Here is a 57,671-nt window from a genome sequence, read left to right on the forward strand (position 1 = left end):
CGGCGTCCGGGTGACATCTGTCTATCCCGGGCGCACCGCCAGCCCCATGCAGGCCAAGGTCCACCAGCAGGAGGGCAAGGAGTACGACCCCTCCCGCTGGATCGACCCGGAGTCCGTGGCCACCACGATCCTGCTGGCCGTCGACCTGCCGCGCGACGCCGAGATCAACAACCTGACGGTCCGCCCCGGCCGCTGAGAAACCGGGGGCGGTGCGGCCCGTAGGCTCTGCGCGTGAGCGAGAAGAGCAAGTTCAGCGGGTGTGCCGCCACCGGTGTCGGGTCCATGCCGGGCGGAGACGCACGGGAAGCGGCCAAGACCGTCGCCGGGTCCTTCGCCGACGGGCAGGGCATGCCGTATCTGGCGGAGCTGCCCGCGCGGGGACCCGGGGCGGACATGATCGGGCGGACCGTCGGACTGCTCGTCGAGATGTACGGCCACGTCGAGCCCAGCGGCTGGCGGATCAGCGACCGGCCCGGCCGTGACACGCGCCGCGCCCGCTCCTGGCTCGGCGAGGACCTCGACGCGATGGAGGAGCACACCCAGGGCTACGAAGGCCTCCTCAAGGTCCAGGCGGTCGGCCCCTGGACCCTGGCCGCCGGCCTGGAACTGCGGGGCGGCGAGGCCATGCTCGGCGACCCGGGCGCATGCCGTGACCTGGCCGGTTCGCTGGCGGAAGGGTTGCGCACGCACCTCGCGGACGTCCGGCGCCGAGTGCCCGGCGCCGAGGTGGTGCTCCAGCTCGACGAACCGTCCCTGACCGCCGTACTCCTGGGCCGGGTCCGGTCCGCGAGCGGTTACCGGACCTACCGGGCCGTGGACCGCCAGGTCGTCGAGGGAGCCCTGCGCGAGCTGCTCGCGGTGAACGGCGAGGGGCCGACGGTGGTCCACTCGTGTGCCCCGGAGGTGCCCTTCGCCCTGTTGCGCCGCGCCGGGGCGGGCGCCATCTCGTTCGACTTCTCTCTTCTCACCGAGCGTGAGGAGGACGCGATCGGGGAAGCCGTCGAAGCCGGCACCCAGCTCTTCCTCGGCGTGGTTCCCGGAGTCGACGCGGCCTCGACCGCATTGTCGGACCCTGGCGGTAGCGTCATGGGTGTCAGGACGTTGTGGAGCAGGCTGGGGTTCGGTCCGGGGACTCTCACCGAGTCCGTCGTGATCACCCCGTCCTGCGGGCTGGCGGGGGCATCGCCCGCGTACGCGCGCGCCGCGCTCGCCCACTGCGCCCGGGCCGCGAGGTCACTCGCAGACAACCCTGAGTAACGGGGCAACGGGTCAACGGGAGGATCGGACGATGGCCGGCGAACAGCAGGCACAGCAGCTGACCGGTGTGCCGGCGGATGCGCAGGAGCAGCACGCGCTCCTGGCCGAGCAGATCGAGGAACACCGCTTCCGGTACTACGTGAAGGACCAGCCGGTCGTCAGCGACGCCGACTTCGACCGGATGATGCGATCGCTGGAGGCCATCGAGGACCGGTACCCCCAGCTGCGTACACCGGACTCGCCGACCCAGAAGGTCGCCGGGCCGTACACCACGGAGTTCACGTCCGTCGAGCACCGTGAGCGCATGCTCTCCCTCGACAACGCCTTCGACGACGGGGAGCTCGCGGCCTGGGCCGAGCGTGTCGCACGGGACGTCGGCACCGGCGGCTACCACTTCCTGTGCGAGCTCAAGGTGGACGGTCTCGCCGTGAACCTCACGTACGAACACGGGAAGCTGACCCGCGCGGCCACCCGCGGCGACGGCCGGACCGGCGAGGACATCACGCCCAACGTCCGCACGATCGCGGAGATCCCGCACCGCCTGAAGGGGGAGCGGATCCCCGCGCTCGTCGAGATCCGCGGCGAGGTCTTCTTCCCGATGGAGGCCTTCGAAGGACTCAACGCCCGCCTGGTGGAGGCCGACGACAAGCCGTTCGCCAACCCGCGCAACGCGGCGGCCGGATCCCTGCGCCAGAAGGACCCGAAGGTCACCGCCACCCGCCCGCTGCACATGGTGGTGCACGGCATCGGCGCCCGCGAGGGCTTCGACATCGACTGCCTCTCGCACGCCTACGAATTGCTGAGCGAATGGGGCCTGCCGACGGCCCGGCACAACAAGGTGGTCGATTCCCTCGACGGCGTACGGGAGTTCATCGCGTACTTCGGTGAGAACCGCCACTCCGTGGAGCACGAGATCGACGGGGTCGTCGTCAAGCTCGACGAGATCCCGCTCCAGGGCCGGCTGGGTTCCACCTCGCGCGCACCGCGCTGGGCGATCGCCTGGAAGTACGCCCCCGAAGAGGTCAACACCAAACTGGTCAACATCCGGGTCGGCGTCGGACGCACCGGCAGGGTCACGCCGTACGCCCAGGTGGAACCCGTCGAGGTGGCGGGCTCCGAGGTCGAATTCGCCACCCTGCACAACCAGAACGTGGTGAAGGCCAAGGGAGTCCTCATCGGCGACACGGTGGTTCTCCGCAAGGCGGGCGACGTCATCCCGGAGATCCTCGGCCCAGTCGTCGACCTGCGCGACGGCAGCGAGCGGGAGTTCGTCATGCCGGCCGACTGCCCCGAGTGCCGTACGGCGCTGCGCCCCATGAAGGAGGGCGACATCGACCTCCGCTGCCCCAACGCACGATCCTGCCCGGCGCAGTTGCGGGAGCGGGTGGCCTACCTCGCCGGCCGCAGGTGCCTGGACATCGACCACTTCGGCTATGTGGCGGCCGCTGCCCTGACGAAGCCTCTGGAGCCCGCCGATCCGCCCCTGCTCGACGAGGGGGACCTCTTCGGCCTGACGGTGGAGCAGCTGCTGCCGATCCGGGCCTATGTCCTGGACCAGGACAGCGGGCTGCCCAAGCGCGATCCGAAGAGCGGTGAGGAGAAGATCGCGACGGTCTTCGCCAATCAGCAGGGCGAACCGAAGAAGAACGCCCTGGCCATGCTCGAAGGCATCGCGTCGGCACGGCAGGCCCCCCTGGCCCGGATCCTCACCGGGCTGTCGATCCGTCATGTGGGGCCCGTGGCCGCCGTGGAGCTGGCCCGGCAGTTCCGGTCCATCGACCGGATCGACGAGGCGTCGGAGGAGGAGCTGGCCGCCGCCGACGGGGTCGGACCCATCATCGCCGCGTCGGTCAAGCAGTGGTTCGCCGAGGACTGGCACCGCGAGATCCTGCGCAAGTGGCGGGAGGCCGGTGTCCGGATGGAGGACGAGGGAGCGGGCGAGGACGAAGGGCCGCGACCGCTCGAAGGGCTCACCGTCGTCGTCACGGGCACGCTGGCCACACACACCAGGGACGGTGCCAAGGACGCGCTGCAGAGCCGGGGGGCGAAGGTGACCGGTTCCGTCTCGAAGAAGACCTCCTTCGTCGTGGTGGGCGAGAACCCGGGGTCCAAGTACGACAAGGCGATGCAGCTGAAGGTCCCCGTCCTCGACGAGGACGGGTTCGCCGTCCTGCTCGACCAGGGGCCGGACGCGGCGCGTGAGGCGGCTGTGCCGGTGGAGGCGTGATCGAGACCCCTTCGCCCGAAGTGATCGAGGCTCGATCGAAACGCTGCAGGGGAGTGGCGGTGGACGAGAAGGGAATAAAGCGGACAAGAGGGGGCCGAGTGATCCGGCCGAGCCGGTCGGTTTCACTCGATCGGCACACATCGGACGGTGGGACTGCGGGGTCCGCATTCGGGCAAGAGCTGTAGAGCGCTGCCCGCAAAGGCTGTTGGCGGCCTACTGTTGAACGTGCACCCGCCGCGCCCGCCCGCGTGGTCGGAATCGGGTCGCGATGGCACGGGAGCGGGGGCCACTGTGGGACATCGGCACCGCCGGCTGTGAGAGGGACGGAATGAAACCGACCGAGAGCGCCGCAACGGTGTCGCGGCTGCAGGGTTTCGTCGGCCTCACGTCAAAAGTGGGAGCCGTCGTCGTGGGGGTTGCCACGGTTCAGCTGGCAACCGGGTTCTACCGGACGGTCCGCGACGGCGAGGCGCTCTTCCCGGACGGCACCGCGGGCTGGTCGCTCGCGCTGCTCACCGGCATCATCGTCGGCCATCTGGTCGCCCTCGGACGCGACCGCTGGTGGGGCGGCACCGGCTCCGGCGCCGCCCTCACGCTCGCCGTGCTGCTGCTCTACGGCTGGGTGCCCGCCGGTCTGGTCAGCCTGGTCGTCGTGGTGCTCGTCGGCACCGCCCGACGCCACCGCTGGTGGCAGGGACTGCTCCACGGAGCCGTGGACATCCTCGGCATCGGAGCCGCGGGACTCGTCCTGTCCGCCTTCGGAGAGGTGCCGACGGTCGCCGCCCCCTGGCGGCCACTCGACTGGGGTATCGACGCCGTCCCCGAAGTGCTGCTCGCGGCCTCCACGTACCTCCTCGTCACTCGCGTCCTGCTGTGGTACGCACGGGCATCCCAGAGCGGCGGGCTGCCGACGATCGCCCGCACGGCGCTCCTGCGCCAGGGACTCGTCGCGGTCGCCCTGCTCGGCATCGCCCCGCTGATCTGCGTCGTCGCGTCGGCCATGCCCGTGCTGCTGCCGCTCTTCGCCGTGCCGCTGATCGCCCTCGACTCCACGCTCTGGATCGCCCGCGCCCGCGCCGAGGAACAGCTGCGGGACCCGCTGACCGGTCTGCCCAACCGCCAGTGGCTGCTGGAGAGGACATGGACGGCGCTGGAGGAGGCCGGGAGCACCGGCTCCAGATCGGCGCTCGTCCTCATCGACCTCGACCGGTTCCGCGCCGTCAACGACACCCTCGGGCACCTGGCGGGGGACCGGCTGCTGCTCCAGATAGCGGACCGGCTGCGGCTCGCCCTGCCGCGCGGTGCGGAGGCCGCACGGCTGGGCGGCGACGAGTTCGCCGTCCTGCTGCCGACCGCGGACTCCACCACCAGCGCCCAGCGGGTCGCCCGGCACCTGGTCGCCGAGCTCTCCTCGCCCCTCGACCTGGACGGGCTCACCCTGGTCCTCGAAGCGAGTGCCGGGGTCGCCGTCCACCCCGACCACGCACTGGACGCCGAAGGGCTGCTCAGGCGGGCGGACGTGGCCATGTACCAGGCCAAGCGGGACCGTACGGGCGTGGAGGTGTACGAGTCCAAGCGGGACAGCAACACCCCGGACCGGCTCGGGCTCCTGGGCGATCTGCGGCGCGCGCTCGACGCCCAGGAGGTGGAGCTCCACTACCAGCCGAAGGTCAGGTTCGACGGCCAGGTCGCCGGGCTCGAAGCCCTGGTGCGCTGGGTGCATCCCGAGCGCGGGCGGGTCCCCCCGGACGAGTTCATCGCGATCGCGGAGTCGTCCGGCCTGATGCCGCACCTCACCGAGTACGTGCTGGAGACCGCGCTGGCCCAGGTGGCCCGATGGCGCGCGCAGGGGCTGTTCGTCCCCGTCGCGGTCAACGTCTCGCCGCGCGATGTCCACACCCCCGGCTTCGCGGGAAGCGTCGCGGCCCGGCTCGCCCGGCACGGCGTCCCGGCCGGAGCGCTCCAGCTGGAGATAACGGAGCACGTCCTGCTGGAGGACCCGCAGCGGGCCGCCGACACCCTGGCGGGGCTGACCGGGCACGGAGTCAAGATGTCCCTCGACGACTTCGGTACCGGCTACTCCTCACTGGTCCACCTGCGCAAGCTGCCGGTCAGCGAACTCAAGATCGACCGGTCGTTCGTCGCCCGGCTCGCCATAGACAACGAGGACGCGGAGATCGTCCGCTGCACCATCGACCTGGCCCATTCGCTCGGTCTGCTGGTCGTCGCCGAGGGCGTCGAGGACGACGAGACCTGGGAGCGGCTGCGGGACCTGCGCTGCGACGCGGTGCAGGGCTGGCTCGTCGCGGCGGCCATGCCACCGCAGGAGACCACGGCCTGGCTGCGGGCGCGCGGCGAGCACGGCTGGCGGCGGCCGGCGGAGCTGGAGGCCGCGGCAGCTGCCGCCGCGGCGGCAGCGGTGACGCCCGAGCTGGAGTCCAGGCCCGCGGGCCGCGCGCTGAACCCCGGTCCGGCGACGGCCTGAACGACGGGGCAGGGGCGCCGGGACCACTCGGCGGGCGTTTTGTCCTCAATCGCCGGACGGGCTCGATGCACCCCGGGCGCGATTGCGGGGCAGCGCCGGGCGACCCCATAGGATTGGGCCAAAACCACACACCGAACCCTGAGGATCGCTGCATGCCTGGCATCACGCGCGAGGAGGTCGCCCACCTCGCACGGCTGGCGCGTCTGGAGCTGAAGGGCGAAGAGCTCGAGCACTTCGCCGGTCAGCTCGACGACATCATCGGCGCGGTCGCCCGCGTCTCCGAGGTCGCCGACCAAGACGTACCGCCGACCTCCCACCCGCTGCCGCTGACGAACGTCATGCGCGCGGACGAGGTCCGTCCGTCGCTCACCCCCGCGCAGGCGCTCTCGGGCGCCCCTGCCCAGGAGCAGCAGCGTTTCAAGGTGCCGCAGATCCTGGGGGAGGACTAACAGCCATGACGGACATCAGCACCATCATCAAGCTCACCGCGGCGGAGATCGCCGCGAAGATCGCCTCCGGCGAGCTGACGGCCGTCGAGGTCACCGAGGCCCACCTGGCCCGGATCGAAGCCATCGACGAGAAGGTCCACGCCTTCCTGCACATCGACCGCGAGGGCGCGCTCGCGCAGGCCCGCGCCGTCGACGCCAAGCGCGAGGCGGGCGAGAAGCTCGGCCCGCTGGCCGGCGTCCCGCTCGCGCTCAAGGACATCTTCACCACGCAGGACATGCCGACCACCGTCGGCTCGAAGATCCTCGAGGGCTGGGTCCCGCCGTACGACGCGACCGTCACCAAGCGGCTGAAGGCCGCCGACGTCGTCATTCTCGGCAAGACCAACATGGACGAGTTCGCCATGGGGTCCTCCACCGAGAACAGCGCCTACGGCCCGACCGGCAACCCGTGGGATCTCACCCGTATCCCGGGCGGTTCCGGCGGCGGTTCCTCGGCGGCGCTCGCCTCCTTCGAGGCCCCGCTCGCCATCGGCACGGACACCGGCGGCTCCATCCGCCAGCCCGCGGCCGTGACGGGCACCGTCGGCGTCAAGCCCACCTACGGCGGCGTCTCCCGCTACGGCATGGTCGCCTTCTCCTCGTCCCTCGACCAGGGCGGACCCTGCGCCCGTACGGTCCTGGACGCTGCGCTCCTGCACGAGGCCATCGCGGGCCACGACCCGCTCGACTCGACGTCCATCGACGCCCCGGTCCCGCCGGTCGTCGAGGCCGCGCGCAACGGCTCCGTACAGGGCATGCGCGTCGGAGTCGTCAAGCAGTTCGCCGGCGAGGGCTACCAGGCGGGTGTCGTCCAGCGCTTCAACGAGTCGGTCGAGCTGCTGAAGTCGCTCGGCGCCACGATCGTCGAGCTGGACTGCCCGTCCTTCGACCTGGCCCTGTCGGCGTACTACCTGATCGCACCGTCCGAGTGCTCCTCGAACCTGGCCCGTTTCGACGCCATGCGCTACGGCCTGCGGGTCGGCGACGACGGCACGCGCTCCGCGGAGGACGTCACCGCCCTCACCCGCGAGGCCGGCTTCGGCGACGAGGTCAAGCGCCGCGTCATCCTCGGTACGTACGCGCTCAGCTCCGGCTACTACGACGCGTACTACGGCTCGGCGCAGAAGGTCCGCACCCTCATCACGCAGGACTTCGAGAAGGCGTTCGAGCAGGTGGACGTCATCGTCTCGCCGACGACGCCCACCACCGCCTTCCCGATCGGCGAGCGCGCCGACGACCCGATGGCGATGTACCTCGCGGACCTGTGCACCATTCCGACCAACCTCGCCGGCAACTCCGCCATGTCGCTGCCCTGCGGCCTGGCCCCGGAGGACGGCCTGCCGGTCGGGCTGCAGATCATCGCCCCGGCCATGAAGGACGACCGGCTGTACAAGGTCGGAGCCGCCGTCGAGGCCGCCTTCGTGGAAAGGTGGGGACACCCGCTGCTTGAGGAGGCTCCGTCGCTATGAGTGCAATGGCTAAGAAGGCCAAGAACTTCAAGAAGTCCAAGACCGGCGCGTACGTGTCCATGGGTACCACCGCCTTCGGCGCGCTCAGCGTGTTGAAGCAGGTGAAGATGGCCCGCAAGGACAACGACACACTGCGGCTGATCGACGCCGCCGTATCCGCCGCCGCGATCGTGACCGGACTCGCGATCCTCTACCGCGAACTCAAGCGTCTCGGCGACGACGACGTCCTGCTGGGCTGAGAGGGAAAGTTTCACCGTGACTGTCATTGACCTGGAGTCGTACGAGGACGCCCTCGCGACGTACGACCCCGTCATGGGCCTCGAAGTCCATGTCGAGCTCGGCACCAAGACCAAGATGTTCTGCGGCTGCTCCACGGAGCTCAAGCAGGACGCCAACTCGCAGACCTGCCCGGTCTGCCTCGGGCTGCCCGGCGCGCTGCCGGTCGTCAACGAGATCGGCGTCGAGTCCGCGATCAAGATCGGTCTCGCGCTGAACTGCGAGATCGCCGAGTGGTGCCGCTTCGCCCGGAAGAACTACTTCTATCCGGACATGCCGAAGAACTTCCAGACCTCGCAGTACGACGAGCCGATCGCCTTCAACGGCTATCTGGACGTCCAGCTGGAGGACGGCGAGATCTTCCGCGTGCAGATCGAGCGCGCCCACATGGAGGAGGACACCGGCAAGTCGACGCACGTCGGCGGTGCCACCGGCCGTATCCACGGCGCGTCCCACTCCCTGCTCGACTACAACCGCGCGGGCATCCCGCTCATCGAGATCGTCACCAAGCCGATCGAGGGTGCGGGCGCGCGCGCTCCCGAGGTCGCCAAGGCGTACGTCGCCGAGCTCCGCGAGCTCATCAAGGCGCTCGGTGTGTCGGAGGCCCGGATGGAAATGGGGCAGATGCGCTGCGACGTGAACCTGTCGCTGCGGCCCCACGGCCGGGAGGAGTTCGGTACGCGCTCCGAGACGAAGAACGTGAACTCGTTGCGTTCCGTCGAGCGTGCCGCCCGCTTCGAGATCCAGCGCCATGCCGCGGTGCTGAACACCGGCGGAACGATCGTGCAGGAGACCCGGCACTTCCACGAGGAGGACGGCTCCACCACGGCCGGCCGCATCAAGGACAACGCCGAGGACTACCGGTACTTCCCGGAGCCGGACCTCGTGCCCGTCGCCCCGGCCCGTGCATGGGTCGAGGAGCTGCGCAAGGGCCTCCCCGAGCTGCCGCGGCTGCGCCGTGCGCGGCTCAAGGAGGAGTGGGGCGTCTCCGAGCACGACATGCAGTCCATCCTCAACGCGGGCGCGGTCGACCTGATCGTCGCCACGACGGAGGCCGGTGCTCCGGCGGACCAGGCCCGCAAGTGGTGGATGGGCGAGCTCGCCCGTAACGCCAACGAGACCGGGCGCGGTCTCGACGAGCTGGGCGTCACCCCCGTGCAGGTCGCCAGGGTCGCCGAGCTCGTCACCTCGGGCGACCTCAACGACAAGCTGGCACGCCAGGTCCTCGAGGGTGTCCTCGCGGGCGAGGGCGACCCGGACACCGTTGTCGAGAAGCGCGGCCTGAAGGTCGTCTCCGACGAGGGCGCCCTGGGCACGGCAGTCGACGAGGCCATCGCGGCCAACGCCGCGATCGCCGACAAGATCCGTGGCGGCAAGGTCGCCGCTGCCGGCGCCCTGGTCGGCGCGGTCATGAAGGCCACCCGCGGTCAGGCGGACGCGGCGCGTGTACGGGAGCTGATCCTGGAGAAGCTCGGCGTCGAGGGCTGAGGCCCTCCCGCAGGACCGTGTGAGTGAAGGGCGGTGCACCCGGATATCCGGGTGCACCGCCCTTTCGCGTGGTGCAGCAGGTTGTGACCATGGCCACGAACAGGACAATTGATCACTAATGCCTGACAGAGTGACGGTCCTCAGGTCATGCGACTTTTTCGGGATGTTCCCCTTATTCCCGTCGATGGTCCACGAACCCGCAGGGAGCACGTCCGTTGGCCGCCATCGCACGCTGGTGCCTCAGGCACCGTCTCGCCGCTGTCCTCATCTGGCTTCTCGCCCTCGGCGGCACGGCAGGGGCAGCGGTCGTCGCGGGCTCCGCGTACTCCAACAACTACGAGGTGCCGGGAACCGAGTCCGGCCGCGCCGGTGAACTCCTCCAGGCGGGGTTCACCGACCTCGGCGGCGACACCGACACCGTCGTCTGGCACACCACCGGCCCCACCGTCCGTGCCGCCGACGTCGAACAGACCATGACCAGGACGCTGCAGGCCGTCGACGCGCTGCCCGGAGTCGGCGACGTCACCGGACCCTACGAGGCCGACGGCAACGGACAGATCAGCGCGGACAGCCGCACCGCCTACGCCACCATCACCTTCGACCACCGGGCCGACGAGATTCCGCGGGAACAGGCCCAGGCGGTCGTCGACACCGCGAAGGCAGCCGAGAGCGACGGGCTCCAGGTCGAGCTCGGCGGCAGCGCCGTCGCCCTGACCGAAACGCCGGGCGTCCACCTCAGCGAGGCCGTCGGAGTGGTCGTCGCCGCCGTCGTGCTCTTCCTCGCCTTCGGCTCGCTCGCCGCCAGCCTGCTGCCCATCGCGACCGCCCTCGTCTCCGTCGGCACGGCCTACGCGGGGATCGTGCTGCTCGGCCACGTCATGACCGTCGCCGACTTCGCACCGATGCTGGGCATGCTGGTCGGGCTCGGCGTGGGCATCGACTACGCGCTGTTCATCGTCACCCGGCACCGCAGAGGCCTGAAGCGCGGCCTGTCCGTGCCCGAAGCGGCGCAGAACGCCGTCGCGACCACGGGGCGCGCCGTCGTCTTCGCCGGAGCGACCGTCTGCGTCGCGCTGCTGGGCATGCTGGTCCTGCGGCTCGGCTTCCTCAACGGTGTCGCGATCGCCGCCTCGCTCACCGTGGTGCTGACCGTCGCCGCCTCCGTCACCCTGCTGCCCGCCCTGCTCTCCTTCATCGGCATGCGGGCGCTGAGCCGACGCGAGCGCAGGCAGCTCGCCGAGCTCGGCCCGCAGCGGGAACACACCACCGGCTTCGCCGCCCGCTGGGCCGCGTTCGTCGAGCGGCACCCCAAGCTGCTCGGAGTGGTCGCCGCCGCGATCATGGCGGCGCTCGCCCTGCCCGCCTTCGGGCTGCACCTGGGCACCTCCGACCAGGGCAACAACCCGGCCACGGCGACCACCCGGCAGGCGTACGACCTGCTGGCCGAGGGCTTCGGCCCCGGCGTCAACGGACCGCTGACGATCGCCGCCCACCTCGACGGAGCCGACGACCGGCTCGCCCTCGACGGTCTGCCCGGCGTGCTGCGGGCCACCGACGGCGTCGCCTCCGTGAGCCCGGTGACCTACAACAACGGCGGCGACACGGCGTTCGTCACCGTCGTCCCGGAGTCAGCGCCCCAGTCGCAGCGGACCAGCGAACTCGTCGACCGGCTGCGTGACGACGTGCTGCCGCCCGTCCAGGACAACACGTCCCTCCAGGTCCATGTGGGCGGCGTGACAGCGAGCTACGACGACTTCGCCGAGATCATCATCGGCAAACTCCCGCTCTTCGTCGGGGTTGTCATCGGACTCGGCTGCCTGCTCCTGCTCATGGCCTTCCGGTCCCTCGCCATCCCACTGAAGGCCGCCGTGATGAACGTGGCCGCCGTCGCCGCCTCCTTCGGGGTCGTCGTCGCGGTCTTCCAGTGGGGCTGGGGCAGCGAACTGCTGGGACTCGGCAGCGCCGGCCCGATCGAACCCTTCCTCCCGGTGATCATGGTGTCCGTGCTCTTCGGGCTCTCGATGGACTACCAGGTCTTCCTGGTCGGCCGGATGTACGAGGAGTGGCTGGAGACCGGGGACAACCGCAGGTCGGTCCGCGTGGGTCTCGCCGAGACGGGCCGGGTGATCAACTCCGCCGCGGTCATCATGATCTCGGTCTTCCTCGCCTTCGTGCTCAGCGGAGACCGCGTCATCGCGATGTTCGGCATCGCACTGGCAGCCGCCGTCGCACTCGACGCCTTCGTCCTGCGCACCCTGTTGGTGCCCGCCCTGATGCACATGCTCGGCGGCGCCAACTGGTGGCTGCCCGCCCGGCTCGACCGACTGCTCCCGCGCATCAGCATCGAGCCCCCGGACCGGCCGGCGCCCCATGCGAAAATCCCGGGGGAGCGTGCCGACGACCAGGACCGGGCCGTCGCACAGCGCGTCCACTGAGATCGAGGAGAAGTTCTTATGTTCGCGGTGTCCCTGGGTGATGACGGGGCGCAGCTGCGCCCGCTGGAGCCCTGGCAGGCGGAGGAGTTCCTGGCCCACATGGACCGGGCGCGGGGCCTCGTGGACCCCTGGATCCCGTTCGCCGCAGCCGCGACGGACCTCCCCTCCGCGCGCGCCCTGCTCCAGAGGTACGCGGACAAGCAGGCTGCCGACACCGGTCGGCTCTACGGAATCTGGCTGGACGGCACGCTCGTCGGGGGCGTCCTTTTCCGGATATTCGATGCGGAGACCGGGAACTGTGAGATCGGCTGCTGGCTGGAGCCCGCGGGGGAGGGCCGGGGCCTGGTGAACCGGGCATCGCGCCGGCTGATCGACTGGGCCGTCGACGTACGCGGCATGCACCGGGTCGAGTGGGTCGCTTCCGCCGCCAACACCCGCAGTGTCGCGGCAGCCGAGCGGCTCGGCATGACGCGCGACGGCGTGCTGCGCGAGGCCTATCTGTACCGGGGCGTGCGGCACGACGAGGAGATCTGGTCGGTACTGGCCTCCGAATGGCGTGTCGGGCGGGAGTGAGAGGCGCCGCGCGTTAAGAAGGTTCTCATCCTGGCCCCCTAGCGTGCGGCGCATGAAGACCACCCCCTCCAAGACCACCTCCGCCGTCGACGACGACCGCGAGGACACGGCGGCAGCGGACGAGAGCGCCGTTGCGGACCTGACGACGGACCTGACGAAGAAGGAGCCCGCCGACGGCGCCTCCGACGACAACGCGTCCGACGATGCCGCAGGGCATGCGGCCGCGGAGGACGACGACCTGGAGCCCGACCCCTACGACGAGGCGGAAGCCGCCGAGTCCGCCGGGATCGGTGCCGGAGCCGGGGCCGTCGTCGCCGCCGGGCTGGGCATCGTCTCCCTCACGGGGGCCTGGACCGGCCGGGTCGCCGCCGAGCGCGAGACCCTGATCGGCCAGATCAAGACCTCCGGCGGCGGCAGCGCTGCCCAGCAGATCTCCGAGATCTACGCCGACGCCTGGCACACCACGGCCCTCGTCAACGGGCTCTTCGCCCTCGTCGCCCTGCTGGTCGGCGCCTTCGTCCTCCTGCGCCCCGCCTTCGGCGCACCCTCCGACCGTCCGCAGCCGGGCTGGATCCGCGCTGTCGCGCTGGCGGGCATCGCACTGGGCGTCCTCGGCGTACTCATCTCCGTAGGCATGTACTTCGACCTCTTCGTCTCCCTGCCGAGCGCGGGCGCGCCGACGACCGGAGGCTGACCGCACCGAGGGGCTGACCGCACCGAGGGGCCGACCGCACCGAGGGGCCGACCCTTCGCCTAAGGCACCGGGCGCCCCGGACTAAGGCACTGGACCCCTCTCGGATGCGGCACTCGCCCGATGCGGCGGCACCCCCTGGCAGACGACAGTTGGGGCACGGCAGGAAGCCGTGCCCCAACTGTCGTCACCAGGGAGAAGACCATGTACGCCTACGAACTCCACCGGATCAACGCCGCCGATCTGATCCGCGAGGCGGACGAGCAGCGCACCGTGCGCCAGGCCGTGCTCGCCCGCCGGGCCGCCCGCCGCTCGGCCCGCCGTGCCGGACCGGATGACACGGAGGGGCGGGTGACGAAGAGCAGCGACCGGTTCGTGCATGCCGCGTAACGATGGGCGTCCGTCTTTCCGCAGCCACCGCGCTGTCGCACGCATATGCGATGCTCAGCGATGTGGAGACCAACACCGTCAGCCCCGTGTTCGTCGGCCGAGCCGGTGAACTGGCCACGCTGACCGATGCGCTCGCCCGGGCCTCGGCAGGGGAGCCACAGGCACTGCTCATCGGTGGCGAGGCCGGAGTCGGCAAGACCCGGCTGGTCGAGGAGTTCCTCGCCGCGGCCGGCCGACGCGAGGCCGTCGTGGCCGTCGGCAGCTGCGTGGAGATCGGGGCCGACGGCCTGCCGTACGCCCCGTTCTCCACGGCACTGCGCGCCCTGCGCCGCGCGCTGCCCGAGGAACTGACCGAGGCACTCGCCGGTCAGGAAGGCGAACTGGCCCGGCTGCTGCCCGAACTGGGCGAAGCGGACCGGGCATCGAACGACGAGCACGGCACCGCCCGTCTCTTCGAGCTCGCCGCCCGGATGCTGGAGCGCATCTCCGCCGCCCGCACGGTCGTCCTCGTCCTGGAGGACCTGCACTGGGCCGACACCTCCACCCGGCACCTCCTCGCCTACCTCTTCCGCACCCTGCGCGACGGCCGCCTCGTCGTCATCGGCACGTACCGCGCCGACGACGTCCACCGCCGCCACCCCCTGCGCCCCCTCCTGGCAGAACTGGACCGGCTCCGCACCGTCCGCCGCATCGAACTCGACCGGTTCAGCCTCGCCGAGGTCGGCCGGCAGCTCACCGGCATCCTCGCCGCGACGCCCGAGACCTCGCTCGTCGACGAGATCTTCGACCGCTCCGACGGCAACGCCTTCTTCGTCGAGGAGCTCGCCCGCAGCGTGGAGTGCTGCGGTGACAGCTCCCGGCTCTCCGAATCGCTGCGCGACCTCCTCCTCGTACGTGTCGAGGCACTGCCCGAGAACGCCCAGCGGATCGCCAGGATCCTCGCCGAGGGCGGCTCCACGGTCGAGCACAGGCTCCTCGCCGCCGTCGCCGGGCTGGCCGAGGACGACCTCGACGAAGCACTGCGGGCAGCCGTCGGCGCCAACCTGCTGCTGCCGTCCCCCGACTCCGACGGATACCGCTTCCGCCACTCCCTGGTCCGCGAGGCCGTCAGCGACGACCTGCTGCACGGCGAACGCAACCGCCTCAACCGCCGCTACGCCGAAGCGCTGGAGGCGGACCCGTCCCTCGTGCGCGCCGAGGAACGTGCCGCCCGGCTCGCCAGCTACTGGTACGCCGCGCACGACCCGGCCAAGGCCCTGCCCGCCGTGCTGGGTGCGTCCGTCGAGGCCCGCCGCCGCTACGCCTACTCCGAGCAACTGCGCCTGCTGGAACGGGCCATGGAGCTGTGGGACGACGTGCCGGAAGAGGTGCGTGCCACCCTGCGCCCGATCGACTACGCCGAGGTCTACCCGGGCTGCGGGTGCGACCCCGAGACGGCACCGATGCGCTACCTCGACCTGATGGCCGAGGCCACCGTCGCCGCGCGCTTCGGCGGCGACCGCGAACGGGCCCTGGCCATCGCCAAGAAGGCCCTGCGCGTCCTGGACGGCGACACGGACCCCCTGCGCGCGGCCTGGTTCTGGGTGCAGCGTTCCCTGCTGACACACCACCTGTCCCGGGGCGACGGCTGGCAGGAACTGGCCACGGCCCAGGAGCTGGTGCGCGGCCTGCACCCTTCGTCGGTGCACGCCGACGTGCTGGCCAACGTGGCGAGCTGGGGTGCCCTGCACCGGCCGGGCCCGGACACGCTGGCCGCGGCTGACCGTGCCGTGGAGTACGCACGACTCGTCGGCGACGAGTACATCCAGCTGCACGCCCGGCTCACCCGTGGCTGGCTCACCATCGACGCGGGCGGCGTCGAGGAGGGGATCGCCGAGATGTACGCCGTCCGCGACCGGGCCGAAGAGCTGCACTTGGTGGGCGTGATGAGCCGTGCCAGCATCAACCTGCCGTCCTCGCTCGAGTCCGCGGGCCGCTCCCTGGAAGCGGTGGCCGCCGCCGACCACGGCATCCGGATCTGCCACAGCCACGGCATCCCCGACTCCGAGGCATGGGTCCTGGCCAACCAGGCGCAGTCGTACTTCTCCCTCGGGCACTGGGACGAGAGCAGGGCGGCCCTGGACGCGGCGGACCTGGTCGCGCGGTCCCGCAAGTCCCAGGGGCTCATCGCCTCACGCCGCGCGGAGCTGGCACTCGTCCGCGGCGACTACGGCGAGGCGGAGGAGCAACTGGTGCTGAACCGGCGCCTTCTGGGCCGTCACGACCCGCAGCCCCAGCATCTGATCAGCCCTGTCCGTTACGCCATGGCCCTGGCCGCCCAGCAGGGCAGGCTCCCCGAGGCGCGGGCAGCGTTCGAGGTGCAGTCCGAGGAGGGCTTCCCGCCGGGCACCCAGCGCTACGCCTTGCCGCTGCTGGACGTCGCGGCGTCGATCGAGGCCGATGCGCGCGGGCTGCCCGCCACCGAGCCGGGCCGTCCGGCGATCCTCGAACGCATCCGCGGCCATCTCAAGCGCCTGCCGATGCTCGTCCCCGTGTGGGCGGCCTACGGTGTGCTGATCGAGGCGGAACTGGCCCGTGCGGAGGGCGCCGACACCCCGGACCACTGGTCACGCGCCGCGGCGGCCTTCGGGCCTCTTCAGCGGCCCTTCGAACTGGCCCGGATCCGGCACCGCTGGGCGGAGGCGATGCTCACCGCGTCCGGGGCCGGTGACAGAGCTCCGGCAGCGGCCCTCCTGCGCGAGGCCCACGCGGTCGCGGAGCGGCTCGGAGCCCGGCCGCTCGCGGAGAGCGTCGAGCTGCTCGCCGGCCGTGCGCGCATCACGCTCGCAGCGCCCGCGCGGGGAGTGAGGGACGCGGGGGCAGCTGGGGGCGACGTGGACGAGGCGGACGTCCTGGGTGCCGGCGCCGCCGACGGCGGGGGTCACCCAGCCGTACCTGCCCCGGCCGTGGATGCGATCGAGTCCTTCGGCCTGACGACCCGGGAGCAGGAAGTGCACCGGCTGGTCGCTGCCGGCTACACCAACCGCAGGATCGCCGAGGAGCTCTACATCTCGCCGAAGACCGCGAGCGTGCACGTCTCCAACATCCTCGCCAAACTGAACGTCTCCAGCCGGGGCGAGGCGGCCGCGCTCGCACACCGGTTCCGGTTGTACCCGGCGAGGTGACGCGCGGCCCCTCGGCGCGACTGGGGAGGCCGCCCGTGCCCACGCGGGTGGCAGCGAGGTGTCCTCAGTCGCCGGACGGGCGTCGTTCGGCGAGGTCCGTCGTCGGGCGGCGCACCGTCACCCGGCCGGAGGTGAGGTCTATCGGGCCCCGGGCAGGGTCGCCGATGCCCAGGTCCACCCGGCTCAGCTCCAGCCGTCTCTGCTCCTCGGCCGTGTGCTTACGGCCCGGCGCGAACAGCTCCTCGAAGAAGTTGAACACCGTCCGTGCTCCCTCCGACATGCCGCCCGGCGGGTCGCTACCGCACCTTCAGCAGCAGGATCCGGTCGTCCCCCGGCTTCGGGGTGCCCCGTCCGTCCGTGTTGTTCGTGACCAGCCACAGCTTGTCGCCGCCCGCAGCGAGCACGGTCCGCAGCCGGCCGTACTTCCCTTCGAGGAACGCCTGGGGCGCTGCCAATGGTTCCTTGCCCGCCGTGCCGGACAGCGGAATCCGCCAGAGCCGCTCACCACGCAGGCCCGCCATCCAGATCGAGCCCTCGGCGTACGCGATACCGCTCGGGGAGGCCTCGGAGGTCTTCCACTGGGCCACCGGGTCGACGAACCCCTCCTCGCCCTTCTTCCCCTCGACGTCCGGCCAGCCGTAGTTCTTCCCCGGCTCGATGCGGTTCAGCTCGTCCCAGGTGTCCTGGCCGAACTCGGCCGCCCAGAGCTGCTTGCGGCTGTCCCAGGCCAGCCCTTGGACATTGCGGTGCCCGTACGAATACACCACCGAGTCGGCCTCGGGGTTGCCGTGCACCGGCTCACCGTCCGGCGTCATCCTGAGGATCTTCCCCGCGAGAGACGTCCTGTCCTGGGCGAGACCCGTGTCGCCCGTCTCGCCCGTGCCCGCGTACAGCATGCGGTCCGGGCCGAAAGCGATCCGTCCGCCGTTGTGGACGGAGCCCTTCGGGACGCCCCGCAGGATCGTGTCCGGGGCACCGAGCTGCCGGCCGGCCGGCTTCTGCTCGTCGTACTGCATGCGCGCGATGCGGTTGTCCGACTCGGTCGTGAAGTACGCGTACACCAGATGGTCCGCGCCGTACGTCGGGGCGACCGCCAGTCCCAGCAGCCCGCCCTCACCGCCGACGGCTACGCCGGGAACGGAGCCCAGCAGGGTCTTCTTGCCGCTCTCCCCGTCGATCCGGCTGATCGTCGCCTCGTCGCGCGAGGCCACCAGCAGATCGCCACCGGGCAGCGCCGCCAGCCCCCACGGCGACGGGAGGTCCTCCGTGAGCGTCGAGACCACCTCCACGGAACCCTTGGCCGGCGGCAGATCGGCCGCGGGGCTCGACGAGGCGGGCGGAGACGAGGAGGAGCTCGCGGGCGGCGAGGTGTCACCCTCACGGCCCGCCGTGTCACCGGACCCACCGCCGGAGGAGCAGGCGGCGGACAGCAGCAGCGACGCTGCCGCCAGCAGGGCCACTACCCCCTTGCGCACCGCGGGAGTTTGCACAGATCCGAACACAGCACCGCGCACAGCACCGATCCTTTCGACGGCCGCATGACTACTGTTCTTACACCGCTGCCTGCCCACGGGTTCCCGATCTCCGTCAATTGTCCCGCCGCGTGATCAGTCCCACGACCCGCGGGCCCGCGGCAGCCCGGCGATCTCCGCCACGTCCCGGTCCGTGAGGACCAGGTCCGCGGCCCCCGCGTTCTCCACGGCCCAGCGTTCCTGCTTCGCGCCGGGCACGGGAACCACATGCCGGCCCTGGCGCAGCACCCAGGCCAGTGCCACCTGGGCAGGAGTGGCGCCGTGCCGCTCCGCGATCCGCCGCAGACCCGCCACCACCGGCTGGTTCGCCGCCATCATCTCCGCCGTGAACCGCGGGTGCCTGGCTCGCGGATCGTCCGGTTCGAAGCCCTGGCCCGGTTTCAGCGTCCCCGTCAGATAGCCGTTGCCCAGTGGCATCGCCGCCAGCAGACCGACACCCCGCGCCGTGCACCAGGGCAGCAGCCGCTCCAGCGCCTCAGGGGACCACACGGAGAGCTCCGCCTCGACCGCGCTGACGGGAAAGACCTGCTGCACCCGCTCCAGTTGCCGGATCGTTCCGTCGTGCATCCGTGCCCCCGGACGCCGTTCGGCCCGTGCTCCCACCGCGCACAGTCCCAGCGACCGGACCTTGCCGGCGGTCACCAGGTCCGCCATCGCGCCCCAGGTCTCCTCCACCGGTACTTCGGGGTCCGCCCGGTGCAGCTGGTACAGATCGATCACATCGGTCTGCAGCCGCCGCAGCGAGGCATCGCAGGCCCGGCGCACGTATCCGGGGCGCCCGTTGGCGACGATGTGCTGATCGCCCACCAACAGCCCGCACTTGGTGGAGAGGAAGGCCTCGGAGCGGCGCCCCTTGAGCGCGCGTCCGACCAGCAGTTCGTTGGTGAACGGGCCGTACATGTCGGCGGTGTCGAGCAGTTGGACGCCTGCGTCCAGTGCGGCGTGCACCGTCCGCACCGAACGGTCGCCGCGCTGCTGCGACGTGCTGTAGGCCCAGCTCATCGGCATGCACCCCAGCCCGACCGCGCCCACGGCGAGTGCCGCCGCACCGATAGTCCTGCGCTCCAACTCCCCGAACCCTCCCTCGGTCCCGCTGTCGCGGGGCCACTTCGGACCCCAAAGTAGCCTCTGCCGCTCCGTGACCTTCGCATAGCCTCCTGACCATGACTTCGACACCTGCTTCCGACGTGTGGCTGCCGATCGCGGCCGATGAGATCGACGGGCTCCCCGAGGGTCTCGACTACCGGTTCTGGGACGGCGGCCGTGACTACCCGGCGGACCCCGCGGACTGCGCCTTCTACGTCGTCCCGTACATGAAGGGAACGGAGGTCGCCGTCCGCCCGCTCAAGGAGATGACCGGCGTCCGGGTCGTGCAGACACTGTCCGCGGGCATCGACCATGTGCAGCCGGGACTCGGTCTCCTGTCCGGCGGTGTACGGCTGTGCAATGCCAAGGGTGTTCACGAGGCGTCGACCGCCGAGCTCGCTCTCGCCCTGATCCTGGCCTCGCTCCGCGGATTCCCGGGCTTCGTGCACGGCCAGGACAAGGAGGAGTGGCTCTCCGGCTTCTACCCCGCGCTCGCCGACAAGTCCGTACTCGTCGTGGGGTACGGATCGATCGGTGCGGCCATCGAGGACAGGCTCGAACCCTTCGAGTGCGCGCGGGTGGTGCGCGTCGCACGCTCCGCTCGGGCATCCGCACGCGGTCCCGTACACGCACTCGAGGAGCTGCCCGCACTCCTGCCCGAAGCCGACATCGTCATTCTGTCCACACCGCTGAACCCGTCCACACAAGGGCTGGTGGGCGCCGAGTTCCTCGCCGCGATGCCGGACGGTGCCCTGCTCGTGAACGTTGCCAGGGGAGCCGTTGTCGACACGGCGGCCCTGCTGTCCGAACTCGAGTCCGGCAGGCTGCGTGCCGCGCTCGATGTCACCGATCCCGAACCCCTGCCCGCGGGCCATCCCCTCTGGCATGCTCCCAACGTTCTGATCACCCCCCATGTGGGCGGCAGCACCTCGGCGTTCCTGCCGCGCGCCAAGCGTCTGCTCGCAGGCCAGATCACCCGCTTCGCCGCAGGGGAGCAGGTTCACAACCTGGTGCTCACGACCGGCTGAGCACGCTCCGGAACAGCGCGTGAGCACGTGGTTTCCGACAACACCCCAGGTGGTCACGGAGAGTAGAGAAGCTATGTCCCTGCGTGACGACTCTGGTGTATCGTCCAGAAGGGGGCAGCGCCACGGCAGGGGCGGTGCCGGGGAGGAAGCGCAACGCGAGGGGGCGACGGACGGTGTGCGGCCGATGGAGAGACGACCCGACGCGGCAGAGCGGACAGCGCCGGTCACCGGCGCCGAGGACCCCGGGCCAGGCCCGGGGGGCTCTCCGGTGAGCGCCCTCGGGGCGCTGCTCTCCCGGCGGCCGGTCTCCGGCCGGAGCGCGGGACTGCGCTCCCAACTGCTCCTCGCCGCCGTCTGCGCCGGTTACGCCGTGGGGGCGGCGGTCGGCTGGGGCTCACCCGGACTGGCCCTGTTCATGGGCGACTTCGGCCTCAGCCTCGCCGCCCTGATCGCCGCGGTGTCCTGCTTCCTCCACGCACGCAGGAGCGGCAGCCGCTTCCGGCCCGCCTGGCTGCTGTTCTCGCTCTCCTCCGCGATGGCGGCCGGCGGCAATGCCGTCTGGGGCTGGTACGAAGTGGTGCTGGGGCTCCCCGTGCCCTCCCCGTCCCTGGCCGACGTCTTCTTCCTCTGCTTCGCCCCGCCCGCCATCGTCGGGCTGCTGGTCCTTGCCAAGCGGCCCGTCACCCGGGCCGGCTGGGTCTGCCTGGTGCTGGACGCCTGGCTGATCGGCGGGTCCCTTCTCACCCTCTCCTGGAGCCTCGCGCTCGCCCACACCGCCCATGTCGCGAACGCCGAGGGAGAGAGCGTCGCCAGGGCCGCTCTCTCCCTGGCCTACCCGCTGCTCGACATCGTGCTGGTCTCCATGGTGCTCGCCCTGCACTTCCGGCGGGTCCACGTCAATCGCTCCGCGGTGAACACGGCCATCGCCGCACTCGCCCTGACAGTGCTGTGCGACGCGGTCTTCACCTCGCCGCTGCTCCGCTCGACCTACCGGTCCGGCCAACTCCTCGATGCGGGCTGGTTCGCAGGATCCCTGCTGCTCGCCTATGCGCCGTGGGGTGCCCGTCGCAGTCAGGACAACGCTGTCGAGCCCAGCGTCGAGCCGCGCACCGCCAGTCGTCCCATCGCCGGTTCCCTGGCCGCGCTCACGCCGTATCTGGCCGCCGCCGTCTGCACCCTCGGCATCCTCTACAACGTGGTGGAGGGCCGCACCGTCGACCGGGTCGTGGTCTTCACCGGCTGCGCGGTGGTGCTCGCCTTGGTCGTCCGGCAGGCGATCATGCTCCTCGACAACATCGCGCTCACCCACGAGCTGGCGCAGAAGGAGAACCACTTCCGCTCCCTGGTGCAGGGATCCAGCGACGTCATCATGATCGCCGCGCCCACCGGCATACTCCGCTACGTCAGCCCCGCGGCGGCCGGGGTCTACGGGCGGGACGCCGACGACCTCGTCGGCGCCGAGCTGTCCTCGATCATCCACCCCGAGGATCTCGGAAGGGTCGTCCACGAGGTCCGGCGGTTCCTCGCGGCACCGCCCCGGGAGGAACCCACCACCCGGATCGAATGCCGTTTCAGGTCGGGGGCCGGCGACTGGCTCCACGTCGAGTCCACCGTCAACCGCCACCAGGGCGGCCTGCTGCTCAACAGCCGTGACGTGACCGAACGGGTCCGGCTGCAGGCCCAGTTGCAGCACAACGCCGAGCACGACCCGCTCACCGACCTGCCCAACAGGGCCCTGTTCACCACACGCGTCAGCCAGGCACTCGGCGGCCGGCGCTCCGGCGACCCGGGCACCGCCGTGCTCTTCATCGACCTGGACGGCTTCAAGGCGGTCAACGACTCCATCGGCCACCAGGCGGGTGACGAGCTGCTCATCCAGGCCGCCCGCCGCCTCCAGGAGTCCGTACGCGCCTCCGACACGGCCGCACGCCTCGGGGGCGACGAATTCGCCGCGCTCATCATCGGTGACGGCACCCGCGACCAGGCTGCCCGGGAGTGCCAGGTCCACGAGATCGCGGACCGGTTGCGCCTCACGCTCTCCCAGCCGTACCGGATCGGAACCGGAGAGGTGAGGGTGGCGGCCTCCATCGGAGTGGCCTTCGCCGAGCCCTCCATCACGCCCAAGGACCTCATGCGCAATGCCGACCTCGCCATGTACCGCGCCAAGGCGAGCGGCAAGGACCGGGTCGAGCTCTACGCCCCCCAGATGCAGGCCGACGTCGTCCGCCGCTCCGAGGTCGCGGCGCGGCTGCGCACGGCCCTCCGGGACGGCGAGTTCGCGCTGCTGCACCAGCCCGTGATCCATCTGGCCAGCGGTACCGTCGCGGCCGTCGCCGCCCAGGCGCGCTGGCGCTCCGCGCAGGGCATCCTCTTCACCCCCGCCGAATTCCTCCGTGTGGCCGAGGACAGCGACCGCGCCGCCGAACTCGGCGGCTGGCTGCTGGAGGAGGCTGTCGAGCAGGCCGCCGAGCGGGCCAGGGCCGGTCACCCCGTCCCGGTGTCCGTGCGTGTGTCGGCCGGACGGCTGCTCGACCGCTCACTGCCCTTCGGCACCGTGGAAGCGCTCCTCACCCGGCATGGGCTGCCTTCCGGTGCCCTCATGATCGAAGTGGCCGACAGTGACCCGCGGATCGCTTTCGACGACCTCGAGCAGCGCCTGGTCGCGCTGCGCCGGCTCGGCGTACGGATCGCGCTCGACGGCTTCGGCAGCGGCTATGCGGCGATCAACGCACTGCGCCGCCTGCCCATCGACGTACTGAAGCTGGACCGCGGCCTGGTCGAGGGTGTCGTGGAGTCCGCCCGGCTGCACAAGATCACCAGCGGGCTGCTGCGTATCGCCTGCGACCTCGGTATGCAGTCCGTGGCCGACGGTGTGGATCTGCCCGAGCAGGTGCGCGCGCTGCGGGCCATGGGATGTACGCATGGACAGGGGATGGCCTTCTCCGGGCCACTTGACGAATATCGGCTGCGGCGCGCCCTGATCCGTGGCAAGTTCCCTGTTCCAGGGGGTGGTCCCACCGCGCAGCCCGTTCTGGCGGGTGGCTCGATCCCGCTCCAGAGCCGCTCACATGGTGAGACGCCCGTCCCACCTACTTGACACCGTATGCGTGCCGGAGAGAGGGTCAATGCCATGCGCACCCGAATTCTCGTACTTGGAAAGCGCGTCGGCTGAAGCAGGGTCACTCATGGACACCTTGCAGACCGCACCGGCGCGCTCCCCTCGCTTGCCTCACGGCACGAGGGGTTTTTTGTTGCACCGGCACCACTCAAAACCCCACAAACAAGCCGCATAAACCCTCAGCTTCGAGAAGAGATTGCCGATGACCGAGCAGGCCACCGGGGCCCACCACCCGCAGCCGCGGGCCCGTAACGGCGGACCGTCCTCCGCCTCCGTTGAGCACCTCACGGGCGCGCAGTCCCTCATCCGCTCTCTCGAGGAAGTCGGGGCCGACACCGTATTCGGGCTCCCCGGCGGCTGCATCCTCCCGGCGTACGACCCGCTGATGGACTCCACCCGGGTCCGCCACATCCTGGTCCGCCACGAGCAGGGTGCCGGTCACGCGGCCACCGGTTACGCGCAGGCCACCGGCAAGGTCGGCGTCTGCATGGTCACCTCGGGCCCGGGTGCCACCAACCTGGTCACCCCGATCGCCGACGCGGCCATGGATTCCGTGCCCCTGGTCGCGATCACCGGCCAGGTGGCCTCCGCCGCCATCGGTACGGACGCCTTCCAGGAAGCCGACATCTGCGGCATCACGATGCCGATCACCAAGCACAACTTCCTGGTCACCCGCGCCGAAGACATCGCGCACACGATCGCCGAGGCCTTCCACATCGCCTCCACCGGCCGCCCGGGACCGGTCCTCGTCGACATCGCCAAGGACGCGCTGCAGGCGAAGACGACCTTCAGCTGGCCGCCGGCGATGGACCTGCCCGGCTACCGCCCGGTCACCAAGCCGCACGCCAAGCAGATCCGCGAGGCCGCCAAGCTCATCACCCAGGCCAAGCGCCCGGTGCTGTACGTCGGCGGCGGCGTCATGAAGGCCGGCGCGACCGCCGAGCTGAAGGTCCTGGCAGAGCTCACCGGGGCGCCCGTCACCACCACGCTGATGGCGCTCGGCTCCTTCCCCGACAGCCACCCGCTGCACGTGGGAATGCCCGGCATGCACGGTTCGGTCACCGCCGTCACCGCGCTGCAGAAGGCCGACCTGATCGTCGCGCTCGGGGCCAGGTTCGACGACCGTGTCACCGGCAAGCTGGACAGTTTCGCCCCGTTCGCGAAGATCGTCCACGCCGACATCGACCCGGCCGAGATCGGCAAGAACCGCGCCGCCGACGTGCCGATCGTGGGTGACGCCCGTGAGGTCATCGCCGATCTCGTCCAGGCGGTCCAGGCCGAGCACACCGAGGGCAACACCGGCGACTACACCGCCTGGTGGAAGGACCTCAACCGCTGGCGCGACACCTACCCGGTCGGCTACGACCTGCCGGAGGACGGCAGTCTCTCGCCGCAGCAGGTCATCCAGCGCATCGGGCAACTCGCCCCCGAAGGAACGATCTTCGCGGCGGGCGTCGGCCAGCACCAGATGTGGGCCTCGCACTTCATCGACTACGAGCAGCCCGCCACCTGGCTGAACTCCGGAGGCGCCGGAACGATGGGGTACGCGGTCCCGGCCGCCATGGGCGCCAAGGCCGGCATGCCGGACCGCACCGTCTGGGCGATCGACGGCGACGGCTGCTTCCAGATGACCAATCAGGAACTCACCACCTGCGCGCTCAACAACATCCCGATCAAGGTCGCCATCATCAACAACGGCGCCCTCGGGATGGTCCGCCAGTGGCAGACCCTCTTCTACAACCAGCGGTACTCCAACACCGTGCTGCACTCCGGCGCGGACACGGACGGCGCCCCGGCGAAGGGCACCCGCGTGCCGGACTTCGTCAAGCTGTCCGAGGCCATGGGCTGCTACGCGATCCGCTGCGAGGACCCGGCCGACCTGGACAAGGTCATCGCCGAGGCGAACGCGATCAACGACCGCCCGGTCGTCATCGACTTCATCGTCCACGAGGACGCCATGGTGTGGCCGATGGTCGCCGCCGGCACCTCCAACGACGAGGTCCTGGCAGCCCGCGGTGTCCGCCCCGACTTCGGCGACAACGAAGACGACTGAGAGACAGAGACAGAGAGAGACGACTCCATGTCCACCAAGCACACGCTCTCCGTCCTGGTCGAGAACAAGCCAGGTGTCCTCGCCCGGATCACGGCCCTGTTCTCCCGGCGCGGCTTCAACATCGACTCGCTCGCGGTCGGTACCACCGAGCATCCCAACATCTCCCGCATCACCATCGTGGTGAATGTCGAGGGCCTGCCCCTGGAACAGGTGACCAAGCAGCTCAACAAGCTGGTCAACGTCCTGAAGATCGTCGAACTCGAGCCCTCCGCTGCGATCCAGCGGGAGCTCGTCCTGGTGAAGGTCCGCGCCGACAACGAGACCCGCTCCCAGATCGTCGAGATCGTCCAGCTGTTCCGCGCCAAGACCGTCGACGTCTCCCCCGAGGCCGTCACGATCGAGGCGACCGGGGGCGCCGACAAGCTGGAGGCCATGCTCAAGATGCTGGAGCAGTTCGGCATCAAGGAGCTCGTCCAGTCCGGCACCATCGCCATAGGGCGCGGCGCGCGCTCGATCACCGACCGTTCTCTGCGCGCGCTCGACCGCTCGGCGTAATCATTCAGGGGCTGCCTCGCCGCTCGCATGGCGAGACCCGACAACGTATCTGACGCACCCCGCCGTACGGTGGGACGCAACACCTGCACACCAAGGAGAAGACCCAGTGGCCGAGCTGTTCTACGACGACGATGCCGACCTGTCCATCATCCAGGGCCGTAAGGTCGCGGTCCTCGGTTACGGCAGCCAGGGCCACGCCCACGCGCTGTCGCTGCGCGACTCGGGTGTCGACGTCCGAGTCGGTCTGCACGAGGGTTCGAAGTCCAAGGCCAAGGCCGAGGAGCAGGGCCTGCGTGTGGTGACCCCGGCCGAGGCGTCCGCCGAGGCCGACGTCATCATGATCCTCGTCCCGGACCCGATCCAGGCCCAGGTCTACGAGGAGTCCGTCAAGGACAACCTCAAGGACGGCGACGCGCTGTTCTTCGGCCACGGTCTGAACATCCGCTTCGACTTCATCAAGCCGCCGGCCGGCGTCGACGTCTGTATGGTCGCCCCGAAGGGCCCGGGTCACCTGGTCCGCCGCCAGTACGAGGAAGGCCGCGGCGTCCCGTGCATCGTGGCCGTCGAGCAGGATGCCACCGGCAAGGGCCTGGAGCTCGCCCTCTCCTACGCGAAGGGCATCGGCGGCACCCGCGCCGGCGTCATCAAGACGACCTTCACCGAGGAGACCGAGACCGACCTCTTCGGCGAGCAGGCCGTCCTCTGCGGTGGCACCGCCGCCCTGGTCAAGGCCGGTTTCGAGACGCTGACCGAGGCCGGCTACCAGCCGGAGATCGCGTACTTCGAGTGCCTGCACGAGCTGAAGCTCATCGTGGACCTGATGTACGAGGGCGGCCTCGAGAAGATGCGCTGGTCCATCTCGGAGACCGCCGAGTGGGGCGACTACGTCACCGGCCCGCGCATCATCACGGACGCCACCAAGGCCGAGATGAAGAAGGTCCTCACCGAGATCCAGGACGGCACCTTCGCCAAGGCCTGGATGGCGGAGTACCACAACGGTCTCCCCAAGTACAACGAGTACAAGAAGGCCGACAGCGACCACCTGCTGGAGACCACCGGCAAGGAGCTGCGCAAGCTCATGAGCTGGGTCGACAACGAGGCCTGAGCCTCTTGGCCGAGGGGCGGGTCCGCACGGGCCCGCCCCTCGGCGCACGGTCTGTCCCACGCCCGTGTCACTGCGGGGGAGGGGCGGTGGCAGGAGACGGCACCGTACGTCTGTACAGGCCGTCCACCTCGTGCGGGTGATCCTTCCACCGGGGCGCAGATCGCGTCCGGCCGCATGACTACACTTCTCAACACATACACGCGTCAGGGCCCACAGTGTCGTGCGTCTTCCACGCGGCTAGCCCCTCCACCGCCTGCGGCCGTCGGGACGGCCGTCCGCACTGGACTTGTGAGGACACACGTGAGCTCGAAACCTGTCGTACTCATTGCTGAAGAGCTGTCGCCCGCCACGGTCGACGCTCTGGGTCCGGATTTCGAGATCCGGCACTGCAACGGCGCGGACCGCGCCGAACTCCTCCCCGCGATCGCCGATGTCGACGCGATCCTGGTGCGCTCCGCCACCAAGGTCGACGCCGAGGCCATCGCCGCCGCGAAGAAGCTCAGGGTCGTCGCCCGCGCGGGCGTCGGTCTGGACAACGTCGACGTCTCCTCGGCCACCAAGGCCGGCGTGATGGTCGTCAACGCGCCGACGTCCAACATCGTCACGGCCGCCGAGCTCGCCTGCGGCCTGCTCGTAGCCACCGCGCGCAACATCCCGCAGGCCAACACCGCCCTGAAGAACGGCGAGTGGAAGCGTTCGAAGTACACGGGCGTCGAGCTCAGCGAGAAGGTTCTCGGCGTCGTGGGCCTCGGCCGCATCGGCGTGCTCGTCGCGCAGCGCATGTCCGCGTTCGGTATGAAGATCGTCGCGTACGACCCCTACGTGCAGCCCGCGCGCGCCGCGCAGATGGGCGTCAAGCTCCTCTCCCTGGACGAGCTGCTCGAGGTCGCCGACTTCATCACGGTGCACCTCCCCAAGACCCCTGAGACGCTCGGCCTCATCGGCGACGACGCGCTGCACAAGGTGAAGCCCTCGGTGCGGATCGTCAACGCCGCGCGCGGCGGCATCGTCGACGAGGAGGCGCTCGCCTCCGCACTCAAGGAGGGCCGGGTCGCCGGCGCCGGTCTGGACGTGTACACGAAGGAGCCCTGCACGGACTCCCCGCTGTTCCAGTTCGACCAGGTCGTCTGCACCCCGCACCTCGGCGCTTCCACCGACGAGGCGCAGGAGAAGGCGGGCATCGCCGTCGCCAAGTCCGTCCGCCTCGCGCTCGCCGGTGAGCTCGTGCCGGACGCGGTCAACGTCCAGGGCGGCGTGATCGCCGAGGACGTACGTCCCGGGCTGCCGCTCGCCGAGAAGCTCGGCCGTATCTTCACCGCCCTCGCGGGCGAGGTCGCGGCCCGCCTCGACGTCGAGGTCTACGGCGAGATCACCCAGCACGACGTGAAGGTGCTCGAACTCTCCGCGCTCAAGGGTGTGTTCGAGGACGTCGTCGACGAGACGGTGTCGTACGTCAACGCCCCGCTCTTCGCCCAGGAGCGCGGTGTCGAGGTCCGCCTCACCACCAGCTCCGAGTCGCCGGACCACCGCAACGTGGTGACCGTCCGCGGCACGCTGTCCAGCGGCGAGGAGGTCGCGGTCTCCGGCACGCTGGCCGGCCCCAAGCACCTCCAGAAGATCGTCGCCATCGGTGAGCACGACGTGGACCTGGCGCTCGCCGACCACATGGTCGTCCTGCGGTACGAGGACCGTCCCGGCGTCGTCGGCGCGGTCGGCAAGATCCTCGGCGAGGCAGGCCTGAACATCGCGGGCATGCAGGTCTCGCGGGCGGCCGTGGGCGGCGAGGCGCTCGTCGTCCTCACCGTCGACGACGACGTCCCGCAGTCGGTCCTGACCGAGATCGCGGACGAGATCGGCGCCGCCTCGGCCCGTTCGGTGAACCTCACCGACTGACCACCGGCAGAACAGCAGCAACCGCACCCGGCAGGCAGACGACCGTCTGCCTGCCGGGTGCGGTGCTGTCCGGACCCCGGTCACGGGAACCGTCCTACAGCCGCGCGGCCTTCAGCGACATGTGCAGCAGCAGCCGGTCCTCGCCGTCGTTCAGGTCGAGCCCGGTGAGCTCCTGGACCCGGGCGAGGCGGTAGTAGAGCGTCTGGCGGTGGATGCCCAACTCGGCTGCCGTCCGGCTCGCCTGGCCCGCGCAGTCGAGGAACACCTCGGCGGTGCGGGCCAGTTCCGCGTGCGGCGGGCTCAGCAGGGTGCGGACCGTGTGGTCCGGGGCGGTGTCCTGGCCGAGGGGCAGCGAGGCCAGCAGCCGGTACGGGCCGATGGCCCGCCAGTCGGCGACGGGACCGAAGCGGGATTCCACCGAGGCCGCGCGGGCCGCGGACAGGGCCTCGTGCCAGGAGTCGGCCAGCTCCGCCAGACCTCGGCGGGCGACCGCGATCCCGCCCGTGGCGGTGGTCCCAGCGGTGGCGCGCAGGCGGTCCGCGGCCGTCGTCGCAGGGTCCAGGGTGTCGGGGGAGCGCAGCCGTACCAGCGCGGCCAGCGACAGAGTGCCCGCCACGGCGACCGTGGCGAGGGCCGCCGCCGAAGGCACCGTCCGGACCGAGGGCGCCTCGTCCGGCCACGGAGTCACGCACACCACGGTGTGCAGCCCTTCCGCGTCCGGGCCCAGCGCCTCGTGCAGCGCCGCCACCGCCATGTCGCGCTGCCATCCCCGCCCGGCCGCGAGCACCGCGCCGAACTCCCGGGACAGGTCGGCGCCCGCCCGCGCCTCGTCGGAGAGCAGCCCCCCGATCCGGGCCGCCGCGTCCATCGCCGCGGTCAGCTGGTCGGAGGTCGGGCGGGCGTCGGCGTCGAGCAGCCACACGTATCCGAGTACGACACCCCGATGGCGTACCGGAAGGCAGATCCGGTCCCGGAACACTCCGGCCTCCGGGGCGGCCGGAATGCGGACCGGGCCGGTCGCGCGTGCGATGCCGAAGCCTTCGAACCAGGCCCGGACCGCGGGAGTGGAGCGCCGGGTGAGGATCGAGCGCGTACGGACGGGGTCCATCGCCGTGTCGTCGTCGCTGTCGTGGGCCCCGAAGGCGATGAGGACGAAGTCCCGGTTCTCCAGGATCGCGGGGGCGCCGAGCAGCGCGGAGATCTCGTCGACCAGCTCCTGGTAATCGCCCTTCACCCGGCCAGTCTCGCATCTCTTCAGACATATGTCTGAAGGAGTGGCCACGGATGCGTGACAGGTGTCGATGGCACACGATCGGAAGGATCCCTAGATTTCACGGTGGTTCTCCGTGCCGTCCCGGTCTGTTCGTATGCGTACCGGTACGGCCCTCGTTCGTATATTCCGTGGAGGTGCCCCGTGCTGGGTCCCGTGATTCTCGCCGCGTCCCGCAGCGACAAGATGCGTCGTTTCATCTCGGCAGCCCCTGGCACCAAGCAGGTCGTCGCCCGGTTCATCGCCGGCGAGGCCGTCGACCAGGTCGTCCAGGTCGTCCAGGACTCGGCCGACCACGGCCTCGAGGTCACCCTGGACGTCGTGGGTGAGGACATCACCACCCCCGAGCAGGCCGCCGCCGCGCGCGATGCCTACCTGGAGCTGATCGGCCGGCTCGAGCAGCTCGGGCTCGGCACCCGGGCCGAGATGTCGGTCAAGCTGTCGATGTTCGGCCAGTCCCTCGACGGCGGCCACGAGCTGGCGCTCGCCAACATCCGGCCGGTCGTCGAGGCCGCTGCCGCGATCGGCACCACGGTCACGCTGGACGCCGAGGACCACACCACCCTCGACTCGATGTTCGCCATCCACGAGGAGCTGCGGAAGGACTTCCCGCAGACCGGCTGCGTGATCCAGGCCTACCTGTTCCGCACCGAGGACGACGCCCGCCGCCTCGCCGACGCCGGCAGCCGGGTCCGCCTGGTGAAGGGCGCGTACAAGGAGCCCGCCTCCGTCGCGTACCAGCAGAAGCCTGAGATCGACAAGGCGTTCGTCCGGATCCTGAAGATCCTCATGGTGGGCGACGGCTACCCGATGATCGGCTCCCACGACCCGCGTCTCATCGCCATCGGCCAGGAGCTCGCCCGCCAGGCCGGGCGCAAACTGGACGAGTACGAGTTCCAGATGCTGTACGGCATCCGCAGCGACGAGCAGATCCGGCTCGCGGCCGCGGGCCACCGGATGCGTGTCTACACGGCGTACGGCACCGACTGGTACGGCTACTTCATGCGCCGCCTCGCGGAGAAGCCGGCCAACCTGCTGTTCTTCGCCCGCTCCATCCTCACCAAGGGCTGAACCAAGGGCTGACCTGCCCGGCCGACCATCCACCCCAACCAAGGAGACAAGGCACTCATGGACGCTGTCACCCAGGTCCCCGCGCCGGTCAACGAGCCGGTCCACTCCTACGCCCCGGGTTCCCCCGAGCGGGCCCGCCTCGAGGTGAAGCTCAAGGAGCTCGCCGAGAACCCCATCGACCTGCCGATGACCATCGGCGGCGAGAAGCGGATGGGTGGCGGCGAGCGCTTCGACGTCGTACAGCCGCACAACCACAAGGCCGTCATCGGCACCTTCGCCGGCGCCACCGAGCAGGACGCCCAGGACGCGATCGACGCCGCCCTCGCCGCCGCCCCGGCCTGGCGCGCGATGTCCTTCGACGACCGCGCCGCGATCATCCTGCGCGCCGCCGAGCTGCTGTCCGGCCCCTGGCGCGAGACGCTGGCCGCGTCCACGATGCTCGGCCAGTCCAAGACCGCCCAGCAGGCCGAGATCGACTGCCCCTGTGAGCTCGTCGACTTCTGGCGCTTCAACGTGCACTACGCCCGCCAGATCCTCGCCGAGCAGCCCCCGGCGAACTCTCCCGGCGTGTGGAACCGCATGGACCACCGCCCGCTCGAGGGCTTCGTCTACGCGATCACCCCCTTCAACTTCACCGCCATCGCGGGCAACCTGCCCACCGCGCCCGCCCTCATGGGCAACGTCGTCGTGTGGAAGCCGTCCCCGACGCAGACCCACGCCGCCGTGCTGCTGATGCAGCTCCTGGAAGAAGCGGGTCTGCCCAAGGGCGTCATCAACCTGGTCACGGGCGACGGCAAGGCCGTCTCCGAGGTGGCGCTGAACCACCGCGACCTGGCCGGCATCCACTTCACGGGCTCGACCCCGACCTTCCAGCACCTGTGGAAGACGGTCGGCAACAACATCGCCAACTACCGCACCTACCCGCGGCTCGTCGGCGAGACCGGTGGCAAGGACTTCGTCGTCGCGCACCCGAGCGCCGACCGTGCCGTCCTGAAGACCGCGCTGACCCGTGGCTCCTTCGAGTACCAGGGCCAGAAGTGCTCGGCGTCCTCCCGTGCGTACGTCCCGGCCTCCATCTGGAACTCCGGTTTCAAGGAGGAGTTCGCGGCCGAGGTCGACTCCATCACCCAGGGTGACGTCACCGACCTGTCGCACTTCATCGGTGCCGTCATCGACGAGCGCTCGTTCGCGAAGAACAAGGCCGCGATCGACCGCGCGAAGGCCGACCCGACCTGCACGATCGTCGCGGGCGGTACGTACGACGACTCCGTCGGCTACTTCGTCCGCCCGACCGTCATCGCGTGCGACGACCCGGCCAACGAGGTCTTCACGACCGAGTACTTCGGCCCGATCCTCGCGGTGCACGTCTACGAGGACGAGAAGTACGACGCCATGCTGGAGCAGATGGAGTCGGTCTCCGACTACGCGCTGACCGGCGCGGTCATCTCGAACGACCGGGCGGCCGCCGCGTACACGATGGACAAGCTCCGCTACGCCGCCGGCAACTTCTACATCAACGACAAGTCGACCGGAGCCGTCGTCGGCCAGCAGCCCTTCGGTGGCGGCCGTGCCTCGGGCACCAACGACAAGGCGGGCGCCCCGCAGAACCTGCAGCGCTGGACGCTGACCCGCGCCATCAAGGAGACGCTGGTCCCGCCGACCGACTACACCTACCCCCACCAGGGCTGACGCCCCCCGGGGCGCGCACTGCCGCGCCCCGCCCCGTACACCGCCTCCCGACCGGCCCCCCTGCCGGCCGGGAGGCGGTTTCCATTTCCCCCGGCGACCTGGGTCTCAGTCCTTCACGGTGAAGCCCGCCCGCAGCAGCGCGTCCTCGCGCGAGGACGGGCCGACGAGCAGTTCGAAGTCGCCCGGCTCGACGACGCGGGCGCCCTCGGCGTCCACGAGCGTGCACGCGGCGACGGGCAGCTCGAGAAGGATCTCGCGCGTTTCGCCCGGGGCCAGGTCCACCTGCCGGTACGCCTTCAGTTCCTTCTCGGCCCAGGTCACCGAGGTCACCGTGTCGCTCACGTACACCTGCACGGTCTCCCGCACGGGCCGGTCACCGGTGTTGCCGACCGTGACCCGGGCCTGCACCGTGTCGGACGCGCCGACGCTCGTCGTGAGCACCTCCAGATCCGCGTACGTGACGGTCGTGTAGCTCAGGCCCTCGCCGAACACGAACTCGGGACTCTGGGTGAGGTCGGCGTACCGCGTGCCGTGCTGGCCGCGGATCTGGTTGTAGTACGTCGGCTGCTGGCCCGCATGCCGGGCGAAGGAGACCGGCAGCCGCCCCGAAGGCTCGATGAGGCCGAGCACCAGCTCGGCCACGGCCCGGCCGCCCTGCATGCCCGGGTTGAAGGCGTGCACGATCGCCGCAGCACCGAGGGCCGACGGCGGAAGCACCAGCGGCTTGGAACTGATCACGACGACGACCAGCGGCTTGCCGGTCGCGGCGAGGGCGTCGAGCAGCGCGACCTGGTCGCCGACCAGCTCCAGGGTCGCGGTCGAGCGCCCCTCGCCGACCAGTTCGATGCGGTCGCCCACGACCGCGACGACGTGGTCGGCCGCCTCGGCGGCGGCCACCGCCTCGGCGACGAGGGCGGCACAGGGTTCCGCCGGGACGACGACATGGGGCCGGGGCTGTCCGTCGGGGAAGAACTCCCCGTCCGGGTCGGGACCCACGGTGAGGATCTCGGCGCCCCGGGCGTACGAGACGGTCCAGCTCTCGGGGGCGTGCTCGCGGAATCCGTCGAGCACCGTACGGATCATTCCGCGCGGATGGCCGTCCGGCAGCCAGTCCGCCTGGCCCGAGGAGCCCGCCCAGTCGCCGAGCTGCGTCTGCGCGTCGTCGGCGTTGGGCCCGATCACGGCGACCGTGCGCGGAGCCGAGCCGGGGGCGGCGAGAGCGCGGCCGTCCGGGCCCGGCTCGAAGCCGCCGGCCAGCGGCAGGGTGCCGTCGTTGGTGAGCAGGACCAGTGAGCGGCGGGCGGCTTCCAGGTTCAGCTCGGCGTGCTCGGCGCTGCCGATGACCGCGGCCTGCCGGTCGGCGTCGGGGTGGCGCGGGTTCTCGAAGAGGCCGAGCTCGAACTTCAGCGTCAGGACGCGCCGGACCGCCGCATCGATCTCCGCCTCGTCGAGGGTGCCCCGGGCGACCGCCTCCTGCGCACCCTCGAAGAACTTCGGCGTCGCCATCACCATGTCGTTGCCGGCGCGGACCGCGGCGGCGGAGGCCTGGGCGTAGTCGGCGTGGATCCGCTGCTCCCACACCATGCGGCCGACGTTGTCCCAGTCGGTCACCAGGGTGCCGGTGTAGCCCCACTCGCCGCGCAGCACCTCGTTCAGCAGCCAGTTGTTCACCGTGACCGGCACACCGTCCATGGACTGGTAGCCGAGCATGAACGTGCGGCACCCCTCGCGGGCGACCCGCTCGAACGGGGGGAGGAACCAGGCGCGCAGCTTGCGTCGCGAGATGTCCGCCTCGCTCGCGTCACGGCCGCCCTGCGTCTCGGAGTAGCCCGCGAAGTGCTTGGCGCAGGCGAGGATCGCCGTCGGGTCGGTGAGGCCCTCGCCCTGGTAGCCGCGCACCATCGCCGAGGCGAGCTCGCCGATGAGGAAGGGGTCCTCGCCGAAGGTCTCGCTGACCCGGCCCCAGCGCAGATCGCGCGTGATGCAGAGCACGGGGGAGAACGTCCAGTGGACCCCGCTCGCCGCGACCTCCACGGCGGTCGCCCTGGCGATGCGCTGTACGAGCTCCGGGTCCCACGTCGCGGCCATGCCGAGCTGGGTCGGATAGATCGTGGCCCCCTCCCAGAAGGAGTGCCCGTGGATGCAGTCCTCGGCGACCAGCAGGGGGATGCGCAGCCGGGTGCGCTCGGTGAGCGCGGCCGCTTCGAGGACGCGGTCGGGCGATGCGTGGAGGATCGAACCCGCGTGCAGGTCCTCGATGAGGTGCCGCACCCCGTCCTTGGCGTTCAGCTGGAGCATCTGGCCGGTCTTCTCCGCCAGCGTCATGCGGCCGAGAAGGTCACCGACCCGCTCCGCGACGGACAGCGCGGGGTCGAGGTAGGGCGGGGTGGGTGTGGGGGACACGAGGGGGTCCTTTCGCGACGCGGTTCGGGTTCACCATAGAGTGAATACCGACCACCTGGTAAGTAACTTCAGGTGTGCGCATCCGATCGTCGATTCCGGCCGCCCGAAACCGGCCGCAGGGGCCGGGGAGGTGGCAGGTGACCGCTGAAGTGCGGCGTGGTTACGCGAAAGGCCGCGCGAAGCGGCGCGAGATCCTCGACCAGGCCATGTCCCTGTTCGGCGAGGCCGGGTACCGGGGGGCGTCGCTGCGGGTCATCGCGACCCGGTGCGGAATCTCGCACACCGGTCTGATGCACCACTTCCCGACCAAGGAGTACCTGCTGCTCGCGGTCCTCGAACACCGCGACGAAGTGGACGGCGAGTGGCTCTCGTCGTCCGCGGCCACCGGCGTCGACCGGCTCCGCAGGTTCGTCGATCTGGCGGAGCTGAACGCCACGCGCCGCGGGATCGTCGAGCTGTTCACGGTGGTCTCCGCGGAGGCGACCTCGGCCGAGCACCCGGCCCACGGCTACTTCGAACGGCGGTACAGGGACTCGGTGTCGGGGGCGGAGGACGCCTACGCCCAGGTGCGCAGGGAGGGTGCCCTGCGCGAGGGCATCGACCCCGCGGCGGCCGGGCAGCAGCTGATCGCCCTGATGGACGGGCTCCAGGTGCAGTGGCTCCTGGCCGACGGCGGCACGGACATGGCGGACGTCCTGCGCACCCATGTCCGGGCGCAGCTGACCGTGCCCTTCTGAGGCCGCCCGCAGGGGCGCACGTAGCACGTTCCGCTCGTGCGCCCGTCTCAGATAGTAGGAAGTCCGAGTATCTGTAGAGACAGATGGGCCGGGCTGTCCTAACTTTGTAGGAGCCGAACGACTCGCACGATCCAGCGACTGGCGGTCGCGAGCACGTGCCCCGAAGCAGGCAACCCCTGCGGCACCTCTCCCCGCCCCTTCCGGCGCCTCGAAATCCTGATCTCGACATCGCATTTTCCCGAAGTCCCGATCTCGAAATCCACGCGATCTCAAGGAGTCGATCCACCATGGCCACGACCACTGCCCGCCGCGTCCGCCGCACCTCCCGCCCGGCCGACTCGGACCGGAAGAACGCCGCCGCCGCTCTGCAGCGGGCCCTCGACCGCCGTGACAACGGCGGATCCACGGGCCACTGACGGCCCCGGGCCCACCCTCCGTCCCGTGCTCGGTGCACGACCGCGCCATCCGTGCGAGGCGTCCGTATCGTGGACAACGGATGTCATTGGGTGGGACGGAGGGCTAGGGTGGCGTTATGTCTCGCAGCCTCAATCTCGCAGTGATCCCCGGCGACGGTATCGGCCAGGAGGTCGTCACCCAGGGCCTCAAGGTCCTCAACGCTGTTCTCCCGCAGGATGTGAAGCTGGAGACCAAGGAGTACGACCTCGGCGCCCAGCGCTGGCACCGCACCGGTGAAACCCTCCCGGACGCGGAGCTGGAGGCCCTCAAGGGTCACGACGCCATCCTGCTCGGCGCCATCGGAGACCCGTCCGTGCCGTCGGGCGTACTGGAGCGCGGGCTGCTGCTGAAACTGCGCTTCGAGTTCGACCACTACATCAACCTGCGGCCGTCGAAGCTCTTCCCGAACACCGCGACGCCGCTGGCCGGCCGCCCCGAGATCGACTTCGTCGTCGTCCGCGAGGGCACCGAGGGTCCGTACACGGGCAACGGCGGTTCCCTGCGCACCGGTACGGAGCACGAGGTCGCCACCGAGGTCAGTGTCAACACGGCCTACGGCGTCGAGCGCGTCGTCCGGGACGCCTTCGCGCGTGCCGCCGCCCGCCCGCGCAAGAAGCTGACGCTGGTCCACAAGAACAACGTCCTCGTGTACGCCGGCCACCTGTGGAAGAACACCTTCGACAAGGTCGCGGCCGAGTACCCCGAGATCACCACCGACTACCTGCACGTCGACGCCGCGACGATCTTCTTCGTCACCCAGCCGGAGCGCTTCGACGTCATCGTCACCGACAACCTCTTCGGTGACATCCTCACCGACCTCGCCGCAGCCGTTACCGGCGGTATCGGCCTGGCCGCGTCCGGAAACATCAACCCGACGGGCGCGTTCCCGTCGATGTTCGAGCCGGTCCACGGCACTGCCCCCGACATCGCGGGGCAGGGCAAGGCCGACCCGACCGCCACGATCCTGTCCGTCGCCCTCCTGCTGCGCCACCTCGGCCACGAGGCCGAGGCCGTGCGCATCGAGGAGGCCGTCTCCGCCGACCTCGCGGAGCGCGACGGGAAGACGGCGCGCACCACCGACGAGATCGGTGACGCGCTCGCGGCACGCGTAGCGAGCTGACCCGGCGCCTCCACTTCGAAGCCGCCGGGTCGCATCCGCACCCGTCGGCTTCACCTTGCGGTCACCGGGTGCCACCATCGACCCCCGGACCGCAATCACGTCACCGCAAGCGCCTCATTTCGTGCACGGCCACCCGCGAGAGATAATCGAACGCGGGGCCGCGGCTTGCGGGAGAGCTCGGACGTCCTACAACCTGTCCGACGTGTCGGACGGGGAGCGGGCGTGAGCGCGGTCCATCACACACAAGACCGGTGAAGGACACGCACTCATGACGACGCCCACGATCGAGCTCAAGCCCTCCTCGAACCCGCTGTCCGACGCGGAGCGCGAGGCGATCCTGGCCAGCCCCGGATTCGGCCGCCACTTCACCGATCACATGGTGACGATCAGCTGGACCGAGGGCCGCGGCTGGCACGACGCCCAGCTGGTCCCGTACGGACCGCTGTCGATCGACCCCGCGAACATGACCCTGCACTACGCGCAGGAGATCTTCGAGGGTCTCAAGGCCTACCGCCAGAGCGACGGTACGGTCGCCACGTTCCGCCCTGAGGCCAACGCCGCGCGCTTCCAGCGGTCCGCCGCCCGGCTCGCCATGCCCGAACTGCCGGCCGAGACGTTCATCGCGGCGTGCGACGCCCTGGTCCAGCAGGACAAGGACTGGGTTCCGGCGCACGGCGGCGAGGAGTCCCTCTACCTGCGTCCGTTCATGATCGCTTCCGAGGTCGGTCTGGGTGTGAGGCCCGCCAACTCGTACCTCTTCCTCGTCATCGCCTCACCCGCCGGCGCCTACTTCCCCGGTGGCGTGAAGCCGGTCTCCATCTGGCTCTCCCAGGACCGGGTGCGTGCCGTCCCCGGCGGCATGGGCGACGCCAAGACCGGCGGCAACTACGCCGCCTCCCTCCTCGCCCAGGCCGAGGCCGCCGCGAAGGGCTGCGACCAGGTCGCCTACCTCGACGCCGTCGAGCACACGTGGGTCGAGGAACTGGGCGGCATGAACCTCTACTTCGTGTACGACCAGGAGGACGGCGGCAAGCGGATCGTCACCCCCTCCCTCACCGGCTCGCTGCTCGCCGGCGTCACCCGTGACTCGCTGCTCACCGTCGCCCGGGACCTCGGGTACGCCTCCGAGGAGGGCCGCGTCTCCATCGACCAGTGGCGGGACGACACCGCGAACGGCACCCTGACCGAGGTGTTCGCCTGCGGTACCGCCGCCGTCATCACGCCCGTCGGCACCGTGAAGTCCGCGGACGGCGAGTGGGTCCAGGGCGACGGCACGCCCGGTGAGGTCACCCTCAGACTCCGCGAGCGCCTCCTGGACATCCAGCGCGGCATCGCCGAGGACACCCACGGCTGGATGCACCCCCTCGGCTAGAGCGCCTGTACGCACGAGTGGCCGCGCCCCGCACCGGGTGCGGCCACTCGTGCGTTCCGCCTCGCACCGGGCGGCTTCGGCGATCCGCTCGGCCGTCCCGTACGGGGTGAGGGCGCCCCGTACCCGCCCGGTGCGGCGGACATCACGACCGCATCCTGAGACGGGGCGGGGCGCGAACGAGGTGCTGTGCAAGACTGCGTGCGTGTCCTCGTTCGCCATGATTATCGGCAGCAGGCGCGCCGGTCCGCAGTGACCGTCCCGTACCACCTCGTACGGCACGGCCATCGTGCCCCAGACCCGCGCGCAGACCTCTCGCACCCGCGAGGGGTTTTTTCGTTTTCCGGCCCCCACCACGGCCGGGGCGAGGCACGCGAGATGATGGGGGCAAGTGGAGCCGATTCGTCCGGATCCGCTCACCCGACAGGAGTCAGACAGCATGACCACCAAGGCCACGGCCTCCGACGACAGCTTCCATGTCTTCGACACCACCCTGCGCGACGGTGCACAGCGTGAAGGCATCAACCTGACGGTCGCGGACAAGCTGACCATCGCCCGGCATCTGGACGACTTCGGTGTGGGCTTCATCGAGGGCGGGTGGCCGGGTGCCAACCCCCGCGACACCGAGTTCTTCGCCCGCGCGCAGCAGGAGATCGAGTTCCAGCACGCCCAGCTCGTCGCCTTCGGCGCCACCCGCAGAGCGGGCGGCAAGGCCGCCGAGGACCCCCAGGTCCAGGCGCTCCTCGCATCGGGCGCCCCGGTGATCACGCTGGTCGCCAAGTCCCACGACCGCCATGTGGAACTGGCTTTGCGCACCACCCTCGAAGAGAACCTGGAGATGGTCCGCGACACCGTCTCCCACCTCCGCGAACAGGGCCGCCGGGTCTTCGTCGACTGCGAGCACTTCTTCGACGGCTACCGCGCCAACCCCGAGTACGCCAAGTCGGTCGTGCGTACCGCCTACGAGGCCGGCGCCGACGTGGTCATCCTCTGCGACACCAACGGCGGCATGCTCCCCGCGCAGGTCCAGGCGGTCGTCGCCACCGTCCTCGCCGACACCGGCGCCCGCCTCGGCATCCACGCCCAGGACGACACCGGCTGCGCCGTCGCCAACACCCTTGCCGCCGTGGACGCGGGCGCCACCCACGTCCAGTGCACCGCCAACGGCTACGGCGAGCGGGTCGGCAACGCCAACCTCTTCCCCGTCGTGGCCGCGCTGGAACTCAAGTACGGCAAGACCGTCCTGCCCGCGGGCGCGCTCGCCGACATGACCCGCATCTCGCACGCCATCGCCGAGGTCGTCAACCTCACCCCGTCCACCCACCAGCCCTATGTGGGTGTCTCGGCCTTCGCGCACAAGGCCGGACTGCACGCCTCCGCGATCAAGGTCGACCCGGACCTGTACCAGCACATCGATCCGGAACTCGTCGGCAACACCATGCGGATGCTCGTCTCCGACATGGCGGGCCGCGCGTCCATCGAGCTCAAGGGCAAGGAGCTCGGGATCGACCTGGGCGACGACCGCGCGCTCGTCGGACGGGTCGTCGAGCGGGTCAAGGAGCGCGAACTCAAGGGCTACACCTACGAGGCGGCCGACGCGTCCTTCGAGCTGCTGCTGCGTGCGGAGGTCGAAGGCAGGCCCCGCCGGTACTTCCGTGTCGAGTCCTGGCGGGCGATCGTCGAGGACCGGCCCGACGGCACCCACGCCAACGAGGCGACCGTGAAGCTCTGGGCGAAGGGCGAGCGGATCGTCGCCACGGCCGAGGGCAACGGCCCCGTCAACGCCCTGGACCGGGCACTGCGCGTCGGTCTGGAGCGGATCTACCCGCAGCTGGCCAAGCTGGAACTGGTCGACTACAAGGTCCGCATCCTGGAGGGCCGCACCGGCACCGAATCCACCACCCGGGTGCTGATCACCACGGGCGACGGATCCGGTGACTGGGCGACGGTCGGCGTGGCCGAGAACGTCATCGCCGCGTCCTGGCAGGCCCTGGAGGACGCGTACACCTACGGCCTGCTGCGGGCCGGCGTCGAGCCCACCGACTAGCGGGAGCCCCCTACTGGAGCCGCCACTTCTGGTTGGCGGCTCCGGTGCAGGTCCAGATCTGGGTGACGGCGCCGTTCGCCGAGGACTGGCCGGTCACGTCGAGGCACTTGTCCGCGGCCGTGTTGACGACGTCCCCGGTCGAGGAGTTGTACGTCCAGCGCTGCGCTCCCGACCCGTTGCAGGTGTACAGCTGGACCTTTGCTCCGTCGGTCGTCGCCCCCGAGGTCACGTCCAGGCAGGCGCCCAGGACCTTGATGGAACCGTCGCCCGAGACCGTCCAGCGCTGGTTGGCCGCGCCCGTGCAGTCCCAGATCTGGACGGGCGTGCCGTTCGCCCCGGTGTTGCCGGTGGCGTCCAGGCACTTGCCTCCGATGCCGGCGAGGGCTCCCGAGCTTCCGGAGGAGCCGGACTGGGTGCCCGCCCAGGTGAACGTCGCCGAGGTGCGGCCGGGCAGCGAGTAGGTGAACCTCTGCCCGCCCCAGTTGACCGTGACCTGCTGCGCCGACGTCGAACCGTTGTAGGCGATCAGGGCCTTGGAGCCGTCCGGGTTGCGCCAGGCCACGTTGGGCACGGTGGAGCTCGCGGTGGAGGAGATGCGGGCGGCGCCCGGCCGGACGTACTTCGTCAGGTGGCCCATCGTGTAGTACTCGACGGTGTAGTCGACCTGGCCGTGCCTGCCGTCCCCGTTGTGCACGGTGACCAGACCGTCGCAGGTGCCGCAACCGCCGTTGTGCGGGCCGCGGTTCTGGTCCACGGCGAGCGACCACTTGGTCACCGACTTCGCCCAGTTGCGGGTGTAGTCGATGATGTTGAGCATGTCCTCGCGCTGCTGGTCGGCGATCCAGGTGCCGCCCGAGTGCTCGGTCTGGAAGGCGTCCAGCCCCGGGTACTGGTTGTGCACGGCGGTCTGCTTCGCGATGTCTCCGCCGTAGCCGTGCCAGGCGATCCCACCGAAGTTGGGGTGGCTGCGCACCGCGGCATCGTCGACCGTCGGAGCGGCGTACGCGTCGTAGCTGTCCCAGTTCCAGTCGTGGGCCAGCACCTTGGTGGCGAGGCCGGCGGACTGGAGCCCCGGCAGCAGCTCACTCTTGGTGAAGTACGCGAGCCCTGAGCCGTTCCAGCTCATCGAGGGGTAGCCGGAGCAGCACGTCGGCTCGTTCTGCGCGGTGACGTAGTCGACGGGGACGCCCTGGGCACGGTAGGCCTGGAGGTACTTCACGAAGTAGTCGGCGTATGCGCCGTAGTTCTCGGCCTTCAGCCAGCCCCCGTTCAGCTGACCGTTGTCCTTCATCCAGGCCGGCGCGGTCCACGGGGAGGCGACCGTCGTGAGGGCCGGGTTGAGCTGCTTGGCCTGCTTGGTGAGCGGCAGCACGTCCTGCAGATCGTGTGCGATCGAGAAGTTGGCGAGATTCGGGTCCGTCTGCCCGGCCGGCATGTCGTCGTACGTGTACCCGAAGCGCGCGAGGTCGGAACCGCCCATCGGATTGCGTACGAACGAGAGTCCGATGCCGTCCGTGGGGGAGAACAGCTTCTTCATCGTCTCGTCGCGGGTCGCCTGACTGAGCGCGCCGCTGCCCTTCAGCAGCCACGCCGCCGTGTCCGTGAACGAGGCGCCGCCGCCGGTGAAGGTCTGGTACCGGGTGTTCTCGTCGACCGTGATGTTCGTGCCCGAGCCACCGTTGCCCGTGCCGAAGGCGACCGGTGTCTGTGCCTGGAGGCCGCGGGTCACGTGGCGGCCACCGGCGTCGTCCGTCGTGGTCAGCGCGATGTTCACGGTCTCGCCGGCCGCCTGTGCGGTACCGGAGGAGAGCCCGGCCAGGCCTGCGGTCGCGAGCGCCGTGGCGACGATGACTCTCGCCGTTCTGCTTGTTCGCATCATGGGCTGCTGCCTTTCTCGGCAGGGACGTGGGGGAAGTGCCGTCGAACGAGGCGTGAGTGAACTGCTCTTACGTGTCCGCGTCAAGAGGTAGGTGCGTTCAATAAGTGAACGAATGGCCTGTCGGACCTGCTTCGACGATGGGTACGGACCAATCTCGGTGTGAAGTATTGACGGCCCTGTTCCGGCGGGGTTAACTCCAGCCGCAACGCCGGTACCGGTTCCGGTACCGGTTGCGGAACCGGTACCGAAGTCATGGTCCACCGCTTGCCCTGCCCTGTCCTGCCTTGTCCCCGGAGGCCCCGTTGCGTGTCACCATCGCCGATGTCGCCCGCGAGGCCGGCGTCAGCAAGACGACCGTGTCCCGGGTCATCAACACCAAGGGCGAGGTCGACGGTTCAACGGCAGCCCGCGTTCGTGAAGTGATCGCCAACCTCGGCTATGTGCCCAGCTCGGGCGCCGTCGGACTGGCCCGCGGCAGCAGCCGCACGGTCGGGATGCTGGTGCCCTCGCTGACCTGGCCGTGGATGGGTGAAGTACTCCAGGGCGTCGTCGACACGGTGGAGGCCGCCGACTACGGACTGCTGCTGTTCACCTGCAACCGGGGTGCCGAGTCCGTGGAGCGCTTCACCAGCCAGGTGTCGGCGCGCGCCTTCGACGGACTCGTCGTCGTCGAACCGGAGAACACCCTGGCCCACCTCACCGAGCTGCACCGGTCCGGCTTGCCGATCGTGCTCATCGACGATCGCGGCCACCACCCCGAATTTCCCTCCGTCGTGACCACCAACCACGAGGGAGGCGCGTCCGCCGCCCGCCATCTGCAGGCAGCAGGACGCACCAGGCCCCTGGTCCTCACCGGGCCCGAGCACTTCGGCTGCGTACGCGACCGGCTTGCGGGGTTCCGGTCGGTCCTGCCCACCGATCTTGTCGTGAGCGGAGACTTCACCGAGCGCTGCGGCCGACTGGCTGTGGAACAACTCCTCGCCTCCGGTACGGAGTTCGACTCGGTCTTCGCCCACAACGACATCAGTGCCGCAGGCGTCCTACGGGCCCTGCGGGCCGCTGGGCGCCGCGTGCCGGAAGACATCGCCGTGGTCGGCTTCGACGACATCCCGATGGCCGAACACACCGAACCGCCCCTCACCACCGTGCACCAGCCCACCCGGCAGATGGGCGAGACGGCGGCGCGGCTGCTGCTCTCCCACCTCGGCGGCACCGCCGTACCGGACGGACCGGTTGTGCTGCCCACCGAACTGGTCGTGCGCCAGTCGGCGCCCTGAGGGCAGGGCCCGACGGGCCCCGTCCGTTCCTGAAGTCCTCCCCGACGCACCACCGGTAAGTCGCACCGCCCGTAACCGGCGCGCCGAGCGCTGTCCGCATCCCGGATCTCCCAGACCCGCAGTCTTCCTGGAGTCGCCATGTCCGCACGCCGTCACACCACGCTCAGAGCGGTCGCCGTCGCCACCGCCGTGGTCGCACTCGCCACCGGTTGCTCGTCCGCCAACTCGGGCGCCAACAAAGGGGGCGGCGCCGGTGCCTCCGGCGTACTGACCATCGGCAAGCCGGACGGGCCGCAGACGAACAACAGCAACCCGTTCCTGTCGACGTCGGCGGCCGCCGTGCTCGGCTACCGCCACATGATCTACGAGCCGCTGGCGATGACGAACCAGATCCGCCCCACCGACAAGGCGGACCCCTGGCTGGCGACGGAGTGGAAGTGGGAGGCCAACTTCACCAAGGTCACCTTCACCCTCGACGACAAGGCCAAGTGGGCCGACGGCAAGCCGCTTACCGCCGCGGACGTCGCGTACACCTTCGAGCTGCTCAAGAAGCACCCGGCGCTCAACGGCAACGGCATCCCCTTCGACGGGGTGGCCGTGGAGGGCAAGAAGGTCGTCCTGACCTTCAAGGAATCCCAGTTCGTCAACCAGAACAAGATCATCGTGACGTACATCGTGCCCAAGCACATCTGGGAGAAGGTCGAGAACCCGGAGACCTGGCCCAACCGCACCCCGGTCGGCTCGGGCCCGTACAAGCTGAAGACGTTCACCCCGCAGACCACCACCCTGACCGCCACGCCCACCTACTGGAAGGGCAAGACGAAGGTCAAGGAGCTGCGGTACACCGCGTACAACGACAACAGCGCGGCGACCACGGCGCTCGCGAGCGGCAAGGTCGAGTGGTCGTTCGTCTTCATGCCGAACTACAAGCAGCTGTACGTGGCCAAGGACCCGAAGAACCACAAGCTGTGGTTCCCCTCCGGGCTCGGCATCCACGGCCTGTGGTTCAACACCGCCCGCAAGCCGTTCGACAACCCGGCGCTCCGCAAGGCGATGGCCATGGTCGTCGACCGCAGGGCGATCCACGTCCAGGCCCAGGCGACGCTCTACCCGGAGATCACCAACCCGACCGGCATCCCGCTGCCCGCGGGTGAGCCGTTCCTCGCGCCCGAATACAAGGACGCCACCACCAAGCCCGACGTCGCCGGGGCCAAGAAGATCCTCGACGAGGCGGGATTCAAGCTCAGCGGCGGAGTCCTGAAGGACCCGAGCGGCAAGCCCGTGAAGCTGACCTTCACCGACCCGGCCGGCTGGAACGACTACATCACCGGGCTGTCGATCATCAAGGACAGCATCAAGGAACTCGGCATCGAGGCCAAGGTCAAGACGCAGACCGCCGAGGCCTGGGGCAACGACGTCGCCGTCGGGAACTTCGACGCCACCCTGCACTGGACCAACAGCGGTGCCACGCCGTACGACATGTACCAGAACATCATGGACGGCGCGATCCTCCAGCCCATCGGCAAGAGCTCCCAGCTCGGCAACTTCGGCCGCTTCAAGAGCCCCGAGGCGACCGCCGCGCTCAAGGAGTACGCCAACGCCACGGACGACGCCGCCCGCACCAAGGCCCTGAACGTCATTCAGAAGATCATGGTCGAGGAAGCCCCGGTCATCCCGACGGCCGCGGCCCCCATCGGTGCCGAGTACTCCACGAAGAACTGGGTGGGCTGGCCCACCGAAGCCACTCCCTACGCGCCGCCGCAGCACACCCAGCCGACCGCGCTGGAGATCGTGCTGAACCTGACGCCCGCCAAGTAAGTACGGGGAAGAACCGGCCATGAGTACCGAACAGTCCCAAGACGTGCGCACCGAGACCGATGTGGTCCTCGAAGCACGCGGAGTCACCAAGCACTTCCCCGTGCGGCGTACGGGCGGCGACATCCTCGCCCGCAGACGCCGCACCGTCCACGCAGTCGACGACGTCTCGCTGAAGCTCCGGCGCGGCACCGTCACGGCCCTGGTGGGGGAGTCCGGCTCCGGGAAGTCCACCGTCGCACGGCTGCTCGCCCAGTTGTACCCGCTCACCGAGGGCGAGATACACCTGGGCGGCAAGGCCGTGAAGGCGGGACGTGGCCGGTCCTTCCGTACGTACGTGAAGCAGGTCCAGCTGATATTCCAGGACCCGTTCGCCTCCCTGAACCCCGTGCACACCGTGCGCTACCACCTCACCCGGGCGCTGAAGATCCACGGCCGGGCGGGGAACGGGGAGGTGGACCTGGAGAAGAACCTGGCCGCTCTGCTGGAGAGGGTCCAGCTGACCCCTCCGCAGCAGTTCCTGGAGAAGTTCCCGCACGAGCTGTCGGGAGGGCAGCGCCAGCGCGTCGCCATCGCGCGCGCGCTCGGCGCGGACCCCAAGGTCCTGCTGGCCGACGAGCCGGTGTCGATGCTCGACGTGTCGATCCGCCTCGGCGTCCTCAACCTGCTGCGCGACCTCAAGGAGCGCATGCACCTCGCGATCCTCTACATCACCCACGACATCGCCTCCGCCCGCTACTTCGCGGACACGACCCTGGTGATGTACGCGGGCCGGATCGTCGAGGGCGGAGACAGCGAGACCGTCACCCAGCGCCCCGCGCACCCCTACACACAGCTGCTGATCGCCTCCGCGCCGGACCCCGACCGGGTGGCCGACGAGCAGGCGCAGGAAGAGACCGGAAGCGGCGAGCCGCCCTCGTTGATCGCCCCGCCGGACGGCTGCCGCTTCCACCCCCGCTGCCCGAAGGCCATGGAGCGCTGCCGCACCGAACTGCCGCCGCGCTTCGACCTGGCGGACGGCCAGTGGGCCGCCTGCTGGCTGTACGACGGAACCACCGCACAGGGGGCCGGCAAGTGAAGTACATGCTGCAGAGGCTGGCCTTCTACGCCATCACCGCGTGGGCCGCCATCACCATCAACTTCCTGATCCCGCGCCTGATGCCGGGTGACCCCGTCGAAGCGCTGATCAGCCGCTACCAGGGCCAGCTCGACACGAGTGCCATCGCCTCCCTGAAGGCACTGTTCGGCCTCGACGAGAACCAGTCCATCTGGGACCAGTACACCGACTACTGGTCGCACCTCCTGGACGGCGACCTCGGCCTGTCGTTCACCTTCTTCCCCACGCCGGTCGGCGAAGTGATCTCCCAGTCATTGCCGTGGACGCTCGCGCTCGTCGGCGTCACCACGATGATCAGCTTCCTCCTCGGTACCGGGATCGGCGTCTACAGCGGCTGGCGGCGCGGCTCCTGGCTCGACGGCCTGCTGCCCGTCACCACCTTCATCTCCGCCATCCCGTACTTCTGGCTCGGCCTCATCGCCATCGCCCTGTTCGCCGTGAAGTGGCCGTTCTTCCCGGCCGCCGGAGGCTACGACAACTCCCTCGTCCCGGCCTTCGACTGGCCGTTCATCTCCAGCGCGCTCTACCACGCGGTGCTGCCGGGCGTGACGATCGTGCTGAGCGCCATCGCCGGCTGGATCCTCGGCATGCGCAACATGATGGTGACCGTCTCCTCCGAGGACTACGTCATGGTGGCGCAGGCCAAGGGGCTCTCCGAGCGGCGCGTGATGTTCGGCTACGCCGCCCGCAACGCGATCCTGCCCAACATCTCGGGCTTCGCCCTCTCCCTGGGCTTCATCGTCGGCGGCACCCTGCTGGTCGAAATGGTGTTCTCCTACCCCGGCATCGGCTACCAGCTCTTCCTGGCCGTCGGAGCCAAGGACTACCCGCTGATGCAGGGCGTCTTCCTGATCATCACGCTCTCGGTGCTCGCCGCGAACCTGCTGGCCGACATGATCTACGCCCTCCTCGACCCGCGCACCCGTAAGGAGGCCTGACGATGGCCGTCACCGCCACCGACACCGCCGTGCTCGAAGGGGTGCCCGCCCCGGCCGCACCCACCAGCAGGGCCAGGCTCCGCTTCCTGCGCGGCGGGAAGGCACGCACCGGGCTTCTGATCCTCGGCTTCTTCGTGATCCTCGCCGTCGCGGGGCCCTGGCTCGCCCCGTACGACCCCGACATGATGAGTGACGAACTCCTGCAGGCGCCCTCCGCCGCCCACTGGTTCGGCACGACCCAGACCGGGCAGGACGTCCTCTCGCAGATCCTCGTCGGCACCCGTGGCGTCCTCGTCGTCGGCTTCATCGCCGGCATCCTCGCGACCGCCCTGTCCGTACTGATCGGGGTCAGCGCCGGATTCCTCGGCGGGGCCGCGGACGAGATCCTCTCGATGCTCTCCAACATCTTCCTGGTCATCCCCGGCCTGCCGCTGATCATCATCATCGCCAGCTTCGTCCCGGACACCGGGGACCTGCTCATCGCCTCCGTGATCGCGCTGACCTCGTGGGCCTGGGGCTCGCGGATCCTGCGGGCGCAGACGCTGTCGCTCAGACGGCGCGACTACGTCGAGGCGGCCCGCGCCACGGGCGAATCGACCTGGCGGATCATCTTCTTCGAGATCATGCCCAACCTGACCGCCGTCATCGCGTCCGGCTTCGTCGGCACCGTCATCTTCGCCATCCTCTCGGAGATCACCCTCGCCTTCATCGGCGTCGCCGACATCTCCCACTGGAACTGGGGCACCGTCCTCTTCTGGGCCCAGTCCAACCAGGCCCTGGCCCAGGGCGCCTGGTGGTGGTTCGTCCCCGCCGGCCTGTGCATCGCCCTCCTGGGCACCGCGCTCGCCCTGATCAACTTCGGCATCGACGAGTTCGTCAACCCGCGGCTGCGTACGGCGACCGGCGCCTCGCGGAAGGTCAAGATGCGGGTCGGATTCACCCCGGTGGCCCGTACGGACCGCACCGGCACCCACGCCGCCCGCACCGGCACGCGCACCAAGGAGCAGAGCGAATGACCGGCGAGCCGATCCTCACCATCAGTGGGCTGAACGTCGACTACGGCACGGGTGCCGGCGGAGTCCAGGCCCTGCGCGACATCGACCTCACGCTGCACCGCGGCGAAGTCCTCGGCCTGGCGGGCGAGTCGGGATCGGGGAAGTCCACACTCGCGTACGCGGTCACCCGGCTGCTCTCCCCGCCCGGCGTGATCACCGGCGGCGACGTCCACTACCACCGGCCGGGCGCGGAGCCCGTCGACATCCTCTCCCTGTCCCCGAATGAGCTGCGCGCCTTCCGCTGGCAGGAACTGTCGATCGTGTTCCAGGGGGCGATGAACTCCCTCAACCCCGTGCACACCGTCCACAGCCAGCTCACCGATGTCCTCAAGGCGCACCGGCCCGACATGCGGTCCCGCGAACGGACCGCGCGGGCCGAGGAGCTGCTGACCCTGGTCGGTATCTCCACCGACCGGCTCGCCGCCTATCCGCACCAGCTCTCCGGCGGCATGCGCCAGCGCGTGATGATCGCGATGGCGCTCGCCCTGGAACCCGAGATCGTCATCATGGACGAGCCGACCACCGCGCTCGACGTCGTGATGCAGCGCCAGATCCTGCGCCGGCTGGTCCAGCTCAGGGAGCAGCTCTCCTTCTCCGTCGTGTTCATCACCCACGACATCTCCCTGCTGATCGAGTTCTCGGACCGGATCGCGATCATGTACGGGGGCCGGATCGTGGAACAGGCGGGCGCGGCCGAGATCTACCGCGACCCCCGCCACCCGTACAGCGACGGGCTGCTGCACTCCTTCCCCGCACTGCACGGCCCCCGGCGCGAGCTCACCGGCATCCCCGGTGTTCCGCCGCACCTCAGCGCGATGCCCACCGGCTGCGCCTTCCACCCCCGTTGCGGCAAGGCCTTCGAGCCGTGTGCCCAGCGGGTCCCGGTCCTGGCCGCTCCGGACGCCGCCCAGAACCGTGAGGTCGCCTGCTGGCTGCACACCCGGCCGGCCTGACCCACGACCCACCGCACCCCACAAAGGACTTACGGAGACCCATGAATCTCGCCACGCCCCGCAGCCTGCAGCCCGCCGCCGTCCAGGGACTCCCGGCCGACTTCCGCTGGGGCGTCGCCACCTCCTCGTACCAGATCGAAGGGGCGCCGCGGGAGGACGGCCGCACCCCGTCGATCTGGGACACCTTCTGTGAGGTCCCGGGCGCCGTGCACAACGCGGAGAACGGCGACGTGGCCTGCGACCACTACCACCGGATGCCCCAGGACGTGGAGCTCATCGCGGGCCTCGGCGTCGACACGTACCGCTTCTCGCTCGCCTGGCCGCGCATCCAGCCGGGCGGGCGGGGACCCGTCAACGCCAAGGGACTGGACTTCTACAAGCGGCTGGTGGACGAGCTCCAGGACAGGAACGTCACCCCGTGGATCACCCTCTACCACTGGGACCTGCCGCAGGAGCTGGAGGACGCGGGCGGCTGGCCCGCCCGTGACACCGCGTTCCGCTTCGCCGACTACGCGATGCTCGCCTACGAGGCGCTCGGCGACCGGGTCGAGCACTGGACGACGCTGAACGAGCCGTGGTGCTCGGCGATGCTCGGGTACGCCTACGGGGCCCACGCCCCCGGCCGGAGCGACATGGGCGACGCCATGGGCGCCGTCCACCACCTCCTGCTGGGCCACGGCCTCGCGGCGCAGCGGCTGCGGGAGGCAGCGGGCGACAACCCGCTCGAGCTCGGCATCACCCTCAACCTCGGCACCGCCACCCCGGAGACCGACAGCGAGGCCGACCGCGAGGCGTGCCGCCGTGCCGACGGCATGGGCACCCGCCTCTACCTCGACCCGATCGTCCGCGGCAGCTACCCGCAGGACGTCGTCGACGACCTCGCGGCCCAGGGCGTCGAACTGCCCGTCCAGGACGGCGACCTGGCCGCCATCGCCACCCCCCTCGACGTCCTCGGCGTCAACTTCTACCGCGGCGCCCTGTTCTCCGGAGTCACCGAGGACGGGTCGCCGACCGACGCCGACGGCCTCCCCGTCACCCGTGGTGTGGAGCGCGACCTGCCCCGTACCGCGATGGACTGGGAGATCACCCCGACCGAACTCACCGATCTGCTGCTGCGGCTCCAGCGCGACTACGCGCTGCCGACCGTCATCACGGAGAACGGGGCGGCCTTCGACGACACCGTCGCCGCCGACGGCTCCGTCCCCGACACGGACCGCACCGCCTATCTCGCCGACCACATCGCAGCCGTGTCCGAGGCCCGGTCCCAGGGCGCCGACGTCCGGGGCTACTTCGCCTGGTCGCTGATGGACAACTTCGAGTGGGCCTACGGCTACGACAAGCGGTTCGGGATCGTCCGGGTCGACTACGACACGCAGGAGCGGACGCTCAAGGACAGTGCCAAGTGGTACCGCGACACGGTCCACCTCACCCGGAACGCCCTTCACGACTGACCCGTGTCGGAGCACCGTTCCTGATCAGTGAGAGGAGCGGGTTTTCGGTCGGGGCGCCTTCCGACGCCGGATCGGTGTCCGAGGGCGCGTCGCCCGATCGCGGTGCCGGCGGCATCAACTGCCCCTGCCCAAGGCATCGCCCGACGAGGTCACCCATGTGACCCCAGAACAGTCGTTCCGATCCCTGTCAGCCTCACCGCCGGAGTAGAGAAGAGCCCCGATGCCACGCACACCGCACGCCCGCGCACGCCACCGGGCGAGACCGGCCACGGCCGCGCTCGCCGCCGCCACCGTCCTCGCCTCACTGCTCGCCGGGGCCGTCCCCAGCGCGGCGGCCGCGAGCGACGACCCCGCACCGGTCCTCGTCGACCGCTTCGAGGGCGAGGTCCCGCTCGGCAACCCGCCCGCCGACTCCCTCTTCACCTGGGGCGGCGACGCGGACGACCACCCCGTTCTGGAGTTCAAGGAGCGCGCCGACGCCCCCGAGGGAGCCAAGGTCCTCCAGGGCACCTACGACATCAGCGCCTGGGGCGGACTCAGCCACGAGTTCGCCGTCGACCAGCCGCCGGAGAACTGGACCGCCCACAAGGGCATCCGCTTCTGGTGGTACGGGCAGAACACCGCGCCGCTGCCGCCCGGTTCGGGCAAGCGCGTCAACTTCGAGATCAAGGACGGCGGCGCCAACGGCGGCGCGTCCGAGCTGTGGACCACGTCCTTCACCGACGACTGGGAGGGCTGGCACCAGGTCGAGATCCCGTTCGCGGACTTCGTCTACCGGGCCGACTACCAGCCCGTCGGCGGCATCGACCAGGTCCTCGGCCTCGACGAGATGTGGGGCTACGCCCTCACCCTGCCGACCGGCGCCCCCGGCGCGTTCGCCATGGACGCCGTCGAGCTGTACGGGAAGGCCGAGCCCGCACTGAAGTCGAGCGTCGTCATCGACTCCGCCGTGCACCCGGTCAAGGAGGGCGGCACGGCGGACATCAGGATCTCCGTCGCCACCACCGGCTCCGTCCCCATCGAGGAGCCCGTCACCGTCGCGTACACGACCCAGGGCGGCAGCGCCGAGTCCGGCAAGGACTACACCCCGGTCACCGGCACCCACACCTTCCCCGCGGGTACCGCCTCCGGCACCACCCACACGGTCTCGGTGGCCACGCAGAAGGACGGTGGCGCCGAGTCGGCCGAGACGGTCCCGCTCGAACTCACCGTCACCGGGGCGAAGCCGCCCAAGGAGAACCCGCAGGTCGTCATCGACGCCCACGGACTCCCGTACCAGAACGCGAAGCTTCCGGTGAAGAAGCGCGTCGCGGACCTGCTGTCGCGGATGTCGCCGGCCGAGAAGGCCGGCCAGATGACCCAGGCCGAGCGCAACGCGCTCAGGTCCCAGGGCGACATCGCCGCGTACGACCTCGGCTCGCTGCTCTCCGGCGGCGGTTCCGTGCCCACCCCGAACACGGCCGCTGCCTGGGCGAAGATGGTCGACGCCTACCAGCTGCGCGCCCAGGCGACCCGCTTCCAGATCCCGCTGATCTACGGCGTGGACGCGGTGCACGGCCACAACAACGTGATCGGCTCGACGATCATGCCGCACAACATCGGCATCGGCGCGGGCCGCGACCCGAAGCTCGCCGAGAAGACCGGTGAGGTCACCGCGAGCGAGGTGCGCGCGACCGGCATCCCGTGGGACTTCGCTCCCTGCGTGTGCGTGACCCGCGACGAGCGCTGGGGCCGTTCCTACGAGGCCTACGGTGAGGACCCGGCCCTGGTGGAAGCCATGGAGACGGTGATCACCGGAATGCAGGGCCACCCCTCCGGCAAGGACCTGGACCGTGGCGACAAGGTGCTGGCCAGTGCCAAGCACTTCGTCGGCGACGGCGGTACGGAGTTCGGTTCGTCCACCACCGGCTCGTACCCCATCGACCAGGGCATCACGAAGGTCACCCGCGAGGAGCTCGAAGCGGTCCACCTCTCGCCGTTCGCCGAGTCCGTGAAGCGGGGGGTCGGCACGGTCATGCCGTCGTACTCCTCGCTGGACATCCTCGGTGACGACGTGGGCCCCGTGAAGATGCACGCCAACGCCGAGATGATCAACGGTGTGCTGAAGGACCGGATGGGCTTCGAGGGCTTCGTCATCAGCGACTGGCAGGCCATCGACCAGATCCCCGGTGACTACGCCAGCGACGTGCGGACGTCCGTCAACGCCGGACTCGACATGATCATGGTCCCGACGGCGTACCAGGACTTCACGAACACGCTCCAGGCCGAGGTCACCGCCGGCCGGATCGGCCAGGCCCGGATCGACGACGCGGTGTCCCGGATCCTGACCCAGAAGTTCCGCCTCGGCCTCTTCGAGAAGCCGTACGCGGACCCCTCCAACCTGGACAAGGTCGGCTCCGCCGCGCACCGGACGGTCGCCCGCGAGGCAGCCGCCAAGTCCCAGGTCCTCCTGAAGAACGACGGCGCGGTCCTGCCGCTCAAGCCGTCCCAGAAGGTCTACGTCGCCGGATCCAACGCCGACGACCTCGGCAACCAGGCCGGCGGCTGGACGGTCAGCTGGCAGGGTTCCTCCGGCAGGATCACCACGGGGACGACGATCCTGGAGGGCATCACCAAGAACACGGCCTCGGCCACGTACTCCAAGGACGCCTCGGCTGCCACGGACGGCTACGACGTCGGTGTCGTGGTCGTCGGCGAGACCCCGTACGCCGAAGGCATCGGTGACGTCGGCAACGGCCACGACCTGGAGCTCACGGCCGCCGATCAGGCAGCCGTCGACAAGGTCTGCGCGGCGATGAAGTGCGCGGTCCTGATCGTCTCCGGGCGCCCGCAGCTCATCGGCGACAAGCTCGGTGACATCGACGCCCTGGTGGCCTCCTGGCTGCCGGGCACCGAGGGAGACGGCGTCGCCGACGTCCTCTACGGCAAGAAGGCCTTCACCGGACAGCTCCCGGTGACCTGGCCGAAGTCCGAGTCGCAGCTGCCGATCAACGTCGGCGACGCGGCGTACGACCCGCAGTTCCCGTACGGATGGGGACTGACCACCCTGAAGAAGGTCCCCGGAGGCGGCGAGCTCACCCTCACCGCCCTCGCCGCGGCCGCGCATCTCGCCGAGAAGGCGCACCTCGGAAAGACCCCGGCGGGCAAGGCGATCGTGGACCAGGCCCGGCTGCTGGTCCAGCAGAAGGCCGGCGGGAAGCTGACAGCGGCGGTGTCCAAGCCGTTCGCCGAGGCCGACCATCTGCTGCTCACCGGTGACCTGACCGGAGCGGTGGCGAAGCTGCGCACGGCGTACCGCGCTGCGTAACACCATGAAGGAAGCCCGGGTGGGCGGCGCATCTGTCGCCCACTTGGGTTACTTTCGGAGTATGCGGAAGAGGCTGTTCGCCCCCCTCTGGGCCTGCCTGCTGCTGATACTCACGGCGGCCGTGCTGGCGCTGTCTCCCGGTGCGCCGGCCGCGTCCGCCGCCCCCGCCACCGTCGACCAGGCCGGCCAGGCCCTGCGCCAGGACCCGGTGTACGTGGACCCGGCGGCCACCGGCCTGCTCTCCGCCACGCAGGAGAAGGCCCTGGAGGAGAAGATCCTCGACGCCGACAAGCCGGTCTTCGTGGCCGTGCTCCCGGCGACCTCCGAATTCCCCGAGCAGAACCTCCTCCAGAACCTCCGTACCTCCACCGGCATCACCGGTGTCTACGCGGTCAGGCTCGGCGACGGGTTCGACGCGGGTGCCGACCCGCAGGTGATGCCGGTCCGGGCGGTGGACAACCTCACCACGGCGGTCGAGGCGCCCGGCGCGGACACGAACGCCGCCACCCAGCTGAACGCCTTCGTCGACCGCGCCGTCGAACAGGCCAGGGGCAGCGCCCCGGCGTCCTGGTCCGGCACCGGCGGCGACGAGAACGGTGCGGTCGGTGCGGCCGGCCTGATCGCCCTCGGCGCGGTGGCGGTGGCCGGCGGCGCGGGCGCGTACGCGATCGTCCGCCGTAACCGGAAGCGCAAGGAGGAAGAAGAACGGGCCTCTCTCGAAAAGCTCCGGGTCGTCGTGGACGAGGACATCACCGCGTACGGCGAAACCCTGGACCGGCTCGACTTCCACCCCGCGGAGGCGGGCGCCGACGACGCGATGCGCACGGACTACGAGCGGGCGCTCGACTCCTACGAGGACGCCAAGTCCCGTATGGGCGGTGCCCGCCACCCCTCCGACGTCCGCGGGGTCACCCAGGCCCTGGAGGACGGCCGCTTCTCCCTCGCCGTCCTGGAGGCCCGCCGCAAGGGCGGCGCCCTCCCGGCCCGCCGCCCGCCCTGCTTCTTCGACCCGCGCCACGGCCCGTCGGTCGCCGACGTCCTGTGGAGCCCCTCCGGTGGCGCGGCCCGGGAGGTCCCGGTCTGCGGGGCGGACGAGGTGCGGCTGCGCGAGGGCGAGGACCCGATGAGCCGCACGGTCGACGTGGGCGACGGCCGCCGCCGCCCGTACTGGGAGGCGGGCCCGGCGTACGGCCCCTGGGCGGGCGGCTACTTCGGCGGCGGTCTGCTGCCCGGCCTGCTGGTCGGGACCATGCTCGGCTCGATGCTCGCCACCCCGGCCTACGCGTCGGAGTACGGCGGTGGTGACTTCGGCGGGGGCGGCGGGGAGTGGAGCGGTGGCGACTCCTCCGGCTCCGACTTCGACTCCTCCGGCTTCGGCGGCGGCGGCTTCGGTGACGGCGGAGGGTTCGGTGACGGCGGCGGCTTCGGCGGTGGCGACTTCGGCGGGGGAGGGTTCTGACCCGGGATCCAGGACGCAGGACCCGGGACCCAGGACTCAGGCCTGGGAAGCCTGACCCGCTCCCTCCCACGTGTCCGGGGCCCAGACCCCGGAGCGGCGCAGGGAAGCCGGGCAGTGCAGGTAGATCTCGTCGATCTCGACGACCAGAGCGAGATCCGGACGCTTGCCCTTGACCGTCATGTCGTCGAAGAACGGCGCGTCCGTGAGGATCCGGGCGCGGCCGTTGATCCGCAGCACGGTCATCGCCCCGGGTATGAGGTAGAGCAGGCCGACGTGCGGGTTGGACAGGATGTTGTGGAAGCTGTCGCCGCGCCGGTTGCCGGGAAGGTCGGGCAGCGCGACGGTGCGAGCGTCCAGGACCCGGGTGAAGCCCGGCTCACCGCCGCGCGGGGAGGTGTCGCAGTTCCCGTCGGCGTCGGAGGTGGACACGGCGCAGAACGGCGCACGGGCCAGCAGGTCGAGGTCGTCGTCGGTGAGCGAGTCGTGGACCTTGTCGATGACGAGGGGCCACGGGACGCCGAGGATCTCCCGCAGCTGCTCCGCCGACCGGAGGGGCACGGCCCCGGCCAACGGGTCCCCGGTACGGGAGGGCGCGGCGGGCGCGGCGTTCGACAAGGGTTTCTCCGTACGTGGGAGGGGGCAGCTCATCGCCGACCTGCCATTATTAGGCTTACCTTACTTTCCCCTCCGTGGGTGTCCGGAGCCGGGGGAGGGGTGCCTGTTCCTTCCGCCATATCGGTGGCACCGGGCGCGAACGGGTGCCAGGCTGGGCAGGGTGGACCGCGACGAGGTGGGCAAGCAGCTGCTGGACGGGCTGACCGTCGACACCAGCAGGCCGGAGCAACCGGTCCTGCTCGACGAGGCGGGCAGGCCGATCAAGACCTGGCGGCAGAACTACCCGTACGACCGCAAGATCCGCCGCAAGGAGTACGACCGGACCAAGCG

General features: G+C 70.3%; 43 protein-coding genes (2 of these 43 cut by a window edge). 36 read left to right on the plus strand and 7 right to left on the minus strand.

Annotated features, from left to right (window positions below; genetic code table 11):
- From ABZS61_RS22855 to ABZS61_RS22915, 13 genes are all read left to right on the plus strand, one after another.
- On the plus strand, positions 1–196 hold the 3' end of the coding sequence (locus ABZS61_RS22855) for an SDR family oxidoreductase (RefSeq protein ID WP_356424134.1). Its footprint begins 494 nt before the window's first position; only the last 196 of its 690 coding nucleotides appear in the window; the start codon falls outside the window, past its left edge; the stop codon is at positions 194–196.
- 35 nt (positions 197–231) lie between these two features.
- A complete protein-coding gene (locus ABZS61_RS22860; protein WP_356424137.1) occupies positions 232–1,257 on the plus strand; it encodes a methionine synthase in 1,026 nt (341 codons plus the stop codon).
- A gap of 31 nt (positions 1,258–1,288) precedes the next feature.
- Complete coding sequence (gene ligA, locus ABZS61_RS22865) at positions 1,289–3,484, plus strand: NAD-dependent DNA ligase LigA (protein ID WP_356424140.1); 2,196 nt, start codon at positions 1,289–1,291, stop codon at positions 3,482–3,484.
- A gap of 328 nt (positions 3,485–3,812) precedes the next feature.
- A complete protein-coding gene (locus ABZS61_RS22870; RefSeq protein ID WP_356424143.1) occupies positions 3,813–5,969 on the plus strand; it encodes a bifunctional diguanylate cyclase/phosphodiesterase in 2,157 nt (718 codons plus the stop codon).
- Between the two features lie 152 nt (positions 5,970–6,121).
- A complete protein-coding gene (gatC, locus tag ABZS61_RS22875) occupies positions 6,122–6,418 on the plus strand; it encodes an Asp-tRNA(Asn)/Glu-tRNA(Gln) amidotransferase subunit GatC (protein WP_014048481.1) in 297 nt (98 codons plus the stop codon).
- Positions 6,419–6,423: 5 nt separating this feature from the next.
- Positions 6,424–7,926 (plus strand): Asp-tRNA(Asn)/Glu-tRNA(Gln) amidotransferase subunit GatA, encoded by a 1,503-nt coding sequence (gene gatA / locus ABZS61_RS22880; protein WP_356424148.1) that lies wholly within the window; start codon positions 6,424–6,426, stop codon positions 7,924–7,926.
- On the plus strand, positions 7,923–8,165 hold the full coding sequence (locus ABZS61_RS22885; RefSeq protein ID WP_356424151.1) for a hypothetical protein: 243 nt from the start codon (positions 7,923–7,925) through the stop codon (positions 8,163–8,165). Before gatA ends, ABZS61_RS22885 begins: the two co-directional genes overlap by 4 nt.
- A gap of 16 nt (positions 8,166–8,181) precedes the next feature.
- Entirely contained in the window at positions 8,182–9,690 is a 1,509-nt protein-coding gene (gene gatB / locus ABZS61_RS22890) for an Asp-tRNA(Asn)/Glu-tRNA(Gln) amidotransferase subunit GatB (protein WP_356424154.1), read from the plus strand.
- Positions 9,691–9,905: 215 nt separating this feature from the next.
- Positions 9,906–12,125: an MMPL family transporter gene (locus ABZS61_RS22895; protein ID WP_356424156.1), complete on the plus strand. Its 2,220-nt coding sequence runs from the start codon at positions 9,906–9,908 to the stop codon at positions 12,123–12,125.
- Positions 12,126–12,143: 18 nt separating this feature from the next.
- Positions 12,144–12,698: a GNAT family protein gene (locus ABZS61_RS22900; protein ID WP_356424159.1), complete on the plus strand. Its 555-nt coding sequence runs from the start codon at positions 12,144–12,146 to the stop codon at positions 12,696–12,698.
- Between the two features lie 52 nt (positions 12,699–12,750).
- Positions 12,751–13,392, plus strand: coding sequence for a hypothetical protein (locus ABZS61_RS22905; protein WP_356424162.1), 642 nt, complete (start codon positions 12,751–12,753; stop codon positions 13,390–13,392).
- A gap of 201 nt (positions 13,393–13,593) precedes the next feature.
- Positions 13,594–13,779: a hypothetical protein gene (locus tag ABZS61_RS22910; RefSeq protein ID WP_356424164.1), complete on the plus strand. Its 186-nt coding sequence runs from the start codon at positions 13,594–13,596 to the stop codon at positions 13,777–13,779.
- 50 nt (positions 13,780–13,829) lie between these two features.
- Positions 13,830–16,943 carry an AAA family ATPase gene (locus tag ABZS61_RS22915; protein WP_356424167.1) on the plus strand — a complete coding sequence of 1,038 codons (3,114 nt, stop codon included), beginning with the start codon at positions 13,830–13,832 and terminating at the stop codon, positions 16,941–16,943.
- A 64-nt stretch (positions 16,944–17,007) separates the two neighbouring features.
- Here ABZS61_RS22915 and ABZS61_RS22920 read toward each other — a convergent pair whose 3' ends face one another.
- The 3 genes from ABZS61_RS22920 to ABZS61_RS22930 form a co-directional block, all read right to left on the minus strand.
- Complete coding sequence (locus ABZS61_RS22920) at positions 17,008–17,202, minus strand: DUF6191 domain-containing protein (protein WP_356424170.1); 195 nt, start codon at positions 17,200–17,202, stop codon at positions 17,008–17,010.
- A gap of 37 nt (positions 17,203–17,239) precedes the next feature.
- A complete protein-coding gene (locus tag ABZS61_RS22925; RefSeq protein WP_356424173.1) occupies positions 17,240–18,457 on the minus strand; it encodes a PQQ-dependent sugar dehydrogenase in 1,218 nt (405 codons plus the stop codon).
- 93 nt (positions 18,458–18,550) lie between these two features.
- A complete protein-coding gene (locus ABZS61_RS22930) occupies positions 18,551–19,507 on the minus strand; it encodes an aldo/keto reductase (RefSeq protein ID WP_356424334.1) in 957 nt (318 codons plus the stop codon).
- Positions 19,508–19,638: 131 nt separating this feature from the next.
- On the opposite strand from ABZS61_RS22930, the gene ABZS61_RS22935 reads away from it, so the two are divergent.
- The 6 genes from ABZS61_RS22935 (at position 19,639) to serA (ending at position 29,313) form a co-directional block, all read left to right on the plus strand.
- On the plus strand, positions 19,639–20,589 hold the full coding sequence (locus ABZS61_RS22935) for a 2-hydroxyacid dehydrogenase (RefSeq protein WP_356424176.1): 951 nt from the start codon (positions 19,639–19,641) through the stop codon (positions 20,587–20,589).
- 268 nt (positions 20,590–20,857) lie between these two features.
- Entirely contained in the window at positions 20,858–23,686 is a 2,829-nt protein-coding gene (locus ABZS61_RS22940; protein ID WP_356424179.1) for an EAL domain-containing protein, read from the plus strand.
- A 223-nt stretch (positions 23,687–23,909) separates the two neighbouring features.
- Positions 23,910–25,760, plus strand: coding sequence for an acetolactate synthase large subunit (locus tag ABZS61_RS22945; protein WP_356424182.1), 1,851 nt, complete (start codon positions 23,910–23,912; stop codon positions 25,758–25,760).
- Positions 25,761–25,787: 27 nt separating this feature from the next.
- Complete coding sequence (gene ilvN, locus ABZS61_RS22950; RefSeq protein ID WP_356424185.1) at positions 25,788–26,315, plus strand: acetolactate synthase small subunit; 528 nt, start codon at positions 25,788–25,790, stop codon at positions 26,313–26,315.
- A 106-nt stretch (positions 26,316–26,421) separates the two neighbouring features.
- The gene (gene ilvC, locus ABZS61_RS22955; RefSeq protein ID WP_356424188.1) at positions 26,422–27,420 is read left to right on the plus strand and encodes a ketol-acid reductoisomerase; all 999 of its coding nucleotides are present in this window, start codon (positions 26,422–26,424) and stop codon (positions 27,418–27,420) included.
- A gap of 300 nt (positions 27,421–27,720) precedes the next feature.
- A complete protein-coding gene (gene serA / locus ABZS61_RS22960; RefSeq protein ID WP_356424191.1) occupies positions 27,721–29,313 on the plus strand; it encodes a phosphoglycerate dehydrogenase in 1,593 nt (530 codons plus the stop codon).
- 94 nt (positions 29,314–29,407) lie between these two features.
- Here the strand turns inward: serA and ABZS61_RS22965 are convergent, their stop codons facing one another.
- Positions 29,408–30,547: a helix-turn-helix domain-containing protein gene (locus ABZS61_RS22965; RefSeq protein ID WP_356424194.1), complete on the minus strand. Its 1,140-nt coding sequence runs from the start codon at positions 30,545–30,547 to the stop codon at positions 29,408–29,410.
- Positions 30,548–30,727: 180 nt separating this feature from the next.
- On the opposite strand from ABZS61_RS22965, the gene ABZS61_RS22970 reads away from it, so the two are divergent.
- Both ABZS61_RS22970 and pruA read left to right on the plus strand, forming a co-directional pair.
- Positions 30,728–31,654, plus strand: a complete 927-nt coding sequence (locus ABZS61_RS22970) for a proline dehydrogenase family protein (RefSeq protein WP_356424197.1) — start codon at positions 30,728–30,730, stop codon at positions 31,652–31,654.
- A 57-nt stretch (positions 31,655–31,711) separates the two neighbouring features.
- On the plus strand, positions 31,712–33,343 hold the full coding sequence (pruA, locus tag ABZS61_RS22975; RefSeq protein WP_356424200.1) for an L-glutamate gamma-semialdehyde dehydrogenase: 1,632 nt from the start codon (positions 31,712–31,714) through the stop codon (positions 33,341–33,343).
- Between the two features lie 105 nt (positions 33,344–33,448).
- Here pruA and ABZS61_RS22980 read toward each other — a convergent pair whose 3' ends face one another.
- On the minus strand, positions 33,449–35,746 hold the full coding sequence (locus ABZS61_RS22980; protein WP_356424204.1) for a glycoside hydrolase family 3 N-terminal domain-containing protein: 2,298 nt from the start codon (positions 35,744–35,746) through the stop codon (positions 33,449–33,451).
- Between the two features lie 137 nt (positions 35,747–35,883).
- Here ABZS61_RS22980 and ABZS61_RS22985 point away from each other — a divergent pair, with 137 nt between their 5' ends.
- The 5 genes from ABZS61_RS22985 to cimA all read left to right on the plus strand — a co-directional run bounded on the left by ABZS61_RS22985 (position 35,884) and on the right by cimA (position 41,475).
- Complete coding sequence (locus ABZS61_RS22985; RefSeq protein WP_356424207.1) at positions 35,884–36,483, plus strand: TetR/AcrR family transcriptional regulator; 600 nt, start codon at positions 35,884–35,886, stop codon at positions 36,481–36,483.
- Positions 36,484–36,770: 287 nt separating this feature from the next.
- The gene (locus tag ABZS61_RS22990; RefSeq protein WP_356424210.1) at positions 36,771–36,899 is read left to right on the plus strand and encodes a hypothetical protein; all 129 of its coding nucleotides are present in this window, start codon (positions 36,771–36,773) and stop codon (positions 36,897–36,899) included.
- A gap of 116 nt (positions 36,900–37,015) precedes the next feature.
- Positions 37,016–38,059: a 3-isopropylmalate dehydrogenase gene (locus tag ABZS61_RS22995; RefSeq protein ID WP_356424213.1), complete on the plus strand. Its 1,044-nt coding sequence runs from the start codon at positions 37,016–37,018 to the stop codon at positions 38,057–38,059.
- 268 nt (positions 38,060–38,327) lie between these two features.
- A complete protein-coding gene (locus ABZS61_RS23000; RefSeq protein ID WP_356424216.1) occupies positions 38,328–39,431 on the plus strand; it encodes a branched-chain amino acid aminotransferase in 1,104 nt (367 codons plus the stop codon).
- A gap of 436 nt (positions 39,432–39,867) precedes the next feature.
- A complete protein-coding gene (cimA, locus tag ABZS61_RS23005) occupies positions 39,868–41,475 on the plus strand; it encodes a citramalate synthase (protein ID WP_356424219.1) in 1,608 nt (535 codons plus the stop codon).
- Between the two features lie 10 nt (positions 41,476–41,485).
- Here the strand turns inward: cimA and ABZS61_RS23010 are convergent, their stop codons facing one another.
- A complete protein-coding gene (locus ABZS61_RS23010) occupies positions 41,486–43,354 on the minus strand; it encodes a ricin-type beta-trefoil lectin domain protein (protein ID WP_356424222.1) in 1,869 nt (622 codons plus the stop codon).
- Positions 43,355–43,656: 302 nt separating this feature from the next.
- On the opposite strand from ABZS61_RS23010, the gene ABZS61_RS23015 reads away from it, so the two are divergent.
- The 9 genes from ABZS61_RS23015 (at position 43,657) to ABZS61_RS23055 (ending at position 56,726) form a co-directional block, all read left to right on the plus strand.
- The gene (locus ABZS61_RS23015) at positions 43,657–44,631 is read left to right on the plus strand and encodes a LacI family DNA-binding transcriptional regulator (protein ID WP_356424225.1); all 975 of its coding nucleotides are present in this window, start codon (positions 43,657–43,659) and stop codon (positions 44,629–44,631) included.
- A gap of 138 nt (positions 44,632–44,769) precedes the next feature.
- The gene (locus tag ABZS61_RS23020) at positions 44,770–46,449 is read left to right on the plus strand and encodes an ABC transporter substrate-binding protein (RefSeq protein WP_356424228.1); all 1,680 of its coding nucleotides are present in this window, start codon (positions 44,770–44,772) and stop codon (positions 46,447–46,449) included.
- Between the two features lie 19 nt (positions 46,450–46,468).
- Entirely contained in the window at positions 46,469–47,524 is a 1,056-nt protein-coding gene (locus ABZS61_RS23025; RefSeq protein WP_356424230.1) for an ABC transporter ATP-binding protein, read from the plus strand.
- Positions 47,521–48,501: an ABC transporter permease gene (locus ABZS61_RS23030; protein ID WP_356424233.1), complete on the plus strand. Its 981-nt coding sequence runs from the start codon at positions 47,521–47,523 to the stop codon at positions 48,499–48,501. The genes ABZS61_RS23025 and ABZS61_RS23030 overlap by 4 nt, the downstream gene beginning before the upstream one ends.
- A 2-nt stretch (positions 48,502–48,503) precedes the next feature.
- The gene (locus ABZS61_RS23035) at positions 48,504–49,517 is read left to right on the plus strand and encodes an ABC transporter permease (RefSeq protein ID WP_356424237.1); all 1,014 of its coding nucleotides are present in this window, start codon (positions 48,504–48,506) and stop codon (positions 49,515–49,517) included.
- Positions 49,514–50,509 carry an ABC transporter ATP-binding protein gene (locus tag ABZS61_RS23040; protein ID WP_356424240.1) on the plus strand — a complete coding sequence of 332 codons (996 nt, stop codon included), beginning with the start codon at positions 49,514–49,516 and terminating at the stop codon, positions 50,507–50,509. Before ABZS61_RS23035 ends, ABZS61_RS23040 begins: the two co-directional genes overlap by 4 nt.
- Positions 50,510–50,550: 41 nt before the next feature.
- The gene (locus ABZS61_RS23045) at positions 50,551–51,960 is read left to right on the plus strand and encodes a GH1 family beta-glucosidase (protein ID WP_356424243.1); all 1,410 of its coding nucleotides are present in this window, start codon (positions 50,551–50,553) and stop codon (positions 51,958–51,960) included.
- Between the two features lie 220 nt (positions 51,961–52,180).
- Positions 52,181–55,267: a glycoside hydrolase family 3 N-terminal domain-containing protein gene (locus tag ABZS61_RS23050; RefSeq protein ID WP_356424246.1), complete on the plus strand. Its 3,087-nt coding sequence runs from the start codon at positions 52,181–52,183 to the stop codon at positions 55,265–55,267.
- 61 nt (positions 55,268–55,328) lie between these two features.
- A complete protein-coding gene (locus ABZS61_RS23055) occupies positions 55,329–56,726 on the plus strand; it encodes a hypothetical protein (RefSeq protein ID WP_356424249.1) in 1,398 nt (465 codons plus the stop codon).
- A 36-nt stretch (positions 56,727–56,762) separates the two neighbouring features.
- Here the strand turns inward: ABZS61_RS23055 and ABZS61_RS23060 are convergent, their stop codons facing one another.
- Positions 56,763–57,341 carry an MSMEG_1061 family FMN-dependent PPOX-type flavoprotein gene (locus tag ABZS61_RS23060; RefSeq protein WP_356424251.1) on the minus strand — a complete coding sequence of 193 codons (579 nt, stop codon included), beginning with the start codon at positions 57,339–57,341 and terminating at the stop codon, positions 56,763–56,765.
- A 160-nt stretch (positions 57,342–57,501) separates the two neighbouring features.
- Here ABZS61_RS23060 and ppk2 point away from each other — a divergent pair, with 160 nt between their 5' ends.
- Positions 57,502–57,671, plus strand: the start of a protein-coding gene (ppk2, locus tag ABZS61_RS23065; RefSeq protein WP_356424254.1) for a polyphosphate kinase 2. The gene runs 781 nt beyond the window's last position; only the first 170 of its 951 coding nucleotides appear in the window; the start codon lies at positions 57,502–57,504; its stop codon lies beyond the right edge, outside the window.

Origin of the sequence: Streptomyces sp. NPDC005566 (assembly GCF_040605575.1) — a bacterium.
Classification (GTDB): Bacteria; Actinomycetota; Actinomycetes; order Streptomycetales; family Streptomycetaceae; genus Streptomyces.

Coding starts and splice junctions, on each gene's coding strand:
- ABZS61_RS23025 (WP_356424230.1), top strand. CDS start 46,469: ATGAGTACCGAACAGTCCCAAGACGTGCGCACCGAGACCGATGTGGTC.
- gatC (WP_014048481.1), top strand. CDS start 6,122: ATGCCTGGCATCACGCGCGAGGAGGTCGCCCACCTCGCACGGCTGGCG.
- ABZS61_RS23010 (WP_356424222.1), bottom strand. CDS start 43,354: ATGATGCGAACAAGCAGAACGGCGAGAGTCATCGTCGCCACGGCGCTC.
- ABZS61_RS22935 (WP_356424176.1), top strand. CDS start 19,639: ATGACTTCGACACCTGCTTCCGACGTGTGGCTGCCGATCGCGGCCGAT.
- ABZS61_RS23035 (WP_356424237.1), top strand. CDS start 48,504: ATGGCCGTCACCGCCACCGACACCGCCGTGCTCGAAGGGGTGCCCGCC.
- ilvN (WP_356424185.1), top strand. CDS start 25,788: ATGTCCACCAAGCACACGCTCTCCGTCCTGGTCGAGAACAAGCCAGGT.
- ABZS61_RS22995 (WP_356424213.1), top strand. CDS start 37,016: ATGTCTCGCAGCCTCAATCTCGCAGTGATCCCCGGCGACGGTATCGGC.
- ABZS61_RS23055 (WP_356424249.1), top strand. CDS start 55,329: ATGCGGAAGAGGCTGTTCGCCCCCCTCTGGGCCTGCCTGCTGCTGATA.
- ABZS61_RS22945 (WP_356424182.1), top strand. CDS start 23,910: ATGACCGAGCAGGCCACCGGGGCCCACCACCCGCAGCCGCGGGCCCGT.
- ABZS61_RS23050 (WP_356424246.1), top strand. CDS start 52,181: ATGCCACGCACACCGCACGCCCGCGCACGCCACCGGGCGAGACCGGCC.
- ABZS61_RS23045 (WP_356424243.1), top strand. CDS start 50,551: ATGAATCTCGCCACGCCCCGCAGCCTGCAGCCCGCCGCCGTCCAGGGA.
- ABZS61_RS22885 (WP_356424151.1), top strand. CDS start 7,923: ATGAGTGCAATGGCTAAGAAGGCCAAGAACTTCAAGAAGTCCAAGACC.
- ABZS61_RS22905 (WP_356424162.1), top strand. CDS start 12,751: ATGAAGACCACCCCCTCCAAGACCACCTCCGCCGTCGACGACGACCGC.
- ABZS61_RS22900 (WP_356424159.1), top strand. CDS start 12,144: ATGTTCGCGGTGTCCCTGGGTGATGACGGGGCGCAGCTGCGCCCGCTG.
- ABZS61_RS23020 (WP_356424228.1), top strand. CDS start 44,770: ATGTCCGCACGCCGTCACACCACGCTCAGAGCGGTCGCCGTCGCCACC.
- ligA (WP_356424140.1), top strand. CDS start 1,289: ATGGCCGGCGAACAGCAGGCACAGCAGCTGACCGGTGTGCCGGCGGAT.
- gatA (WP_356424148.1), top strand. CDS start 6,424: ATGACGGACATCAGCACCATCATCAAGCTCACCGCGGCGGAGATCGCC.
- ABZS61_RS22870 (WP_356424143.1), top strand. CDS start 3,813: ATGAAACCGACCGAGAGCGCCGCAACGGTGTCGCGGCTGCAGGGTTTC.
- ABZS61_RS23040 (WP_356424240.1), top strand. CDS start 49,514: ATGACCGGCGAGCCGATCCTCACCATCAGTGGGCTGAACGTCGACTAC.
- ABZS61_RS22990 (WP_356424210.1), top strand. CDS start 36,771: ATGGCCACGACCACTGCCCGCCGCGTCCGCCGCACCTCCCGCCCGGCC.
- cimA (WP_356424219.1), top strand. CDS start 39,868: ATGACCACCAAGGCCACGGCCTCCGACGACAGCTTCCATGTCTTCGAC.
- pruA (WP_356424200.1), top strand. CDS start 31,712: ATGGACGCTGTCACCCAGGTCCCCGCGCCGGTCAACGAGCCGGTCCAC.
- ABZS61_RS23000 (WP_356424216.1), top strand. CDS start 38,328: ATGACGACGCCCACGATCGAGCTCAAGCCCTCCTCGAACCCGCTGTCC.
- ABZS61_RS22910 (WP_356424164.1), top strand. CDS start 13,594: ATGTACGCCTACGAACTCCACCGGATCAACGCCGCCGATCTGATCCGC.
- ABZS61_RS22915 (WP_356424167.1), top strand. CDS start 13,830: ATGCTCAGCGATGTGGAGACCAACACCGTCAGCCCCGTGTTCGTCGGC.